Source organism: Rhizobium sp. PEPV16, assembly GCF_008919455.1.
Taxonomy (GTDB): domain Bacteria; phylum Pseudomonadota; class Alphaproteobacteria; order Rhizobiales; family Rhizobiaceae; genus Rhizobium; species Rhizobium leguminosarum_Q.
This window is the reverse complement of the sequence record NZ_VSZV01000348.1, coordinates 1-56140: the sequence shown is the minus strand read 5'-3', so window position 1 is coordinate 56140 and position 56140 is coordinate 1. Positions and strand designations below refer to the sequence as shown.

Annotated in this window: 54 protein-coding genes and 4 pseudogenes (1 of these 58 cut by a window edge); 19 read left to right on the top strand and 39 right to left on the bottom strand. The window is 59.8% G+C overall.

Going from position 1 to position 56140, the window contains the following annotated elements; genetic code table 11:
* Window positions 1-1572, bottom strand: the 5' portion of a protein-coding gene (gene virD4 / locus FY112_RS29520) for a type IV secretion system ATPase VirD4 (RefSeq protein WP_151519916.1). The gene continues 123 nt to the left of window position 1, outside the view; the window shows 1572 of its 1695 coding nt (coding positions 1-1572); the start codon lies at window positions 1570-1572; its stop codon lies off the left edge, out of view.
* A 581-nt stretch (window positions 1573-2153) separates the two neighbouring features.
* Window positions 2154-3050 (bottom strand): hypothetical protein, encoded by an 897-nt coding sequence (locus FY112_RS29515; protein WP_151519915.1) that lies wholly within the window; start codon window positions 3048-3050, stop codon window positions 2154-2156.
* Window positions 3051-3366: 316 nt separating this feature from the next.
* Here FY112_RS29515 and FY112_RS38520 point away from each other — a divergent pair, with 316 nt between their 5' ends.
* The 6 genes and pseudogenes from FY112_RS38520 to FY112_RS29490 all read left to right on the top strand — a co-directional run.
* Window positions 3367-3660 (top strand): NAD(P)H-binding protein, encoded by a 294-nt coding sequence (locus tag FY112_RS38520; RefSeq protein WP_051077362.1) that lies wholly within the window; start codon window positions 3367-3369, stop codon window positions 3658-3660.
* Window positions 3661-3755: 95 nt separating this feature from the next.
* Window positions 3756-4004 carry an NAD(P)H-binding protein gene (locus FY112_RS38515; protein ID WP_017958567.1) on the top strand — a complete coding sequence of 83 codons (249 nt, stop codon included), beginning with the start codon at window positions 3756-3758 and terminating at the stop codon, window positions 4002-4004.
* A 77-nt stretch (window positions 4005-4081) separates the two neighbouring features.
* Window positions 4082-5230: an IS5 family transposase gene (locus FY112_RS29505; protein ID WP_026158456.1), complete on the top strand. Its 1149-nt coding sequence runs from the start codon at window positions 4082-4084 to the stop codon at window positions 5228-5230.
* A 43-nt stretch (window positions 5231-5273) separates the two neighbouring features.
* The gene (locus FY112_RS29500) at window positions 5274-5684 is read left to right on the top strand and encodes a transposase (protein WP_017958565.1); all 411 of its coding nucleotides are present in this window, start codon (window positions 5274-5276) and stop codon (window positions 5682-5684) included.
* Window positions 5681-6028, top strand: a complete 348-nt coding sequence (gene tnpB, locus FY112_RS29495) for an IS66 family insertion sequence element accessory protein TnpB (protein WP_003551791.1) — start codon at window positions 5681-5683, stop codon at window positions 6026-6028. Before FY112_RS29500 ends, tnpB begins: the two co-directional genes overlap by 4 nt.
* 45 nt (window positions 6029-6073) lie before the next feature.
* Window positions 6074-7555, top strand: a pseudogene (locus FY112_RS29490) (IS66 family transposase); the annotation flags it as partial.
* A 688-nt stretch (window positions 7556-8243) separates the two neighbouring features.
* Here the strand turns inward: FY112_RS29490 and FY112_RS29485 are convergent.
* Both FY112_RS29485 and FY112_RS29480 read right to left on the bottom strand, forming a co-directional pair.
* Entirely contained in the window at window positions 8244-9248 is a 1005-nt protein-coding gene (locus FY112_RS29485; protein ID WP_151519914.1) for a dienelactone hydrolase-related enzyme, read from the bottom strand.
* Complete coding sequence (locus tag FY112_RS29480) at window positions 9238-10848, bottom strand: hypothetical protein (protein ID WP_151519913.1); 1611 nt, start codon at window positions 10846-10848, stop codon at window positions 9238-9240. The genes FY112_RS29485 and FY112_RS29480 overlap by 11 nt, the downstream gene beginning before the upstream one ends.
* 346 nt (window positions 10849-11194) lie before the next feature.
* On the opposite strand from FY112_RS29480, the gene FY112_RS29475 reads away from it, so the two are divergent.
* Complete coding sequence (locus tag FY112_RS29475) at window positions 11195-11872, top strand: hypothetical protein (protein ID WP_138386315.1); 678 nt, start codon at window positions 11195-11197, stop codon at window positions 11870-11872.
* Here the strand turns inward: FY112_RS29475 and FY112_RS29470 are convergent.
* The 5 genes from FY112_RS29470 to FY112_RS29450 form a co-directional block, all read right to left on the bottom strand.
* Complete coding sequence (locus FY112_RS29470) at window positions 11869-13890, bottom strand: hypothetical protein (RefSeq protein WP_181018296.1); 2022 nt, start codon at window positions 13888-13890, stop codon at window positions 11869-11871. The genes FY112_RS29475 and FY112_RS29470 overlap by 4 nt on opposite strands.
* On the bottom strand, window positions 13856-14248 hold the full coding sequence (locus FY112_RS29465; RefSeq protein WP_017958558.1) for a hypothetical protein: 393 nt from the start codon (window positions 14246-14248) through the stop codon (window positions 13856-13858). The genes FY112_RS29470 and FY112_RS29465 overlap by 35 nt, the downstream gene beginning before the upstream one ends.
* Before the next feature lie 3 nt (window positions 14249-14251).
* Window positions 14252-14653 (bottom strand): hypothetical protein, encoded by a 402-nt coding sequence (locus FY112_RS29460; RefSeq protein ID WP_017958557.1) that lies wholly within the window; start codon window positions 14651-14653, stop codon window positions 14252-14254.
* A 4-nt stretch (window positions 14654-14657) separates the two neighbouring features.
* Window positions 14658-15407 carry a ParA family protein gene (locus FY112_RS29455; protein WP_017958556.1) on the bottom strand — a complete coding sequence of 250 codons (750 nt, stop codon included), beginning with the start codon at window positions 15405-15407 and terminating at the stop codon, window positions 14658-14660.
* Window positions 15408-15528: 121 nt separating this feature from the next.
* The gene (locus FY112_RS29450) at window positions 15529-15927 is read right to left on the bottom strand and encodes a hypothetical protein (RefSeq protein ID WP_151519912.1); all 399 of its coding nucleotides are present in this window, start codon (window positions 15925-15927) and stop codon (window positions 15529-15531) included.
* Between the two features lie 128 nt (window positions 15928-16055).
* On the opposite strand from FY112_RS29450, the gene FY112_RS29445 reads away from it, so the two are divergent.
* Genes FY112_RS29445 through FY112_RS29420 form a run of 6 tightly spaced genes read left to right on the top strand, consistent with a single transcriptional unit; the run spans window position 16056 to window position 19255 of the window.
* Window positions 16056-16736, top strand: a complete 681-nt coding sequence (locus FY112_RS29445) for a thermonuclease family protein (protein ID WP_017958554.1) — start codon at window positions 16056-16058, stop codon at window positions 16734-16736.
* A 17-nt stretch (window positions 16737-16753) separates the two neighbouring features.
* Entirely contained in the window at window positions 16754-17386 is a 633-nt protein-coding gene (locus FY112_RS29440; protein ID WP_151519911.1) for a thermonuclease family protein, read from the top strand.
* Window positions 17383-17979 carry a thermonuclease family protein gene (locus tag FY112_RS29435; protein WP_181018295.1) on the top strand — a complete coding sequence of 199 codons (597 nt, stop codon included), beginning with the start codon at window positions 17383-17385 and terminating at the stop codon, window positions 17977-17979. Before FY112_RS29440 ends, FY112_RS29435 begins: the two co-directional genes overlap by 4 nt.
* 25 nt (window positions 17980-18004) lie before the next feature.
* A complete protein-coding gene (locus FY112_RS29430; protein ID WP_029875128.1) occupies window positions 18005-18319 on the top strand; it encodes a hypothetical protein in 315 nt (104 codons plus the stop codon).
* 8 nt (window positions 18320-18327) lie between these two features.
* Window positions 18328-18699, top strand: coding sequence for a hypothetical protein (locus FY112_RS29425; RefSeq protein ID WP_094231202.1), 372 nt, complete (start codon window positions 18328-18330; stop codon window positions 18697-18699).
* Between the two features lie 19 nt (window positions 18700-18718).
* Complete coding sequence (locus FY112_RS29420) at window positions 18719-19255, top strand: hypothetical protein (RefSeq protein WP_151519910.1); 537 nt, start codon at window positions 18719-18721, stop codon at window positions 19253-19255.
* A gap of 32 nt (window positions 19256-19287) precedes the next feature.
* Here the strand turns inward: FY112_RS29420 and FY112_RS29415 are convergent, their stop codons facing one another.
* Window positions 19288-19629 carry a helix-turn-helix transcriptional regulator gene (locus FY112_RS29415; protein ID WP_017969115.1) on the bottom strand — a complete coding sequence of 114 codons (342 nt, stop codon included), beginning with the start codon at window positions 19627-19629 and terminating at the stop codon, window positions 19288-19290.
* A gap of 414 nt (window positions 19630-20043) precedes the next feature.
* Between FY112_RS29415 and FY112_RS29410 the strand changes: the two genes are divergently transcribed.
* The gene (locus FY112_RS29410; protein WP_151519909.1) at window positions 20044-20337 is read left to right on the top strand and encodes a hypothetical protein; all 294 of its coding nucleotides are present in this window, start codon (window positions 20044-20046) and stop codon (window positions 20335-20337) included.
* A gap of 9 nt (window positions 20338-20346) precedes the next feature.
* The gene (locus tag FY112_RS29405) at window positions 20347-21735 is read left to right on the top strand and encodes a hypothetical protein (RefSeq protein WP_151519908.1); all 1389 of its coding nucleotides are present in this window, start codon (window positions 20347-20349) and stop codon (window positions 21733-21735) included.
* A 44-nt stretch (window positions 21736-21779) separates the two neighbouring features.
* Here the strand turns inward: FY112_RS29405 and FY112_RS29400 are convergent, their stop codons facing one another.
* From FY112_RS29400 to FY112_RS38165, 15 genes are all read right to left on the bottom strand, one after another.
* Window positions 21780-22112 (bottom strand): hypothetical protein, encoded by a 333-nt coding sequence (locus tag FY112_RS29400; RefSeq protein ID WP_151519907.1) that lies wholly within the window; start codon window positions 22110-22112, stop codon window positions 21780-21782.
* 59 nt (window positions 22113-22171) lie between these two features.
* On the bottom strand, window positions 22172-24895 hold the full coding sequence (locus FY112_RS29395; RefSeq protein ID WP_151519906.1) for a type IV secretory system conjugative DNA transfer family protein: 2724 nt from the start codon (window positions 24893-24895) through the stop codon (window positions 22172-22174).
* The gene (gene virB11, locus FY112_RS29390) at window positions 24864-25913 is read right to left on the bottom strand and encodes a P-type DNA transfer ATPase VirB11 (RefSeq protein WP_029875121.1); all 1050 of its coding nucleotides are present in this window, start codon (window positions 25911-25913) and stop codon (window positions 24864-24866) included. The genes FY112_RS29395 and virB11 overlap by 32 nt, the downstream gene beginning before the upstream one ends.
* The gene (gene virB10, locus FY112_RS29385) at window positions 25910-27247 is read right to left on the bottom strand and encodes a type IV secretion system protein VirB10 (protein WP_151519905.1); all 1338 of its coding nucleotides are present in this window, start codon (window positions 27245-27247) and stop codon (window positions 25910-25912) included. Before virB10 ends, virB11 begins: the two co-directional genes overlap by 4 nt.
* Before the next feature lie 11 nt (window positions 27248-27258).
* On the bottom strand, window positions 27259-28077 hold the full coding sequence (locus FY112_RS29380; RefSeq protein WP_225525179.1) for a TrbG/VirB9 family P-type conjugative transfer protein: 819 nt from the start codon (window positions 28075-28077) through the stop codon (window positions 27259-27261).
* 8 nt (window positions 28078-28085) lie between these two features.
* Window positions 28086-28742, bottom strand: a complete 657-nt coding sequence (locus FY112_RS29375) for a VirB8/TrbF family protein (protein ID WP_246700770.1) — start codon at window positions 28740-28742, stop codon at window positions 28086-28088.
* A gap of 106 nt (window positions 28743-28848) precedes the next feature.
* Entirely contained in the window at window positions 28849-29922 is a 1074-nt protein-coding gene (locus FY112_RS29370; RefSeq protein ID WP_029875117.1) for a type IV secretion system protein, read from the bottom strand.
* Between the two features lie 8 nt (window positions 29923-29930).
* Window positions 29931-30134: a hypothetical protein gene (locus tag FY112_RS29365; protein ID WP_029875116.1), complete on the bottom strand. Its 204-nt coding sequence runs from the start codon at window positions 30132-30134 to the stop codon at window positions 29931-29933.
* A complete protein-coding gene (locus FY112_RS29360; RefSeq protein ID WP_151519903.1) occupies window positions 30131-30922 on the bottom strand; it encodes a conjugal transfer protein in 792 nt (263 codons plus the stop codon). The genes FY112_RS29365 and FY112_RS29360 overlap by 4 nt, the downstream gene beginning before the upstream one ends.
* A gap of 22 nt (window positions 30923-30944) precedes the next feature.
* Window positions 30945-32120 carry a transglycosylase SLT domain-containing protein gene (locus tag FY112_RS29355; protein ID WP_151519902.1) on the bottom strand — a complete coding sequence of 392 codons (1176 nt, stop codon included), beginning with the start codon at window positions 32118-32120 and terminating at the stop codon, window positions 30945-30947.
* A complete protein-coding gene (locus FY112_RS29350; protein WP_151519901.1) occupies window positions 32098-34617 on the bottom strand; it encodes a VirB4 family type IV secretion/conjugal transfer ATPase in 2520 nt (839 codons plus the stop codon). The genes FY112_RS29355 and FY112_RS29350 overlap by 23 nt, the downstream gene beginning before the upstream one ends.
* A 3-nt stretch (window positions 34618-34620) precedes the next feature.
* On the bottom strand, window positions 34621-34947 hold the full coding sequence (locus FY112_RS29345) for a VirB3 family type IV secretion system protein (protein ID WP_026154667.1): 327 nt from the start codon (window positions 34945-34947) through the stop codon (window positions 34621-34623).
* Between the two features lie 2 nt (window positions 34948-34949).
* A complete protein-coding gene (locus tag FY112_RS29340) occupies window positions 34950-35309 on the bottom strand; it encodes a TrbC/VirB2 family protein (protein ID WP_064682858.1) in 360 nt (119 codons plus the stop codon).
* Entirely contained in the window at window positions 35309-36385 is a 1077-nt protein-coding gene (locus tag FY112_RS29335; protein WP_151519900.1) for a transglycosylase SLT domain-containing protein, read from the bottom strand. The genes FY112_RS29340 and FY112_RS29335 overlap by 1 nt, the downstream gene beginning before the upstream one ends.
* Window positions 36386-37064: 679 nt before the next feature.
* A complete protein-coding gene (locus tag FY112_RS38165) occupies window positions 37065-37559 on the bottom strand; it encodes a hypothetical protein (RefSeq protein WP_246700769.1) in 495 nt (164 codons plus the stop codon).
* Between the two features lie 668 nt (window positions 37560-38227).
* On the opposite strand from FY112_RS38165, the gene FY112_RS38160 reads away from it, so the two are divergent.
* Both FY112_RS38160 and FY112_RS38155 read left to right on the top strand, forming a co-directional pair.
* Complete coding sequence (locus FY112_RS38160; protein WP_029875109.1) at window positions 38228-38410, top strand: hypothetical protein; 183 nt, start codon at window positions 38228-38230, stop codon at window positions 38408-38410.
* 83 nt (window positions 38411-38493) lie between these two features.
* A pseudogene (locus FY112_RS38155) lies at window positions 38494-38622 on the top strand (LysR family transcriptional regulator); the annotation flags it as partial.
* Between the two features lie 1069 nt (window positions 38623-39691).
* On the opposite strand, the gene FY112_RS29310 reads toward FY112_RS38155, so the two are convergent.
* Window positions 39692-40177, bottom strand: a complete 486-nt coding sequence (locus FY112_RS29310) for a hypothetical protein (RefSeq protein WP_064682855.1) — start codon at window positions 40175-40177, stop codon at window positions 39692-39694.
* A gap of 506 nt (window positions 40178-40683) precedes the next feature.
* On the opposite strand from FY112_RS29310, the gene FY112_RS29305 reads away from it, so the two are divergent.
* Window positions 40684-40959, top strand: a complete 276-nt coding sequence (locus FY112_RS29305; RefSeq protein ID WP_033182415.1) for a WGR domain-containing protein — start codon at window positions 40684-40686, stop codon at window positions 40957-40959.
* 197 nt (window positions 40960-41156) lie between these two features.
* Here the strand turns inward: FY112_RS29305 and FY112_RS36985 are convergent, their stop codons facing one another.
* Complete coding sequence (locus FY112_RS36985) at window positions 41157-41321, bottom strand: hypothetical protein (protein ID WP_165419125.1); 165 nt, start codon at window positions 41319-41321, stop codon at window positions 41157-41159.
* A gap of 414 nt (window positions 41322-41735) precedes the next feature.
* On the opposite strand from FY112_RS36985, the gene FY112_RS29295 reads away from it, so the two are divergent.
* Window positions 41736-42014 (top strand): HU family DNA-binding protein, encoded by a 279-nt coding sequence (locus tag FY112_RS29295; RefSeq protein WP_028743952.1) that lies wholly within the window; start codon window positions 41736-41738, stop codon window positions 42012-42014.
* Window positions 42015-42077: 63 nt separating this feature from the next.
* Here FY112_RS29295 and FY112_RS29290 read toward each other — a convergent pair whose 3' ends face one another.
* The 12 genes and pseudogenes from FY112_RS29290 to FY112_RS29235 all read right to left on the bottom strand — a co-directional run bounded on the left by FY112_RS29290 (window position 42078) and on the right by FY112_RS29235 (window position 56091).
* Window positions 42078-42410 carry a hypothetical protein gene (locus tag FY112_RS29290; RefSeq protein ID WP_151519898.1) on the bottom strand — a complete coding sequence of 111 codons (333 nt, stop codon included), beginning with the start codon at window positions 42408-42410 and terminating at the stop codon, window positions 42078-42080.
* Between the two features lie 57 nt (window positions 42411-42467).
* Complete coding sequence (locus FY112_RS29285; RefSeq protein WP_064245277.1) at window positions 42468-42791, bottom strand: DUF736 family protein; 324 nt, start codon at window positions 42789-42791, stop codon at window positions 42468-42470.
* A 465-nt stretch (window positions 42792-43256) separates the two neighbouring features.
* Window positions 43257-43675 (bottom strand): annotated as a pseudogene (locus FY112_RS29280) (hypothetical protein).
* Window positions 43665-43924 (bottom strand): annotated as a pseudogene (locus FY112_RS29275) (type II toxin-antitoxin system prevent-host-death family antitoxin). The pseudogenes FY112_RS29280 and FY112_RS29275 overlap by 11 nt, the downstream one beginning before the upstream one ends.
* A gap of 73 nt (window positions 43925-43997) precedes the next feature.
* Window positions 43998-44939 (bottom strand): DUF2493 domain-containing protein, encoded by a 942-nt coding sequence (locus FY112_RS29270; protein WP_151519897.1) that lies wholly within the window; start codon window positions 44937-44939, stop codon window positions 43998-44000.
* A gap of 325 nt (window positions 44940-45264) precedes the next feature.
* Window positions 45265-46302 carry a toprim domain-containing protein gene (locus tag FY112_RS29265; protein ID WP_151519896.1) on the bottom strand — a complete coding sequence of 346 codons (1038 nt, stop codon included), beginning with the start codon at window positions 46300-46302 and terminating at the stop codon, window positions 45265-45267.
* A gap of 12 nt (window positions 46303-46314) precedes the next feature.
* Window positions 46315-50703, bottom strand: coding sequence for a bifunctional class I SAM-dependent methyltransferase/DEAD/DEAH box helicase (locus FY112_RS29260; protein WP_151519895.1), 4389 nt, complete (start codon window positions 50701-50703; stop codon window positions 46315-46317).
* A gap of 127 nt (window positions 50704-50830) precedes the next feature.
* Window positions 50831-51085 (bottom strand): DUF6117 family protein, encoded by a 255-nt coding sequence (locus FY112_RS29255; protein WP_151519894.1) that lies wholly within the window; start codon window positions 51083-51085, stop codon window positions 50831-50833.
* Window positions 51086-51190: 105 nt separating this feature from the next.
* Window positions 51191-52381 (bottom strand): DUF932 domain-containing protein, encoded by a 1191-nt coding sequence (locus tag FY112_RS29250; protein ID WP_151519893.1) that lies wholly within the window; start codon window positions 52379-52381, stop codon window positions 51191-51193.
* Between the two features lie 71 nt (window positions 52382-52452).
* Complete coding sequence (locus FY112_RS29245; protein WP_017958516.1) at window positions 52453-53109, bottom strand: hypothetical protein; 657 nt, start codon at window positions 53107-53109, stop codon at window positions 52453-52455.
* Between the two features lie 104 nt (window positions 53110-53213).
* The gene (locus tag FY112_RS29240) at window positions 53214-55343 is read right to left on the bottom strand and encodes a ParB/RepB/Spo0J family partition protein (RefSeq protein ID WP_017958515.1); all 2130 of its coding nucleotides are present in this window, start codon (window positions 55341-55343) and stop codon (window positions 53214-53216) included.
* A 286-nt stretch (window positions 55344-55629) separates the two neighbouring features.
* Window positions 55630-56091, bottom strand: coding sequence for a hypothetical protein (locus FY112_RS29235; protein ID WP_017958514.1), 462 nt, complete (start codon window positions 56089-56091; stop codon window positions 55630-55632).
* Window positions 56092-56140: the final 49 nt, after the last annotated feature.

Below are 56140 nucleotides of genomic sequence, written 5' to 3'. Positions count from 1 at the left end.
CCTCAATGGCGGGTGACCCTTTATGAGAACGATCTGGTCGTCGTCATCTAGCAGCCGCACCTGCTCAGGCCGTAATAGAGGAGCACCTTGGCTCGAATTTTGAATATTACGATCGAACATCCTCCCTTGGCTATAGGAGGTGGAGCGCGCTACAAACGTATATTCACCAATCGCTTTCGAAATATAAACAGGTGTCTCGTCATCAGCAGTTGCCATGAAGACTTGCACGCCCGTATTGCTAAGGAAGTTTTGCTTGCCGGCCTCGTCGTACGTTCCCGACAATGCTGAGAGGCTTTGGATTATGAACATAAAATGGCCCTTGTAGCCAGCGATTGTCGTGATCGCTGTCTCAATTGTGTCGAGTTTTCCGAGGTGCTTGAATTCATCGAGAAGGAATAGCACCTCATGCTTCTCGTCCTTGTCTGGCAATGATCGTTGCAAAACAGAAACGATCTGCTGGAAGAGGAGGCGCATAAGTGGTGCGACAACCTCTAGATCGTTCGGGCTAACACAAAGATAAAGACAAGTCCTCCGACGGCGGAGATCATAAATTGAGAAGTCAGAACGGCTCGTCGCCGCTTTAACCAAGGGGTCCGCCCACAAGTTGAGGCCGCCGTCACCCATAACAGAGGTGTAGGAGGTGAGGATTTTTGTATCGTTGCCTGCCATATCATTGAAAATCCGCTGAGCTTCTTTGTTCCTAGTCTCCTCCGCGAGGCGCCCGAGGAGCTGATATTTCTCCCCCGGTTGAGCAAAGAGATCGTACACAGCGCCAATGGTTGGCGTACCACGCTCGATACAAGCAAGAATGCCAGCGACAAATAGATCCCGTGCGCCGTTGATAAATCCTTCCGCGCCCTCTCCTTTGGCTGTGATAAGATTTGCGGCCAAGCGACGCGCTTCGGTGAACTGCCGCTCTGAAGGTAACGCCGTGATATCTAATAAAGGATTGTAACAGCTCGTCCGCCGTTCTGGGTCTAGCGGGGCAAATTTGAACACATCGTCCCCACAAGTTTTGCGCGCCCTGGACGTGAGCTCAAACAATTCGCCCTTGACATCTAGGGCTATAATTGAGCCTTTGAACGTTAGCAGTGTTGGAATGACAACGCCCACGCCTTTTCCCGCTCGGGTAGGGGCAACAATAAGGCTGTGAGGCTGCGCGCCGTTGGTCAGATAATAGTCAGACCAGAATGGGCCGCCAGTCTTTCCGAACACTGGGCCACTGAGGCAGTTGTACCGCTGGAAATAACCGGCCCGTCGCATCTCACCCACCTGAGCCCAACGCGCCGTCCCGTGATGGTCGTGCTTGCGTTGGCACAAGACCTGCTGCGCTAGCAAAACGATTCCCGACGTTGAAATGATGACGGCCAAACCCTGATAAAACAATAGGGTTGTGTATCCAAGAAAGAACGGCGACTTGTACCAAAAAGCGAACACATCGAAAGTCATCAAAGCATGACCGCTAAACCCGTAACCAAATGTTGAGTACACACTTGCAGCACAAAAACCTACGGCCAGTGAACACCCCGTACTCAATGCTATATTCAAGAGCTTTGTTTTGTTTGGTATCATCGGTCCACCATAGATTTCTTCGATGCTAAAATGGCACGCAACAAGATGAATCGAACGCACATCAGGCGATTTGCCAGCGGATCGCGGCGGCACCTAAAAAGAAGGAAATCGTCGGGTGCGCCGCTTCATCGAGGACGGATTAGAGGTCCGGCCATTGAAGGACGGACTGACAAAAAATGAACTGAAGCCTTCAAACTGGACCAGTTGGTTAGAGTTTTCCGGTGGATTTTCCTGGCTGGAAAGGAACGGAAGACGATGAAGGCATTGCAGTTTCGCACGCGCAGTGGCGTTCAGTTTGAGGCAGGGCGATGAAGGCGTTCGATCACACATCATTCGAAGTGAAACAAGATTCTATCGAAACGAATGACTCTTCCAAACGACGAACCAATAGCGGAATTCCACTACAAAATCACAAGTTTCAAGCCGCTATCTGCACGCTTTTCGCTGTTTATTCCTTAGCGTTATCAAGCATACTTCCGACGTGATGCCCTCCGCTACATGCTGCGACCTATGTCGCTGCATTGTATCATCGAGCACGACGGTCCGGCGGTAGAAAGCGTCAATATTCCATTTTCAGGACCTCAACGGCCCGTGCGATCTCTGCTTCCCGCTGCATCTCGACTTCTGGAGGAAGGCCTCAGGTCGTCTCGGGCGTGATTGTAAGCGTGGCTTATGGACTGCGCGATTTTACCAGCTCGCTGCAGCTGTTCAGTTGACGTTTGCGGGCCCACCGTATCACGGACTGACTTCTCAATACTTCTTATGTGCTCATCCAAATTCGCACTCCGTTCCTCTGCTACATGCCTCGGCGGTTGAATATGCTGCAGTGAGGCACTGATGGCGGGAAGCGAGTGGGCCTGGGCCCTTTGATTTGCGTCTAAGTCGTGATAAGCGACAAAAATAGCATTGTGTGCATTCGCTTTGCTCTCGTGATGCACATGAGGATCAGCAGCCAATTCGCGGGCCAGCTCAAAGATACGAGATTTATTGTTGTCATCAAACTTACTGAAGTTATGCGATACCAACAAAACTCCAGTAGCTTGATCCGTTGGCTCCATGTTGCTAATGCGATTAACAAGAGCAGTTTGCTTGGCTGGGTCTATATAATGGGCTACATTGCCGGCCGCTTGGACTTTTAACAAAGCTACAGCATCCGAGTCGAACCCCAGTCCGTCCGTCAATTTGTCGGCCAGCTCGATGGCGGATTGTCCGAGCTGTTTGTTCCGCCTTTCAAATGTCGTGAGGGCAGTTTCTTTCCCCTGTTCGGCTTCCCGAACAGCACTTAGCGTTTCCTTCGCGAGCGATTTGAAGTTTCGAAGATTGAGTGCTGTATCGCGCGGATTCGAGGTTACTAACTGTTCTGCAACATTGGATATTGGTCCCTGTGGAAGATCAAGGAGGTCGCGGCGTTCCTCGGCCCCCCCTAGGCGGCCGGGTGAACTTGCATTTGCGCGTGTCCGTTTGTTATCGCGATCCATTGCTCGGCTCCTAAGTCGTTTCTCTAGCCTATGAGTTAGCAGGAATGCGTGATCGGCCAAACCGATATGGTGTTACGGTTGTAGTATCGCAGAGGCTTCTCCCAGCCCTGCGGGCCGTGGAAAGACCCCATCCAAGCCAAAGAATGAGATGAAGTTGGCCTCAAAGACGATGAATGGTAAGCGCTGTTTTTAGGCCACGGCTTTGACTTCATGCTTTGCAGCGTAGACCCAAGGCAGCAGGTCGTCGATCTGGCTATTTGGATGTCGGAGTCGAGGCCGCGACGTCGGTGGCATTGCGGGCTTCTGGCTTCGGCCAGTGAATGCACGACCCGGCGCGCGCACCATATATCTTCAAGGTCAGTATGCCACTCAGCCTAAGGCATCACCGCTTTACGCCCAACTCGATGGACTGCCGCCGATCCGGGGAAAAGGCGTTGACCTTGCCGGCGCCGAGCTCGTTGAAGGCGACGCTCGCGATCCCGCCGCGCTGACCCGCGCCATCGCCGGCTATGATGCTGTCGTCAGTTCGCTGGGCACGGCCATGAGCCCGTTCCGGGAGGTGACCCTGCTCTCCACGGCGACGCGCGCACTGTTCGGCGTTATGGATTAGCAGAATACCCGCCGGCTGGTGTGCATTACCGAGTTGGGTGCCGGCGACAGCGGCGGCCATGGCGGCTTCTACTTCGACCGGCTGTTCCTGCCCTGATGCTGCGCAAGGTCTATGAAGACAAGGACCGCCAGGAAGATGCGATCCGGGTGATCACACTCGACTGGACCATCGTACGCCCAACGGTGCTCAACGACAAGCCGGCGCGCAGTCACATCAAGGCAGTGCCTGACCTGTCGGGCGTCCATGGCGGAACCATCGCCCGACCCTATGTCGCAGAGTTCGTCGTGCACCAGCTCACCGCAGATACGTGGCTGCGCAAAGCACCGGTGATTACATCCCTCTAGCAGGCTGCTGCAAAACCCTCTGGCTTTTGGGTTGAACTGATGATTCCCTCGGGCTGCAACAGCGGGGATTGATTTGCATGCGTGGCGGGGATGAGCGGACGGGATCGCTGTTTTCGTATGTTGACCTTGAGGCACGGGTTCCGGCAGGGCATCCGCTTCGTGCGATGCTCCGGTTGGTGAACGCATCGCTTGCGGCGCTGGATGGGTCGTTCGATGGGCTCTATGCCAAGACGGGTCGGCCGTCGATCGCGCCGGAACGGCTGTTGCGGGCGGTGCTGCTGCAGATGCTGTATTCGATCCGTTCCGAGCGGCAATTGATGGAACGGCTTGAGTTCGACCTGTTGTTCCGCTGGTTCGTGGGTCTTGGGATCGATGATGCGGTGTGGCATCCGACGGTGTTCACGCATAATCGCGACCGAGTTCTGACGACGGAAGTGGCGCAAGGCTTCCTGTCGGCGCTGCTTGCGCAGCCGGCAGTGAAGAAGCTTTTGAGCGCGGAGCACTTCTCGGTCGACGGGACGATGCTGAAGGCATTCGCCTCGATGAAGAGCTTTCGCGTCAAGGGGGCCCCGGGTGGCGACGATGGCGAGCCACCGGAGGGCGCGCGCAATGGCGAGCGTGACTTCCGCAAGGAGAAGCGCTCGAACGAGACGCACGCCTCGACGACCGACCCGGATGCCCGGCTCTATCGCAAGAGCAAGGGCCAGGAGAGCCGGCTGGCCGATCTGGGGCATGCGCTGATGGAGAACTGCAATGGACTTGTGGTCGACGGCGCAGTGACGCATGCCACCGGCACCGGCGAGCGGGAGGCGGCCACCAAACTGAGCGAGGGTCTCGGCGAAGGGGTGACGTTGGGTGCCGATAAGGCCTACGACGTGGAAGCCTTTGTCGAGGGATTGAAGGCGCGCAAGATCGAGCCGCATGTGGCGATCAACGGGACGGTGAGCAAGACGGGCAAAGTACGCAAGACGGCGGTGCCGCCAGACGTCGTCCAAAGCCCCGGCTATGCGATCAGCCTGCGCTGCCGCAAGCGGATCGAGGAAATCTTCGGCTGGGTCAAGACGACGGCCGGCTTGGCGCAGATCAAGGTGCGCGGACTGGACAAGGTGGAGGCAGCCTTCACCTTCGCCCTTGCCGCCTACAACATCATTCGCCTTCCGAAATTGATCGGATCGACGGGCCAAGTGTGTCGTAAGCGTCCGGTGAGGGCCGTCTTGCGAGGTTGAGACGAACATCGGAAGTCCTAGTGCAAACACTAGGAGTAGTCCTATGACGAAGCATCAGATTGAAGTGATCACGTCTGTCGAGCGCCGACGGCGCTGGTCTCAGGAAGATAAAGAGCGGCTCGTTGCAGCCTGTCTCGAGCCAGGTGCGGTGCTTTCCGAGATTGCGCGATCGGCCGGTATCCATGTCAGCCAGCTCTTCCGTTGGCGCAGGGAGCTTTGCCAAATCGAGGAGCCGAGGACGGAAACAGCGAGCACGTTGGTGCCGGTGGTCGTGTCCGAGGCCGCGCTTCCAGCCTCGCCTATTCCCTCGGGGCCACCCGCCCCATCGCAGTCCCGCCGGAAGCGCAGCGATGTGACGATTGAACTCGGTCGGGACCGTCGTATCCGCGTAGACAGCGACATCGACACGGACGCGCTGGGCCGCATTCTCGATGTCGTGCTGGGGCGGAGATGATCCCGGTTCCGAGTGGTGTGAAGGTCTGGCTGGCGACCGGTCACACGGACATGCGCAAAGGCTTCCCCGGTCTGTCGCTGATGGTGCAGGAGACGCTGAAGCGCGATCCGATGTGCGGACATTTGTTCGTGTTCCGGGGGCGCGGTGGAGGTCTGATCAAGGTGATCTGGCATGACGGACAAGGAGCCTGTCTATTCACGAAGAAGCTGGAGCGCGGCCGCTTCATCTGGCCGTCAGCCGCTGACGGCACGGTGGTGATCACACCGGCCCAGCTCGGTTATCTGCTCGAAGGCATAGACTGGCGGATGCCGCAAAAGACCTGGCGGCCAACATCGGCAGGATGAGCAAAAGCACTGGAATGGCGGACTCGAATATGATTCCATCCTGCCATGAGCGACGCGACTGATGAGCTTCCGGACGACCTTGCCAGTGCGCTTGCACTGCTGGCCGAGGAGCGTGCCCGGCGTATCACTGCCGAGGCAGAAGCTGCGACCGCCAAGGCGCAAGCCGCCAGCGCAAAGGCGCTCGTGTCGCATTCCGAAGCGCTGATCGCGCGGTTGAAGCTGGAGATCGAGAAGGTTCGCCGCGAGCTTTACGGCAGCCGGTCAGAACGCAAGGCGCGACTCCTCGAACAGATGGAACTGCAGCTCGAGGAGCTGGAGGCTGACGCTGGCGAAGACGAACTGGCGGCAGAGGTTGCGGCCAAAGCCTCGACGGTCAGGGCTTTCGAGCGCAAGCGTCCATCACGGAAACCATTCCCTGAACATCTGCCGCGCGAGCGTGTCGTTATCGCGGCCCCGGCGAGCTGCCCTTGTTGCGGTTCGGGCAAGCTGTCGAAGCTGGGCGAAGACATCACCGAGACCCTGGAGGTCATCCCGCGTCAGTGGAAGGTGATCCAAACGGTGCGGGAGAAGTTCACCTGCCGCGAATGCGAGAAGATCACCCAGCCACCAGCTCCTTTCCATGTGACGCCGCGGGGCTTTGCCGGGCCCAGCCTTCTGGCGATGATCCTGTTTGAGAAGTTCGCGCAGCATCAACCGCTGAACCGCCAGAGCGAGCGCTATGCCCGAGAGGGTATCGACCTCAGCCTGTCGACGCTGGCAGATCAGGTCGGCGCTTGCGCCGCGGCGCTGAAGCCACTCCATTCGTTGATGGAAGCGCATGTCCTGGCTGCCGAGCGGCTGCATGGCGACGACACCACAGTGCCGATCCTGGCGAAGGGAAAGACCGATACGGGTCGCATCTGGACCTATGTCCGAGATGACCGGCCGTTTGGCGGGCAATCGCCGCCGGCGGCTCTCTACTATGCTTCGCGAGATCGACGACAAGAGCATCCCGAGCGCCACTTGAAGACCTTCACCGGCATTCTGCAGGCTGATGCCTATGGCGGCTACAATCCGCTGTTCAAGGTAGACCGCGATCCGGGGCCGCTGACGCAGGCGCTCTGCTGGTCGCACGCGAGGCGCAAGTTCTTCGTGCTGGCCGACATCGCCACGAATGCCAAACGCGGCAGCCGCGCCGCGCCGATCTCGCCTATGGCGCTGGAAGCCGTCAAACGGATCGATGCGCTGTTCGACATCGAGCGTGAGATCAACGGACTTGCCGCCGGCCAACGCCTGGAGCACCGTCGCAAGGGCAGCCTGCCGCTTGTCGGCGAACTGCACCGCTGGCTTCAAACCGAGCGGGCAAAACTGTCGCGCAGTTCTCCCGTCGCCGGAAGGAAGTCATGGCTCTTCGCCGGATCGGATCGCGGTGCCGATCGTGCCGCCTTCATGGCCACGCTGATCATGAGTGCCAAGCTCAACGACATCGATCCGCAGACCTGGCTTGCTGACGTCCTGGCCCGCATCGCCGACACGCCAATCAGTAAGCTGGCACCGGATGCTTACAGTGTGTCTTGTGGGAGGCAAATAAGCCAATATGACCAGGATATTGCCTGCGGCCAGCTCAAATCTGACCGCAATCCGTCAAAAAACCGCACCCCAAGCTCTCGATTGCGGCAACGCAGCGCCAATTTCAGCAGCCTGCTAGACGTTAATTTTCGGATCCGTTTGACCGATTTTTCCATTCGCCGTGATCCACTCAGGGTGAATAAAGGTATTTGCGGACAATTCACTACATCAGAATTGGTGGGCTAACGTTAGATGAAAAAATGGGGCAAAATCCTGCTGAAACTCAACACCAGCTTTTCACACGCCCTTATCGAACGCCGGCCGAGGTCTTCCTCACACATTTGCAAGACGGGGCATGATCCCCTACCCTCAAAACGGCATGATGCGCTTGGGATAGATTCTCCAAACCATGTGTAGTCATGCCTCTCCCGCGATCCGACTGTCGGGAGGACACTTCAGCGCCCTCCACCATCATCCCTTATTAATCGGCAGGAGCGCCGAACCTGCATCGTTGATGCCCTACGGAACTGAGCCCGGTCCGTCCCGTAGGGAAATCAACATGGCAACGCATCGCCACCCGTCACCCGCTACGACCCTTGCGCGCACATCTCTCCTCGGCCATCTGTATCGCAGCAACCGTCATCTTGTGAGATCAAGAGCCCTCAGTCTAGCGGAACGACAGAAACCGTTTCAGGCTCAAACCGGCCAGCAAAATGTAAGGCGGCATGCCGAGCGAATAGTGACCACAGTTTAATTCCAAAATGTTTGGCCTAGCGCCGGCGGCCTTCAGCCTCTGCATGAACCCTTGTGATATCTCTGGCAGAACAACCTTGTCCCTCTTAGCCAACACGACGTGAAGTTCGAGATCGGTCCGTGCCAAATTGTGCGCGTAATTCTCTAGGTTAAGCGGACCCCACGCCCTTCTGAGCTCGGTCAGCTCAATAATGGGTTCAAGGCTTTCACGTATCGATCGTGTCGCGCGCCCTGTCCAAACCATATCCGCGAGACTTCCTGCCGTAAGAAACAACGAGGCTTTTGACACAGCCGAGTCGTGCGCAGCGATTAAGCCTGCGACCCAGGAACCTAAGCTCATACCGAGAACGGAAATCTCTCGATAGCCTTCGCTTTTCACCCAACGAATGAGTTTTCGCCCGTCCCATACCGCCTGCCGTACAGACTGGATGGTTCGACCGAGATTAGGGCTAAGCATAAAATCGGCGTGCACGGACCCGGAACGGCTGCGCTCGAAATGATAAGGCATAGCGATCTCGACAACCGTGATTCCACGCTGTGAGAAAAAGTTGGCGATCTGACGATTGCGTGCACTCGCATTCCAGTGATGAAAAATCACCAACGCCTGATCGAAGGATCCGCTTTCTGTGATTTTTGCCCAGACTACATTGTTCTCTTCGACGCCAGTGGACATGTCCGACGGAAATTTGATCCACCCGTCTTGCCGTTGAAAATGCTGATCGTCCCCGCTCGGTTCATCGAAAAAGGCTGGATCAGCCGCTGCCTGGTCCGCAAGGGCACAAAACTCGCCGATACCTACTATGTTCTTGGCGCGTGGGAAGGCGAGGTTGGCATCAAGGACGAAATCGCTTATTTCCTTGGATTCCTCACCGCGCCTTGCCCGCCGCTCATCCCAACGATCAAGCCAACTATGATACATTCTGATTGCTTCCCCAGTCGCTCGCTCTCCATCGCCCAAGCTCTGGATCAATGAGGCCGTACATCGCGAGCAGCACTGCAAGGCACAGAAGGATCGAAAAGCCTGTAAATGCGTCGATCAGCAGGTAGCTGGTAAAAAGTAACCCTACTGCCGCTGACATCTTCCACATGGGAAAATGAAATCGGCTTCCGGCACCTAGACGGATAGAACCGTAAAGAAAAACGATAATCGTCGAAATAGCGATAAGAAGGCTGCTGTAGTGGGTCGGCATCCTGTAGCTGAATCCTTTGCCCATGTCTTTGCCCTCATACAAAGCTGACGACATATCGGCAAGCAGCCAAGCCACGATGTTCTTTCCATTCGACGCCAAGTAGGAGCTTTGGGCCTTCATGCATACGGCGATCAGAAGACCTAAAACAGTGCACCGAAATATTCCGCGCATCACCCGTAAGCCGATTTCATGGACATGGTATTGATAATCAATTCGCGGCCGGTTCCTCGATGCTCCTCCGATTTTCCAAAGGTCATTAATCATCGTATGAAGCAAAATGAGACCTACGAAGAAGAGATAGAAGCACAAGCACATGTAGAGATAAGCGAACGCCGTGAATACAATCTCCATCGGCACTGATATGACTTCGGGCCGCACGAGCGCTAACTTGCCCCAATCTATCGCATAGTTGCCACCGCCTTTTACCAACGGGATCAAGCACACACCGATCCATTGAAACACACCGGCGAACAACACGCAGACGATAAAGATCGCCCAATATGTATACGAAGAAGCATCTACGTTTCGGGCCCAGGCGGCGTCGCTTTCCACACGATTGCCCGCCGCTACAATCCGTAAGCGTCCTTCATTTTTCCAAAACAACAGCAACTCTATGACGAGCGCAAAAAACAGTGGCAAGAACACCATAAAGAGGAACGTCCAATTGGGCGCCCAGAGGAAACCTACCTGTTTGACGAGACCATCCGCCCGATTGTAAGTCGCGTTGTGGATCCCCACAATATACGAGAGAAACCCCAGGGCGGTGGCACCCGCAAACACCGACGCAGGTAGATCTAAGGTAGATCCGCGGCTAAATAGCGCCTCCGACCTCCTCGCCAAATTAAAACGTCGGCGCGGCTGATTAGCCTCAGTATCCCTTTCCAGCTTTGCCGGCGACTCCATCTCCTCATCGACGACATTCCGTGCCAGATTTGGAACCTCTGCCGCGGGGCTGCTTCCCGCTTTCTTCAAACCTCGCCTCTTCGCCGTTAAGCGAGATTGCGCCGCACTTAGCTCCATCTGCCATTCGCTTGTTGCTACCGGATCATCACACCCGAAGACCCTTGCCAGCCAACGAATATTGGTGGTGCTGATACCCTTCTCATTTTCTTGAAACCAAAGCTGGACCGTTCGTAGATCGACCCCGGTCCGGTTGGAATCGATGTGTGAAATCGCCTCAGCGAGAAGTTCCGGCGTCCACGGGCCTGCGGGAAAGCCATCACTTCCCAACGGCCGGCCCGCTCCTGCCGCGGCCAATTGTTTGAAGAGTTCTTTGAAATCACTTCCGTCTTTCGGCGGAGGGAGAAATAACTTTCCATTCTTTGGCAATGGCTTACCGGCTCTGGTTTCGTTTCGTTTCGGTAGATTTCGTGCGTTTGTGCCCGATCAACGGGTATCGCAACTACACGCAACTGCATAGCGATTCTACTATCAGGAGCAAAATTTTGAAGTTTGGGATGTTGATTTCAGAACAAATGAGCAGCGAGTGAGAGGAGGAAGCCATTTTGCCGCTCGCTTGTAGGAACGCCGGAGATTCCTCACCGAAACGCGCTGATTTCCCATCCGATAACCGGGTAACGACGACAATCGCCACCGACTGGCCCCAAGAGGAAGCTGCGCGTCATTTCGAAGTCGTGTGATGGCGAAGCTGGCTTCAAGGTTTGGAATTTAGCCAATGAACAATCATGCAAAATATGCAGACAGGATCTTTAGGAGGATCGGTTCAACCGGCCTCGTCATTTTTGAGAGAGATGGCACCCTCCTGAGAAAGACTAGTCCCTCCGGGGATTACATGCTCGGAGATATCAACGAAGAATTCGTTGAAATGTTAAGGCATCTGCGACACCTCAATGCTCGTTTCGGCTTTATTTCGGACGAGCGTGGGATGGACGCGGGTGCCTATGGAAGATCAGAATTCGCAACCCTGACCGAATTGCTTGACGCATTACTGAGCATCAGATGTGCCATACCGGATTTCTGGGTGACATGGAGTGACGTCCCACATGCAAGCGGAACCGGCCTTCAGCGCCAAGCGGATCGGCAACAGGAGGCTGGCGCCGGAGCGATCTTCCAAGTTATGGAGCGGTATGGGATCGGCAGGAAGGAAACCGTTTTCATCGGCAGCTCGACCGCTGGTAGCCTCGCTGCCGACGATGCGGGTGTCTCGGTAATCGACTACTTCAACAACCGAAGCGAGGGAACCGCTCAGGGTGCGGCCCGAAAGCATGTCCCCAATTTGTCTCCGCCTGAAGCCACGGAGGTCCAGCGACTCCGCGCCAAGATCCAGGCGACGTTGGGCTGGTCCATCGCTGGAGAGCTTAACTGTGGCCAACAGTGCGGTTCGCAGGGTTAGCGGGTGCGGTCCCTGTCCTTCTCCTGAGGCGGGCGAAGCTTGATCGATTTTGGTATGTCGCGATCCCGCTGCTGGGGTTTCGGGCGCTCCCGATTCGAACGATCTGTTTCCGGCGCGTCATGCTCCGCATTAGACCGGGCGATGCGCGATGCGTCGAGAGAACGGTTGTTCGAACTCCTATTAACCACGCCCTGCTCCGCAATATGATCGCGACCGGCAGCCGACTTGGTGTCGAGGCTGTCCGAACTCCGCTTATCCCTGCCAGACTCCGTTCGGTCTCGATTCTTGTCAACGCGTGAGTCGAGCTGCAGCCCGACGACTTTGCCGATGATCTTCGTCGCCTGCTCGAAGATCAGCCGATCAGATGGATTGGCAATCTTCACGGCAACCGTGAGCGCGGTGTTCGCCAGCGTTTCCTTCGCCGCCTTTGCTTGCGCGGCACTAATGGGTGTGGATCGCAGCATGTGGTCCTCGCCTTTCTCTCGTGTGGGATCACGGCCTTCGCGGACCGCTGTTTTAAGCCGCCCATATTCGCGCCGAAGCCCGATGGACAGATCCTGGCTGATTTCTCGTGCGGTGCTCGGTGCACCGCGGTCCTTGGCAATACCATCCAGCATGCGAATGACGTGCCCGACCGAACGCCGGCTCTGGTCGAACCGCGTCCTGGCCTCCTCACGCTTCGGCGCCGTCGGCGTGTCGCGGAGCTTGGACATTACCTTTTCGACGACGTTCGACGGCGCCGTTGCTCCCATCCGGCGAAACATTTCCCACTCCCATCGTTTGACGGGCGGCGGGCCAGCACGTTCGAGGCGCTTCTGCCGATCGATCGGGATGCCGCGCTCCCGCGCCTTATCAGCAAAACGGACCCGCCATTCGGTGAAGTCGCGGATATTGGGGTTGAGCATCTTTCCGCTCGCGTTGCGCAGCGCAACGATGACATGCAGGTGCGGATGCTTTTCAAGATCATTGCGATTATGGACGGCATAGGCGTAGCGGTGGTCCTCAAACTGCTCCCTCAGGAAATCTCGGCCCGCCAGGATGAAGCGGTCGCGATCAACGTTGGCCGGCCCCGAGAGCAACAGGTGCATGAAGTCCCGCGGCTGGCGGGTCTGCATGAGAGCACCGACGACCTTGCCCTCGGCCGTCAATTCCTTGTGGTCTTTGGTCGTGACTTCGCGCCGTTCTCCGCCGCGCTCGTAACGGCCGCTCTTGCCAGGGCGGTCTCTAAGGTGTGTTTTCGTCGACAGCGTTACCTCCGCCCCTGCCCGTTGCATCGCATGTAGGGTGGCGGTCAGGCCTTTGGGCCCAGAGGAGAATTCAGCGGGATAGCGCGAAACCGGAGTAATACCGGCGCCGCGCAATACCTTGTCGAGTCGCTCATCGATCGCGCGGACATCATCGATTTCTGCAGGAATACGATTGGCGCTGCTTCGATCCGACCTGTCCTTCTTCTCGTGGGCAATTACCAGAGCAAATTGCAGACGGGTCTGCCCCTTCACACCCTCGCTGACGCTGAAGGCATAGGTTCGATCGCCGTCGCCCGGCTGACGGAACCCATCCTCCGCCAGCGAAGCGAGAGCGCGCCCTAAGTGCTCGCGGTTGGCTTTTTCAAGCTCGTAGGTCAGACGGAGAATATCCTGGCTGCCTTTTCGGTTGCCAAACTCCCGCTCCCAGGATCGGACGGCGGCATTGAGATCGGTGACCTCCCGGCCATCCTGGTCAAGGGCCTTCTCCTCCTTGCTTTGATAGGAGAGAACGTTGCGGGCCGAACTCGCGCCGGCACCATAAGACAAGACCTTGACGACCACCGCATTGTTGCCGGCCGCACGGCTAAACGCCGAGGCAGCGCCCGGATGCTTGGCGGAGGGTGAGGCAGATTTCGTAAAGGTCGGCCGCTTCGCTGATCGACCGCCGCCGCCCCCGCGCCGCCGCAACTCGTCTTCAATGATATCGAAATAATTCGGCAGCCGATGACCTTGCGATCTAGATGCGAAGCGACTTCTGGACAGGTCGTTCATCGTGGCTCCTAATTAGATCGGCGATAGTGGTGGAGGGCCGAATAAAGGCGGCATCGCGGATGGCATCGAGAGCGGTCATTACCTCGTTGAGCTTTTCCGTGATCGCCTCTGCTGCTGCGCCTCTCCGTCCCTGTTCGACAAGAAATTCCTCGTTGCGAAAGGCGAGCTCGCGCAGAAACTGGTGCATGTTTGCCAGTTGCCGGTCATGTTCTTCGAGCATCGCCGGAATGTGCATGATCTCTCTGGTGACGATGAGCTTCGCGATGATGTTGACGGAAACCCCAAGTCTCTGCGCGAGGGCTTCGACGTTGCTCAGGACGTGAGCGGGCAGGCGGAACATGATAGCCGGTTCACGCATCGGCTAAAGCCCCCTCGCCTTCAGAGCCTCGACAATCAGCCGATGCGTCGCGGAGGATAGCTGCTCGTGGCGCTCCAGTGAAACTCGGAAGATCTTTGTCAGCACGTCGTCATCGAGATACAGCGAGATCCGCTTCCGTTTCGTGGTGTCCCCTGCCGCTGAGGTTCCCTCGGCGGCCAATCGCTCACGTCGTCGATTTTTGTCCGGAGTGCGGACGTCCGGTGACCTGACGCCGGGCGCGACGTTCTCTCCCGACTCTTCGAGAGCCTCATCGGGCATGAGCGTTTCAAGGTCGATATTGGTCGGCATATAGGAGGTGGCGGTGTCCTCCACCTCCTTCGCCTGCTCCTCTCTCGACCGGGTAAGGGCTAGAATGTTGCCGGCCGGTGTTCTTTCCCCCGCCATCTCTCTAAGCCGCCTCCGCCTGCAGGAGGCAGATGAATTCGTTGTTGATCTTCTTCACGAGATCGATCGCATCGAGCACGCTCTCTGAGGCCCGGCGCTTGGCCGATGGCGTCAGCGACGAGTTGTTCTCAATGCTGGCGAGCTTGGAATAGAGCGAACCGAAGCCGGCTCCGACGTCGCTGAAATGATTGCTCTTGCGGATGACCGTCTCCACCATGGGAATCTTACCGCTGGTCAGGATTGCGTGAACTTCCGGAAGCGACCGATTGTGCTTGAGAGCGATCATGTCGACGTAGTTCCAGATCGCCGCATAAGGGATCGGTCCTTGGGGCCGTTTTTTGGATATCTCCTTCAAAATGGTCGCGACCTTGATCGCTGATGTCGCGGCGGTCGGTTCCGGGATAATCGGAATGAGGACTGCGTCGCACTCGTGATAGACCTCGATTGCGCGTTGGTGGACGTAGCCGCCAACGTCGTAGATGCGAATATCCGCCTCGGGCGCTTCAGCCAACCGGTCCCGAAACCGATCGACGGGAGCTACTCGCAGATGCAGCAACGTGCCATCGCTCGGAAGTAAGCCGCGCTTCATCGAGACATTGTACCAGCGTGTCGATGACTCCTGCTCATCGCAATCAATGAGCAGCGTTCTGTGTCCCTGTTGGGCGAACTCCGCTGCAAGGTTGACATTCAAGGTCGATTTTCCTGCACCACCTTTGAACGTTGAGATAGCAAGCGAAAGTGGTTTGACTGCCATGAAATTCCTCACCCTTTGCATCAAAAATCGCCGGCGCTGCGGACTGTGTTCAATCGCAGTGGCGGCCGACAAGGACGTTGTGGGATCCAGCGCGCTGCAACCGTGCCAGGAGCCTCCCCTTTCAGGCCCGAAGTCTGGCTCGTCGCTGTTCCTGCTGCCGCGCTGCGATCAAATCGTCATTCAGCTGTGTGATCTCACGCTCGCGCGCCGCATCCGCCACCGAATCCCTCGCCGGCCAAAATCGGAGGATGGGCAAGAAAAGTAGCGTGAAGAAAACGAGTGCGGCAGCTCTGAACCAGGAAGACTGGGCATACAGATCCGCTGCCCATCGCCATAGTGCCTGCGTCCATTCTGCGGGCAGAAAGGCATACGAAAACGCCAGGGCGATGCCATATGCAACGAAGGCCGCGACGAGAAGGCAGACGCCCGAGATGGCCAGAAAGTTCGCGATCAACATCAGAAACCATGCCGCCCGGAATGGAAAAACAACGACCCTAAGCGCCTTTCTTGCCGCCGACATCACTTTTCTCCATCTGTTCGTTTCCAGTGTCCGACAACACATACTGCAATCCTCGGACATTTTCCAGACTTGCACTGCAGTATAATTTCGTGCATTCTCAAAACAGTCAACAGGTGACGGATGCGAGCATGAACAATGGCGCATGGCGGTTCGACCGCCTCCTCTTTTGCACCCTTCTAGGCGCCCTGATTGCCCTGCCCTTTGCCGCGCGGGCCGACACGGCCTTTGAGTTTGTCAGCTACTATCAGAATGCCTATGCACAGGGCCGGGATCTGATCCCCGGACCACAAATGCCGCTCGACACCTCATCGATCGCGTCCCGACTTGATCTCCAAACCGTTAGTCCAAAAGCCGCGCTGAGCGGCAGTGCCTTTCTCGGCGCCGATGGTGCCGTCATCAAACTGGCTGGCGCCCAGGGCTGCCTCTCGACCGAACCAATGGAATTTGCCGGAATGCCGACGACCTGTGCCATGATCTCGCTTGCCGGCATGACTGCGACCCTCGATGAGGCAAAGGCAGGTGCCGGCGATGCATTCCCTTGCCACGTTTTCGCGCAAAATCCCGGCAGACCAGCCGTGCGTTTTGCTGAGTGTTTTTTCGTCGAGAATGGCGTGGTGCGATCGCTCTCCGAGGCGCTCATCCGCAAAGGCTTGGCATTCGCTGCCCGTGACCGCGCCGGTCGGCCTGTCTTTCCGGAATATCTGCAAGCCGAGGACGCCGCACGCGGTGAACAAGCCGGCATCTGGGGCAACGGCCAACTCACGCATCCCTATGGGGAACGCTACCCGGTCAATTCGTCAACCAATTGATGCGGATCGGGTTTCTCATGTTCATTTCCGCGATCACAGCTTCCGGCCTCTATGCTGCCACGACGATCATGCCGATGCTCCCCCACGGCAACGTCGCCCGCGAGCCGCATGTCTCGCCCCCGGTCATTCCTGTTCAGGCCTCGCAAGCCGACCTTCCCGCGGCCGTTGACGTCGGTGGCGATCAGCCTAAATTCGCTCCGTTCCCTACGGAGGCGCAATTCGAGACCGGCGACACCTGGATCTCCGGCGGGCGACGTTATCGCCTCTATGGTCTGCAGGCCTGTCTCCGGGGAACCAACGTCACCGTCTCTGCCGGCGTTGTCCGGGATTGCGGAGAGCTCGATCTGGTCATGGCGCAGGCGTTGATCCGAGACACGAGGCCCGTCTGCGCGACCATCAAAAATCTCGACCAGAACAACGCGGTCGTCGCATGCCAAACGACGACAGGCCGGCATCGGTACGACCTGGCAACCTATATGATTGCCCAAGGTTGGGGATTTGCCGCCGTCGACAGCGCGGGGCGACTGATTGTTCCAGGTTACCGGGTTGCGGAGGAATCTGCACGTTCGGCGCGCGCCGGACTCTGGGCCTATTCGGACCTACCGCATCCGGTTTCCGTTCTCCAACAACAGGCGGGGGCACAACAATGAGAGTTGCCGCTGCCTCGATCCTATGGCTCGTAATGGTCCCGACGGCGTTGCTTGCGCAAAGCCGCCCGTCCGATGTGCCGCGTCAGATCTACGGCAAGGTTCAGGTCGTTGATGCGACCACGTTCGAATTCGTCAAGAGCCGACAGATCGTCCGCCTGGCTGGGTATGAAGCCCCTCGCCTTGAGCAGACCGCAACGAGCGATGGCGTGGAGTGGCCCGCCGGTCAGGTTTCGCGTGCCTGGATGATCCTCCGGACACTTGGGCAGAACGTCAACTGCGCGCCAATTGGCCGCGACACCAACAAGATCCTGATCGCTCATTGCTTTGTCGGCGAAACAAATCTGGCAGCAACGGCAATTGCGGAGGGTATCGGTTACGCATTCAACTACCGCAACGAGCCACAAGTCCCTGCATATTTCGATATTGATCGGAAAGCCAGGGGGCTGGGCTTTGGAGTCTGGTCGTCACCGGACCTGCTTCCCCCTTGGCTTTACACCGCATCGACTGTGGCCGCAGAGAAGTCGGACGGCCAATCACCAGAAGCCGAGACGGGCCTGCCCCTGCCTTTGCCTGTTACCCAAGCGGCTCGGTAAACTCAAAAACGTGTAAGGAGATTGAATGAACCGCATCTATTGCTCCGTCGTTGCCGCGGCAATCCTGCTCGTCCTCGCTCCGGTCGCGAGCGGCGCGCAAGATAGCGCCACTCCTAATCTGACCGATCAGCGTGATCCGGACTTTTGCGGCGCGGGCGGCGCCGGCTGCGATCCGACGGACGTGCAGCAATGGAAAGCAATTGGCAACAGGCTTGCCGACCTGTCATCGGCAGACCTTAGCCAATACGCTTACGCCTGCGCCAAGCATGCGGACTGGAAGAAGGTCTGCGAGACCGATCCGGTTGCTGTCCTCAAGCGACTGGGCATCGAGGGGTATTGAGGTTCCCGATGGCCAAGCGTCCCGATACCAGGGTGATTGCTGCCGCCATCGCCCTCCTTGCTGGAACAGCGGGAGGATATGCGATCGGTGAGCTGGCGCGAACCGGTCATATCGCAGACCTGGAAAAAGAGATCGTCCGACTGAAGGAGTCGGCCCAGCAACCGTTGCCCGTGGACGCTCCGAGTGACGAAGAGGCAAGTGCTGCAATCGCGAAGTCAGGCCGTTCAATCAGGATCTCGGAGTGCAAGCCGCGCGAGGCAATACCTGGCGTCACCTGTACCGGCATCATCACAACAACGTCAGGCACCTTTGCCGGCTCGGCGCAACCGGGCGTGCTTTCCTTTGCGAGGATCGACGGTGCCTGGGCGCAAATCCAGTAGTCGATAACGGAGGCGAATTATGAGACCGTTGGTGATTCTCGTCGCAACATTGATAGGTACAGCCCTTGGAACCCCGCTCGGCGGCGCAAAAGCCGAGGACGCCTCGTGGGGATGCCAGGTTCTGTTGTGTGCGGCATCAAAAAATCCGTCATGGCACGGCGTTGCCTATTGCGTTCCACCTATGACAAGGCTCATTGCCGCGATGAAGGACCCGGGATTTTCCTGGCCGATTTGCCATGAGGCTAAGGCCGGCAAGCCGGGGCGGGAAAACTACGAGGATTGCCCGGCCGGAACGACGGTCGGCTATAGCTCGCAAGGCGACGGTGGCTGGCGCGGCGAGCCCGACCAGTGCATCAAAACAGTCGATGTCTGCCGATCACCGATGGAGCGCAATGCCCACACGAGACAGTCAGGTATGACGAGTTTCGGCAACGGCCATGATGGCTGCATCCAGCAAGTTGCCACCCCGCGACCGCGGCGCGCTGATCCCTATTTCTTTGATATCCCGAATGACCAAGGCATGAAGGAAAGGTTCTGGTTTAACCTCGATCACTAGTCCGGGCCGATCCCACGCTATGAAGGAGAAAATCAGGTCGCGGTCTCGGGAGCTTTTTTCTTCCCACGGCGGGCTTTCAACGCTTCTATCAGAGAGAGATCGTCTTCGGTGACTCTGAGCAAATCCTCGATAATGACATTCCACTCCCGCTGCATCTTGTCGAGCGTCGACAGCTTGACGTCACGCATGCAGCGGGTCACTTGCGACATATAGGCCTCTGATACGCCGAGTTGTTCGGCCAGATCCTTGTTCGTTAGGCCGCGCTCGGCCTTCAATCGGCGCAGGCCGATTGCCAGCCTTTCTTGAAACGATAGTGCCTTCAACATCGAGACGCCCACTGCGTTGCCGGACTGATCGTCTTTCACACGCGACATGAAACGCCTTCCCTGGCGGAAGATGTGCTCGATACGGGACCAGCAAACGTATTATCCCGCCGACAGAGGGTACTGCCACAGCTGCTGGCCGGGGATTTGTTCGGGATTCTACTGCTCATCCAATGCCTGACGCCGGCTAGAGACCATGATGACCAAGCGTAAACCCTTTGTTGCCTATCTCTTGCATCCAAGCATTCACAACTTTGTTACACGTCTTACACCGCGACGATCACGCCCTGCAAGAGGATGGCAGAGCCTCCTCGGGTCACTGAGCCCCGTAGTTGGGGCACCGTCTTCAATTGGCATGAATCCTCATGGATAGGTCCCTCCATAGATCCGAACCCCTTGCCGTAGCTTGCCCGCCACTTATACTGCAGTTATATTTTTCGAGACTGAGTTCGAAGGAGGCACTCGATGACGTCGCTTAAAAAGCGTGGCTACCGATTTGACTTGCAGCGGCTATGTTTGGCGACCCTGGTTTTCGGATTTGTTTTCCTCCTCGCCCGCATCGTAATCCGAGACAGTCTCACGGTGGGCTACGCGATGATGATCCCGATCTATGCCTTCCTTTCGGCTGTGCTCGAAGGTTCGCGCATCGACAAAGGCAGGGCTTGGAACATCCGAGCTTGGGGAGAGACGATCATCGCCGCAAGCGCCGCCGCCGGTGTGGGATACCTCGGCTATCGGCTCTGGCTCCTCGGCTATTGAAGGTCTGGCATGCGGATCGTCGTTCGCAACAGTCCAGCGCATCCACTTGCCGACCTGTCCGACCGAGAGGCAACCGCGTTGCGTGCCTGGTATGGCAACGCTGCATCCAAGGAAGATGAGGCTATTGCGCTTTCGGTCATCAAACGCGCCAAAGTGATGGACGGCTGGATTGAATGCGATTGCCTCGCCGCTGGCTTGCAGCCATTGCTCGCACCGATCCAACAGGAGCGTACATTTACGCTGCGACGACTGACCTCGAAGGAGGCGGACCCCCAACAAAATGAAGAGCGTCCAAACCATGCGCAGACATGCCCGTTCCATGTGGACAAGGACGCTGCTCCGCCTCTGTTCGACCGTCGCTATCAGATTCGCCCGCTGCCAAAATCCGAGCGCAGCTATATCGACGCCCTTCCGGCCATTCCCAACCGTCTTGCTGATATCTCGGAGGATGATCCCACCCGATCGAGGGAACGAAACGACCGTCCTTCCAGACTTGCGAGCATCCTGTGGCGGATGCTGGACAAGGCAGGCACGAATGTTATCCCTGCGCTGCAGGACAATCCCGAACTTGCACTAGGAGGTCAGCTCTCAGGGATACGTTCCGCCGCGCGGGAGCTCAGGGTGCTGCGGACCTGGACGCTCAACGCGCTGATGTCGACATGGGCCGCGGATTACTGGGATCCAGATAGTCGTTGGCAGCGATTGCTCTGGACCTCTCGTCCCGACTGGCCGGAGAGCCTTCGGCGAACCGGCTTTATGTTGCTGTTTGTCAAAACCGTGTCGGCCCAGGCGATCATGCCGGCATCGTCCTTGAGAAAGATCGATGTGCTCGGTAAAGTCCGCCAGCCATTGCGTGGCGATCCCACACTTAGAGGTCCGTTCCTGACCTTGCTGAACGTCGATTTTCAGGACGATGACGAGGGACCCGTGCGGGCGATCCAGGCCTATGCGCAGCCGGTTTATAACGGCGACACGCTCTTTCCGGTGGAATCGGGATTCGAAAGAGATGTTTCGCATCTGTTGTTCTGGCTGCAGCAAGGTCTTTTCGACGCGGTACCGGACCTTCGCATCAAGATCACCAAGCCGCTGTTCGCATCAGAGACTCCCGCCGGTCTGTGCAGGCCGGACTTCATGTTAGAGGCAACATATGGAGGATCCATCTCGGTGACCCTCATTATCGAAGCCTTTGGGATGGAGACCGACGAATATCGAGAGGCGAAGGAAAGGACTTTGCCGCGCATGAAGCATCTCGGGCCGATCTTTGGGATTTCTCCCAAGGATCTCACTGAGGCGAAGGCCGCAGACACCGCCAGGCGGCTACAAGACTGGGTGATCGATCAGGTTCGTCGGCCTGGATACGACACTTCCCCGACATCCGATGACGACATCCTGACCTGAAGATCAATTTATGATCGCCGTTTTCCTCAGCGTTTGATTGGCCTTCACCGGACAGCGCTCAGCTCGACTCTCGCGGCATCGAGGAGCGCCTGTTGGATGATCACCAGTACCTCGGGTGGGCAAGTTCCGAATATGCGCGAGACGAGGTCGTCAGCCAGCTCTGTGATCGTGGGCGTCAGCCTCGCCGGCGCCGACTTGTCGATCGCATCCTCACCATCGCCCTCCAGGTCAACTTCGGCTCCGATCGTTTGCCTTTCCATCTCGCGCTCCTTCACCATCAGCCAAAAGCCGGCGTCAGCCTTGGCGGCAGCGACAATTCGTTCGAGATGACCATTATTTGAAATATCGCCGTGTAAGAAATGTCGGATCTCACCCATGTATCGTTTTCCCTGGCGGATGGGGACGCAGTGTTGCGTCGTTGCGGGCGACGTCGCATCTACTCAGCATGCGCCTCGGTCTCAGATTGCTCCCGATCCTCGCCCAGCGGATCCCGCACCAAGCTAGCGAACTGGCGCAGGTAGGCTCTCGAGCTGTCCTCCGTGAGCCGATCCGACAGGCTCTCTATCAAGAGCTCGACATCCGCGTTCAGCTCGACCGGCTCAAGCGCGTTCTCTTCGGCCTGCTGGAAGATCACCTCGTTCAATGCGGTAAGATCTGCCCCGAATACGTCTCTGACCTCCTGCCGCCGAAGAACAGTTGCAGCAGGCCGAGGGCCGCTTTGATCCGACGGACCATTGGCCTGTTTGGCTCGAACGCTCCGATGTGCCGGTGAGCCCGAATAGACATTGCGGCTGAGCTTCTCCTCGTCGATATCGAGACCGATGTCACTCTCGCGAGCGGCTCCAGGCGTTTTGGGTATGCCGCGCTTTCGTTGCCCGCTCGCCGAATCCCCCTTTTGCTTGTCTCCCGACTGCTTCTTCTTTTCCGCCTGTACCTCCTCCTCCGCCACACCGGCCTCGCGCGTCTCGTCGAGATCCAGGCGATGACGCAGCTCGTCGAGCGAGGAAATGTAGACGTGGCGGACACCATCCTTGACGACGAAGCGCACGGCGTCGTTGTCAGTGCCTGTCGAGGCCGGGGCCGCCGCAGCGGACTTGCTGTCGTCGATCGTCCATTCAACCGGCTCAATGCAAGGCCTTTTCGCCGGCTTGAACTTCCGCACTTTCGAAAACATCCGCTCGCCGCCGGAATCGAGCTTCATGATGCGCATCAGCGGCATACCGGTGACCTGCAGGATCGCCTCTTCCGGCTTCATCATCATCAGCGTGTTGACGGGAAGAAGATCGACCGAGACCGGCACCTTCGAGATCGATCGCTGTCTTCGGCCGTGGCGATGCGAATAAGACGATTGTTCGACCCACTCCGTCGTTTTGCCAGCAGCCATCGAGACAGCGGTCGCATCTTCCTGGTTCTGGAAATTCATGAACAGCTTGATCGTCGAAGCGCCCATCAGGATCTTTTGGCCGGAGCGCTGGTACAGCCGCTCCAATTGGGCGCCGTCCTGGAGGATGAAGACGAACCGCACGCCATTCTTGCGGATCAGCGGGGCGAGCGTCAGCACCGTATCGATCCGGCCGCCATTGCCGAATTCGTCGAGCATCATCAGCACTTCATGCTCACGGTTGCGCAACGGTCCCATCTGCACGAGCTTGTCGGCCATCTGCTGGATGAACATCGAGATCAGCCGCTCATAGATCTGCATGGCGTTCCAGTCGGCCTGGATGTAGATCACCATCTTCCGCTTTCTGATGGTGCCGATCGGGATCGTGGTGATCGAGGTCAGCGCTTCCACCAGCGGGTTCTGCAGGAAATTGAGCTTGGCGACGATCTCCGCGGCGATCCCCTCCCCGAGCTTTTCATGGCGCCCGGCGAATTTGGTGAGCTGCATCCGGGTCTGGTCGGAGAGAACCGGCTCATAGTTTTCCAATAGCTGGATGATCGCCTTGCGCTCGTCCGACATCGAATTGAGAATGCGATAGAGCTCGCTGAGCGACTTGCGGGTGTCGGGGCATTCGAGCACGAAGCCGAGCATGGCCGTCAACAGGATCCTGGCGCTTTCCTCCCAGAAGTCGGAGGAATCCGATCGCAGACGTTCCGGCAGAAGCATTTGCGTAAGCTTCTGCAGGTCGGTGATCCGCTGGGTCGGCTCGTCACTGATCAGGTCGAGGGGATTGTAGCCGTCGGTGAACTTCGAGCCCGGAGCGAGCAGGAAGACCTCGTACCCCTTGTCCTTGAGATAACCGGAGGTCTCCTCGAAGAGCTCGCCGCTCATGTCGAGGACGACCTGCGATCCCTGAAAACTCATCATCGTCGGGATGACGAAGCCGCGCGATTTGCCCTGTCCCGGCGAACCGATGACCATGACGTGCTGATCGCCGTCGTTGCGCAGCAGCAATCCCTGCTTCAGTCCGAGAACGATGCCGTGCTTGTCGCGCAGCCGAAAATCGGCTGCGTCCTTCAAGGTGGCGAGGCGTGCCTTTCCCATGATCATCCGCTGGCGTTTCTGAATTGCCGCGCCGATCGGAAATCCGACGATGGCACCGGCGGCAGCGAGACCGGCGAGCGCGGCGAGCACCGTGTGCCGGGAGGGTTTTTGATAGGCGCCGGCTGCATCGATTGCGCCGAAAGGAGCCTGATACATCGCGGCCAGATGATTGCCGTAGTAGCTGGCAATCTCGGCATGCTCACCGGCCTTTGTGGCAACGAGATAAAAGGCCACGCCGTAGACGATGACGCCGGCATAGGCGGCGGCGAAGATGAGAGCCGTATGGGCGATCAGACTGAACATCGACCGGACATGCAGCAGGTAGAGGATCTTGCGCGACAACGCCCTGCCGCCTTTCAGCATCCAGAGGCAAGCCAAGAAAAACAGGAACGGCAAGGCAACCACGAAGGCCAGCAGCGAAAGTCCGACCGTGTTGCGGACATGGATGATAGACCAGGTATAGCGCACGGCGTCGATCCAGCGCGCTTGTGCGACATAGTCGAAGTAGGACGAAGATCCGAACGAGGTGATGTAGGCGTCGTAGATCAGCGTGAAGAAGGCGAGCCACAGGAGAACGATTCCGAGCAGTGCGATCGGCAAGGTGAACAACGATGCCCGCTGCAGGCCCGTCCATTTCGGGCGGTCAGTCTCGGTGTGCGTGGATACGCTTGCCATTTTCGTCCACCTCGTCGGCAAAGTAGATCTCGCTGACGCCGCGGCCGCCGGCGGCATCACTCTTCTTCAACTGGACCACGATCGGGATGATCGAGCGGATGTATCGAATGATGTCGTCGCGCTCCATGCGCACATTGCTGTTGAGTACCAGCGTCGACAGCCGGTTGAAGGCGTGGTGCGGCGAGTTTGCATGGATCGTCGACATTGAACCGGGATGCCCGGTATTGATCGCATTCAGGAAGTCGAAGGCCTCGTCGCCGCGCAGCTCGCCCATGAAGATCCGATCCGGTCTGAGACGGAGCGCCGTGGCCAGCAGATCGCCCATCGTCACCCTTGCCTCGCCCTGGCCACCCTTCGAGACCAGCAGCGAGACGACGTTTTCCTGTAGCGGCTCCAGCTCAGCCGTGTCCTGCATGAGGATGAACCGCTCATGGTTCGGAATGGCGGTGAGCATCGTATTCAGAAACGTCGTCTTGCCGGTGGAGGTGCCGCCCGAAATCAGCATGCTGCGGTGATTGATTGCCGCGAGCTCCAGGAAGGCGCGAACCTTGCCGGCCCGCAGCAGCCGCGACAGCTCGATATCGACGTCGTCGATATAGTCGTCTCCCGTCACCTTGGTGAAGCGGAACGCGCCAGCCTTCTCATAGTCGTTCAAATCGAACCGGCGGATGAATTGCTTGCGGATGGAGAAGGCGTGGCCCGTCGCGGAAGTCGGGTTCAGCACGAACTGCACGCGCTCGCCATTGACGAGCGTCGCCGATAGGAGCGGATGTTCAGCGTTGACCGTCTGCTTGGTGAACGAGGCGGCGCGCGATGCCATATGGCGGATTGATTCCTGGTCGAGGCCGTCGACTTGCTGCCTCATCATGCTGAGCTGGCCGATACGCTCGAGCCAGATCTCATTGCTGCGCTGGCAGGAAATCTCAACCACGCCGGGATCGTCGAGAAACGGTCGGATCGGCTCGATGGCCTCAGACAGAAAATGCTGCTCAGCAGAAATCGACGGGCGCGCGTTCATTTGCCAAGCTTCCTTCTGCGCAGTCTCTCAAACTCTTCGCGGACCGGATCCGGATAAAGCCCGGCGAAGTCGAGGTCGCGTGTGACGAAGACATTGATGTCGGATCCCTGAGGAATGTGGATCGTCGGCCGGATGTTGCGGCTGTCCTGGAAAGCTTCTGACGCCAGCTGCTGGATGCCGGACGCAATCGTCTCGGCAGCAATTTCGCGGGCACGATCCTGTGACGTGCTTCCATTATCCTGAGGAATGCTGGTCACCGTTCCATCCGTGTTGACGATCGTGATATTGCGGTCCTGCTTCTGGCCGAGCTGGGCGATGTACTGAGTGGCGCCACCAATCAACGTCATCATCGCCGGCGGCCCGAACCGTTCCCAATACTTGCGGTCGACGACACCCGTCATGCCCGAGCGCCCAAGCCGATCGGTGCCATAGGAGCCGAGCTGCACCGAAACGCCGTCTCCGCGGATCATCCGTGTCCAGACAATCAGGATCCGCTCCTGCCCCCGCTCGACCCCGGATTTATAATCGCCGATTAGGGACGAGCCTGCCGGTATGAGGATGCGCCGGCCGTCGAACGAATAGACGTCTTCCCGTACAATCCCCTTCACCATGCCGGCGAGGTCTGAATTGATCGCCGTCTCCAGCGTGCCGCGGATCATCGTGCCCTGCGGGATCCAGGCGTCCGTGCGGCGGTTCTCGGTTGCGACTGAAACGTCCACACCCTGCCCGCCCATCGCCTTCAGGAAAGCACGATCATTGTCGACCGCGCCGCCGCCGTTTGACGCTGCTGCCGTTTGCGCCCCGGACGAATCACTGGCGCCGAACAGTCCCGCACCCGTGACGTCGGTCGAGGCCCGTGCCGCGCCGTTCCTCTGATCCGATTGATCGAAGACCATGGAGGAAGAGCGAACACGCTCCAGCAGCTTGGCTTGCCGTGCGAGCTCGATGCAGCGGGGATTGTCCGGGTTCTTGCCTCTGGTGCAGTCGACCTCGGCCGGTGGCAAAACGGGAGCAGCCGCCGGAACGACGGGCGCTGGCGGCGGCGGAGGGGGTGGCGGCGGCGCTTCCGGAACGACGACCGTCGGCAAAGGAGGCGGGGCCGGCGTTCTGAACCCTTCGTTCCTGGGTGTCTGGACCGGACGGAACTCCTCGCGCGGCGTCGTGTCGATCGCCGGCTGCTGCTCGCCGCCGGCAAGCAGAAAATAAAGGACGACGCCGACGCCGGCGATGGCCGCGATAACCGCGATCGGCCGCATGAGACCAACGCTGCTCCTCCGGACCGGACCGCCAATGGCGCTGTCGGTGTCGAGCGAATGATAATTTGGATCCGACATGGCGCGCTTTCCTAGTGTTGAGCTTGTTGCGGGGGACCGCCGGCACCGATCCGCTTCGGCGCAACCGCACCTTCGATCGGCGCCGGAATATCGGCGGGAACAGTTCGCAGATTGAACAGGCAGGTCTCGTCCTCGGTGCCATAGCGCAGCGACCACTGCCGCGAGACGGTATCGATGACGATGTAATCGGCCTCGCGGCGGTAGTTCACGAGGCTCTCGCGGCGTTTCCGGTCGACGATGAAGATCGCCGGAATGTCGCCGGTGAATTTCATGAAGGTCTTCAATCCGTCGTCAAACACCCAGAGCGGCTTTGCCGCATCGCTTCCCTTGAAGCCATAGTCGTAGTTGACCTTGTCGCGACGGATGTTCTTGAGGTTCGGATTGCGCGCAGCATCCTGCGCCTGTTTCCAAAGCTCGGCAGTCCCCTTCAGCCCGGCATCTTCGGGATAGGTGAACTGCAGCTTGAAGGTCTGGTTCTGGATCGCCTTGCTGTCGTTGACCCGCAGATCAAAGGAGTAGGTCCGCCTGGTGGTCACAACGGAGAGATTGGTCGAAGCGTCCTTTTCCATTGGCTTCAAGGTCAGGGAACGCCGGTCGGCCGAGGTGAGGATCTGCCAGGAGACAGTGTCGCCGGCAACGACCTGGGTGATCTCTTCGTCCGTGCCGAAGAGGATCGTCGTCACCATCCCGTAGGTGCCGGTCACCAGGAAAACCTGTTCAGCCGAATAGGGTAGCGAGCGCACCCGAGGATCGAGCCTTCCCGGACGTGCAACCAGTTCGGCATGACCGACCGTGGTTCCCAGCAGCAGTAAGAATGAGAGCGCCGCCATCCATTTCATCATTGGGCGGGCCCCGACGGCATGGTTTCCGGAACCCTCGCGTATTCGGTGATGACAAAGCCCAGCGGATTGTACAGACGAACCCGGTTGCTGGCGGGAAGATTGATCTGCCGGTAGCGCACCGTGGCAGACCAACGATTGACGACGTCGCCACCGCGCTGGCGCTCCCGCGTCTCAAATCGGACCGCCATGGTCGAGGCATTGAGAGGATTGACCGAGAGGATTTCCGGCTGGATGTCGCCGGTGGCACCAAGCGTCTTCACGGGCCCTCGTGGATTGCTTGGGTTCATCCACGCCTCATACTCCTTGAAGGCGTCCGAGTTCGGTTCCGACCAGAGCGCGATCATGTCGAAGTTATCCGAGAGATAGCGGGGGTCGTAGGTCTCGCGGCGGATGACGTAGTTGCCGACGAAGGAGGCGCGAACGGCCTGGATTTCCGAGACGCTCGACCGATCCTTGTCGAGCGTCGTCACCGTCTCCATGTAGCCGGTGTTCTTGTCCACGATCAGGGGTACGACCTCGGTGCGGACAAGCGGGAAGAGTTGTGCCACCGAAAATGAGAGTATCCCGGCGATAGCCCAGCCGGCCACCGCGAACACAAGCAGGATCAGACCGATCAAGGTCCGAAGCGAGCGGTTCTTTTCGCCCCAGGACAAGTGCCGGTCATAGATTTCCTGCGGCCCGGGGACATGATCGGTCGGCGCAGGTGTTGTCTGTCTTCTGAACAATGCCAAGTGTTGCCCTCGAATAACGGTGTCTCGTTCACTCGCTGTTGCGGCGGCGATTGGTCAGCATCCGGCCAAGCGCGCCGACACCTGCCACACTACCGCGGCCGGCAAGTGCTGCCGCCGTCACGGCGCCTCTCGGTCCAGCCAGCATGCCAAGCGCGACGGCTCCCGCCTGCCCGGCCCTCGAATTGCTGGATGCGAGTGTTCTGCGCGCGGCGCTGTAACCGGTATCGACACCGCCTCCACCCGGCACGCCCGAAATTGCCGTCCCGTAGGAGAAGGTTCTGGCGAAATCCGGCACCTGAAAAATGAAATAGGAGATCAGCGCCAGGTAAAGCACCATGGCGAGCACGATCGCCAGCGCATTTTCCTTGGTCGCCATGTCACCGTTGATGGTGTCCATCATGCCGATTAGAAAACCGAAGGACAGGCCGGCCATGATGTAGGTGAAGAGCAGCATGAACATGCCGTAGGCGACGCCCCTCACCCACGCGTCGAAGACAAATCGCGTGGTGCCGAAGAAGTAGCAGAGGATCGCGATCGGCCCGATCGCCAGCATGACGGCGGTGATCATCTTGGCAAACAGCGTGACGCCGGTGAGGATGAGCAGCATCGGCAGCAGACCGAACACCAGCACAATGAACACGACCACGGCGCCAGTAACATTCGGCAGCCATCCCGACTCGTAAGAATTGAAAAGCTGCATGGCGAAGTCGTAGACCTTGCGTGCCATGCTGGCGACCTGCTGGGCCAGATCGGAACCGGCCGACTGGCCGCCCATTGCCGAGGAAATAGCCGAACCGAGATCCTGTGGCGTCGACAGCACGAACTGGCCGATATTGTCGTAGAAGGTAGCCCAGGACATGACCAAGGCGTAAGCCAGCGCGATCTTGAAACCTGTCACCGCCATATCCTGGAGGGAGACAGCAGACAGTCCGAGTGCGCCCCAGAGGAAGTAGAGGATCAGGAAGATCGCCAGGATGGCTGAGACAAGATTGCTGTGTTGAGCAAACAGGCCCCAGGCCCGTTCAAGGGAGGCTTCGTTGATCTTGTCGAAATATCTGAGCGCATCGCCATAGAAATTGATCGCGTAGCTGACTGGATCCATGTCGCATCCTAATTGACAGGCCGCATCGGGCCGCAATCATCCGTGACGGCTCTCGCCAGCGCCTGTTCCGGCCGCGCTGGTTGCGGCGCTCTATCGTAGCCGAGCGCCGGCACCGGGTTTTCGTCGGCCGAGCATTTCGCCAGTTGTTCGTATTTGCCGCCGCAGCCAGTGAGGGCCGCGCAACAAAATGCCAGGATGAGGGTCAGCCTCACTGCTCCTGCTCCTGGAACGCCTTCAACTGATCTCGAACCGAGGCCCCCTGCTGCTCCCCGCCCCCATCACGCATCACGCTGTCGGGAAGGGGTGCGAAGGTCTTGAGGTTCTGCGACGAGGTGGCGAGCGCCGCCTTGTACTGCTGGTTTAAAAGCATGACCTGGTTGTTGAGGGAACCAACGGCCTCATTGGCGGTCTGATTGCCCTGCAGCACCATCTGGGTGTTTTGTTCGAGCGCACCCTTCAGATCCTGAGCCGTGCCGATCTTCTCGGTTGCCTGCATGAACGAGTTCTGCCGATCCTTGGTGGCGCTGTTCATCGCATCCGTCAGCGCCGTCATCGTCGTCAAGGCATTGACCCCTTGCGAATAGGCCTGGTTGGCGCCGGAGAGCTCTCCACCCTTGACGGTATCGACCACCATCTTCACCAGGTTGAGGCCGTTGATAAGTTTGGCGGCCGTATTCTGAAACTCACCGCTGATGCCGCCGAACACGGCTTGGTTTCCCGACAGGATCCTCCCGAAATCCGGCGCTTGCCCCATGCTGAAGCCATTGCCGGTCGCAAGCTTGGCAAACTGGCTGGCATCTTGACTGCGATCGCCGGTGATCGCCTGCAAGGTCTTCGTCGTGTTGTCCTTGACGACCGAGGTGTCCTGCTGGATCTCAGACGACAGTTTCTTGATGTCCTCACTAAGCGAGATGTTTTCCGAATCCTTGACCGGGACCTGCGCGTAAGCATGCGAGACGGCAACGATGCCAAGGGCTGCCGAGATGACAAATGTCTTCATGTGCCTAACCTCTCTTGTCCATTCAGTTTGCTGTCGGTCTGGCATCGACGACCGTCACCAGGCCCAATACGGGATCCTGCATCGCCGAAAAGGTCGCGATGGTGCCATTGGCGCGTGCCTGTTCCTGCAGGTCATCGAGCCAGCGCTGGATCTGCTCGGTCGTGGCACTCGACGGCACGGCAAAGCAGCGGGTGCTGCCGGTGTCGACGATCGTCGAAGGGCATTGGATTTGCGCCATGACGAGCGAGCCCTCGAAATCTTTGGAATTGCCGCCACCGGAGCCGCGCAAGTTCGCCGATGACGATTGCAGCCCGGCCTGCAGGCGCTGCAGATATTGCTGGTTCGCTTCAATCGATTTCCCAAGCAGATCATTCCAGACCGATCCGCGCTCGACCTGCGCCTGCGTGTTGCGATCGACAGCCTTTTTCAGCTGCTCACCGCAACCGTTCCCGTAGCTCGCGCTTTCGGGCTCGGTGTTGTCGCCAGCTGGTGGGGTTCGGTCGCCATTCTGCGCCTTGTTGCGGCCGTAGTAGGCGGAGACCTTTTTGACATAATCCTGGGTTTCAGGAATGTTCGGGATCTGACCATTCTGCAGCGACTGGCGATATGGCCCGGCATTGTAGCCGGCGGAGATCAGGTCGTAGCGACTGCCGAACATTCCCTGGAGTTGCTTGATGTATTTGACGCCCCCGCGGATATTATCGCGCGTATCGTAGGGATTGACGCCCAGCTGAGCTGCGGTTCCTGGCATCAGCTGCATGACACCGGTGGCGCCGACCGCCGAGCGCGCGGACTGTCGGAAACGCGATTCCTGTTCGGCGATGGCGAGCGCGAAATTCGGATCGACGCCCTGGCGGATCGCCTCGTCCTCGACCATGCGGGCGACTTCCTGCTGACTCGGCGTCCGCTGCGATGATGCCGCCGGTGCGGTATCGCCACTCATGCCATCTGCCGAGCAATCGGCGGGTGCGCCTGAGCCTTGGCCGGGCGCCACGCTGTCCGTCGTTCCGCCCGAGGCGCCTTTCAGTTTCCGGGTATCTGCCTGATAGCCCTGGTACCAGTTCAAGGTCGCCTGCTGGATCTTCTGGCGGGCATTGTCGATGACCGGAACCTGGGCGCGGGTGGCGGCGGGGGCTACCACTGTCGCCAGCGCCAGCACGGCGGCCGTCGCCAGCTCAGGAAGTCTTGCGTTGGTCATCGGACGCTTCTCCCTCCCAGTCGCAAAATCTCGACAGCCAGTTCTTCGGATCGTCTCCGTATTCGTCGAGCAGCATCTCGACCTCGCGAACGGTCTCCTCCCGGCCGGACAAGACCTTGATGAATTCCGGCATGTGGGACATGTCGACACGCGCGATCACGCTGCTCTTCGCCTGCTTGATCAGCATGAAACGCGAGCTCGGGTCGCCGTTCTTGACCCATTCGAATTCGGCCCTCGAGAGTCCGAAATTATCCATGTAGGAGTGCTCGTCGGCCTTCGGATTGGCAAAGAAGATATTGGTCGACGTTTGCTCGATGATCGTGCGGCTGACGCTGGACTGCACGACGTCGTCGGCCGACTGCGTGCCAAATATCACCAGACCGTTCCGTTTCCGGATGGTCTTGAAGTAGTCCTTCATGGTGCGCTTGAACTCGTCGTCGTCGAGCAGCTTCCAGGCTTCGTCCATCAGGTTGATGATCGGCGCCTTCCCGTCATAAACCTCGTCCAACCGATGGAACATGTAGAGGAGGGCCGCGGTACGCACCGTCGGATCGTCGAGGATCGATGTCATGTCGAAGCCGATCATCGGCCTCGAAATATCCAAATTGTCATCGGCATTGTCGAAGAGCCAGGCATAGGGGCCGCGATCGATCCATTTGTCGAGTCGTGCGATCAGACTGCCTTCGGTCCTCTCGCTTCCAGCGAGCAGCGCCCGCAGCGAGGATAGACGACGATACGACTTGTCCTTCGTCTTAAGGACGGATTTGATCGCGCTACGGATGATCGCTTCTTCCTGTGGCGTCAGGCTCTCGCCTTCCTTCGATGGCTTCAGCATGAAGCTCAAAAGCCGGTACAGGAAAACGCGGTTCTCCTCGGTGTCGTCGAGAAGCAAGGGATTCCAGCCCGCCGGTTCGCCGGGTTCGAGTGTCATGTATCGCCCGCCTGCCGCACGAACCATGATGTCGAGACCACGATCCTTGTCGAAGACGATCGTCTTCAGTCGCGGGCTGACGCGGTAGGCCTGCAGAATCAAGAAAGCCATGATAACGGTCTTGCCTGAACCCGTCGGTCCGAACACCGTCGTGTGCCCGACGTCTCCCTGGTGGAAGTTGAAAAAGAACGGCGTGCCGGAGGTCGTCTCAAAAATGGTGATCGCCGGTCCCCAGTGGTTTCCGTCCGGCTTGCCATAGGGATAGGCGTGAAAACTACTCAAGCCCGCGCAATTGAGCGTCGAGATGAGCGCGCGCCGCGCAATATAGGCCTGGTTGCCAGGCAGTTGCGCCCAGTAAGCCGGCTCGGCGTTCAGATCTTCGCGAACATAGGAGGCGCCAAGCGCCCCAAGCTCGTTTCCGATCAGCGCCACCGCATCGTCGAGTTGAGCCGTCGTCCTTGCGACCGGCATGATGGTGAGGTGATGCTCGGTGAAGGCAACGCGTTTGCGCGCAAGCTCGTCGCGGGCGATGTCGAGATTGGCCTGCACGCTGGAGCCGCCCTCGTCGGCCTTCGACATCTGCCGATCGAGCCTTTCGATGCGGCTGCGCGCAGCCATGTCGTCGATGAACGACATCGACTGGGTCAGCACCATCTCGAAGGGCAGCTTGAGGATGTAGTCGAGCATGCCGGCGCCGGTCTCGGGCGGATATTCCTTCAGCGATACCATCGCGGCATAGCGATCATCGCCTGATGTTTCGCCTTGGAGATGGATGATCCGATTGCCGATCGACGTGCGCCGCGCCGGCAGCATCTCGTCGATCGGTATGTTGCCGAGACGGATCGGCCGGACACGGCCGCCGTTCAGCAGCGTGTAGAAGAACTCGCATTGCTCCGAGAACCAGATTGTTCGCGTGCCTTCCTCAAGCATCGTGTCGTCGGAGATGGTCCGGTAGATCGTCTTTCCGTCGCCAAGATCGACCTCGGCGCGCCGCACGTCTCGCAAGACTTTCGGACCGTAGGCGGCAAGCGATTTTTCCAGTGCCCTTGTTGCTTCGACAAGCTTGTCGCGCATCGCACGAAACTGCTCCCTGCGCACGACATCGCCGCCGATGCCCATGACACGGGAGAGCGCCGAACCCTTCTTGAACAAGGGCCGTACAACAAGGGACACATAGGTGTCGTTGACGAACATCTCGTTCCTGGAGATGCTCGACTGATAGACGTCATCGAGACGCCGCATGAAGGGATCGGCGAACGCCGATGGCAGCGACGGCGCTACCTTGCGCCTGATGACATGGGTGTAGAGAGCAAAATTGCCGATCGACGAAATCGCGCGGAAAGCGGCGTTCCGCTGCCGCTGCAGCATGTTGATCGTCTCGATATCGGCGGTCTCGAAGGAAAAGCCGGTCAATTGCACTGTGGAGACCAGGCAGTCGTTCTTCAGTCGGATAATGCCGTTTTCGATCGGCACATAGAACGGGACGTGTGTCGATATGCTGCGGTCGGCGAATATCTCCCAACCTTTCGACAAGCTCCCTTTCAACGATCTCGCCATGGTGCCCATCGATCACGCCCCATAGGTCCTGATGCCACCGCCGAGCCTTCGACCCAGAGGATTGACGCCGCACATGCTGAGGCGTCCGACGATCTCGAAAAACCACAGGTCGAGCTTCACCGTCAGCACATAGAGAATGCTGTGAAGGATCACGAAGGAGACCGGGAACCAAAGGATCGAGCCTAAGATCATGAACACCATCAGCGAGATGAAGCATTCCGCCAGAAAGTATGTGTAAGGGATCCCCATGACCGTCGGCGGCCGTGTCAGAGCGAGGATGACCGGATGGCATTCGATGTAGTCGTCCCCGCCGTCGGTGTTGCCGCTGAATGCCGCCATGATTACGACCCACTGCCAGCGAGGAAGTCGACCAGTTCGGCGGCAGCAAACATGCCGGCAAGGCTTCCCCCGACCCGAAGCAGGGCGCCCCAGGACCAGTATCCGAAGGCTGCGGCCAGAAACATGCCGATGAAGGCGATCGCTCCGACCGAGCGGCCGAAGGGGCCGGTAAAGAACTGCACCAGCCGGTCAGCGGCATTTTGCAGCGCATCAAGGTTCTGCGCCGCCGCTGGTTCGAACTGGCTGACAAGCAGGATCAGGCTGGTCGCCAACACCATCGCGGCATTGCCGACCCACTTGCGCTTTGCCCTCGAACGCCAGGCGACGCCGGCATAAAGGACTGCCATTGCGATTACATTCATCAATGCACCTCTTCCTTGACGATTTTAACCGGACCGCCAACGTGGGTCGGTCCGTCTTCCTGGGGGGAGCGGTTCGCCGCTGTGAGCGGATCTGCAACAGAAAAAACAAGCATCGGCGACTTCGCGCGGTCGGCAGTTCCTGCCCGGCGCTTCGAGCCGGACTCCGACGGAACTAACAGGCCGCCATGCATGCCCGTAGCGGTCGCCACCGCGCCAACGTAGAACCCGACGACACGCGTGACATAGTCCGCGGTTTCCCGGATCAGCGGCAAGGAGTGGCGAAGATCGACACGAGGCTCACCGGCATTATAAGCAGAGGCGACAAGCACAGGATTGCGATACTTGTCGATGAGAACACGGAGGAATCGAGTGCCGGCGCGGATATTCTGTTCGGGATCGGTGAGATCATTCGCACCAAAGGCTGCGCCGATCCGCGGCATCACCTGCATCAAACCGACGGCACCGGCAGGACTGACGAGGCGTGGATCGTAGCTCGCATTTTCGGCCCGCATGATCGAGAGCACCCAGTTCGGGTCAACCTCTTCCGCAGCGGCGATCGTCACTGCCAGTTTTGCATATTCTTCGGGAATGCCGGAAAGCAGATCAGCTCGAGGCGGCGCCAACGACTGTTTGGCATCCAAGTTTGGTTCGGCCGCCGGATCAATGACCGGTGTGGCTGGCCTCTGGTCGAAAGAGAAGACGCCGATTGGCGAATGCACGGTGCGATCGCGCCGTGCATTCGCAGTATCAGCCGCTTCTCCTGGTAAACCCGCACGCCGGTTATCAAACTCTTCAACCTTTTCCAATGGGAGAGCACTGGCACCAATCGGACGTTCATCGTTCGGCGCGTCAAAGCGCTGGCTGAAGCTGACCCAATCGATTGTCGGCTGTGGCGGCTGCTTGGCTGCAGCGGCCAGACTTGACCCGGCGATTGGGTTCAACCGGGCTGCCACTCTCCCCACCTTCTCAGTCGTGATACCGCCAGGCCCACCAGCGTGAGCAGGCGTTCCTGAATAGAAGGGCAGATCGCTGTCGCCGGAGTTGGAAGCGAAACCGGTGAGCAGAATTGTCGACATTCCAGCAACCCACAGCGTGCTTCGCGACCATGCCTTTTGCGGTGTTTTCACAGGCGGAAGTGGGATTCGTTCCATGGCCGAACCAGTTCATAATTATACTGCGGTATAAGATTTTGAACTGCATTCCGTTACGGAAATCAACCTTAAAATTTCACTCCGGTATAATTATTGGCAGCGATAGCGATGGCGGGGCGCTCTTTTCCTGAGCAAATTCAGTCGTCTAGCCGCGACCATTTATCTGGCATCCAGCGATATTGGATCTGTTCGCGATCGCCCAGAACACGCGCTAAGCGCACCGCAGTGCCTCCTTTGATCAACACCGGACTGACATCCGTTCCTGATCGAGGCTCATAGATTCGGCAGACGAAATTGGGCAATTCCCTCTGGATCCTCGAGACCGGATAGCAGGACGCGACCTGATAGCGGCTGTCACCGCCACTGATATTAAGACCCGTCTGCTGGACAGGACCGAGGCGTTGGCGTCCAAACCGTGTACCATACTCAAGCTGGCACTCGACGATATTGCTGGCATAGGCTCTGCAAGCGGTGAGGCTGAGGTAAGCAAATGGGACTGGGGGCAGCGGTCGCGTTGGGTGTGTCAGGTCGCCACATCCGGACAACAGGATCAATATAGCCAAAGATCCCGATCGCGTTTTGGAAATCCGCATCGTGTTGCTTTCTAATTTTCCTGCCGATATCCGGCATGGGCAAGGGTTTCGAGGAAGAGATCACGGGCAAGCCGGCAGTAGGGTGATGATGGCTGTGCCAGGTGGAGCTGCGTCAGGACCAGTCCGAGATTGGAAACAGTGGCTACTACGACGGCGAGGTCATCATGGAGGGTGTCACGGCAAATCTCCCGACCTTCGTGACCTTGCACAGTGATGGCGTAGTCATTACGCGCGATGCTGTGCCACAGTTCGACGGTACCGGTTTCGCCGCCTGTGCTTTCCGCATCGCAGATCAGCATGAGCGCGTAATCTGGATGCGGCAGGCCGCTTTCCTCGATTGACGTGCCGCCATGGAATTCCGTCAACACAACGTGCGATGCGAAGAGCAGCATCCGTTCGTTGACCAGCAGACGTCTCTGCCCAAGGCGGACAAAGCCGTTCATGGCGACAGAGCGGGTAGCGGCAGGTGAAAGACTCTCCCCGCAGTGCTGGCAGATCGCCAGCAAGTGATCGTTCCTGAATTCGAACGCGTTGTGAAAGCGGTTGACAATGAACTGCTCGACATTCTTCGTTCGACCACCGAGCGACTCGACGAATGCGAAGGCATCGAGCGGTGTCCATGGCCGCTTCAGAACATCGTTCTCAGAGCTGTCGGCAGCGTTGACGAGGCTCGATGGTCCGACGACAATGCCGGCGGACCGGGTCTGTGCGCCGCAGCCCGGGCAATCGATGGATATCGCAACTTTGTACCATTCCTTCGTCAGTAGGGATCGATTGTGTGTCAGATGCAGACCCGGTTGTTAACAGCGTAGAGGGCGCGCAGGTGGTGTTCTGATCTCCGACCTTACCCCTCGCGCAGCGAGCTATACTTATACTCCAGTATAATATTTTATCAACCAGATGAGGCCGCCTGAGGGCTTCAAATGCTGCGGAGACGACCTGCCGCAACAGCCGACGCATGAGGGTTATTTTGAGCAAGGGGCGCCGCCCACATCAATGGAAGCACCAAAACCCGATGAAGCGGTCCCTCCCGCTGACGCGGCAGAGTCTTCGCTGCCACAGCCAGCCAGGAACTGCCTCCAAGATGATTGCTGAATAGCATTCACTATCGTCAAACAACGACGAAGCAGCCATCGTTGCATGAACCCTTCCCTCAATCAGTTCAGGAGATTCTATGCAGCGACGTCAACAAATCGAGCAGGAGACACGCAAGAAGATTTCCGATCCGTATGACGTCGACTACTTCGCCAAGAAGCACGGGATAAGCCTCAAAGATGCCGCTCGGATCATCAACCTCCATCGCTCGGACAGGGACTCCTCTGATCGGGCGGCATACCATCTGAAAGACTCGTGTTGAAGACCGAGGCTCGCCGTAAGGTCGTTTGCCTCACCCGCAGCCACGCACAAACGACGTCTTGAACCCGCACCTGCTGATGATCTGAGTTCGCACTGTCGGCGATCTATCCGTCGCGACGTCTGCTCAGCGCACGCCTGGCAGCTTTCCTGCAATTTCTCAAGCAGACGGTTCCCAACGAAATGCCCGATGAACTGGCGGCTTACGTTGGCAAATGGCAGGTAAGAGCCTCCCCGCTAAAAGTAGCCGAGACATCACTCGCAAGATCGCTCATCAGCGCAATCGCCGAACCGCGGATTCGCGAAATCACCTACCGGCTCATACGCGCAATCCGCAAAACGCCGCTTTGCTCAACCACCTATTCGCCGAAATCGTCGATGAGTAATAAACGCGATCGCCGGTTCGCCGATGCGCGGAGTTGGCGAAGCACCCCATCGCCCATTATCCCAGCCGCACAATCGCGGGCGAACCTATTCGCTGCTCCACCGACCAGCCCAACCGCCGAAACGCGAGAACGCCGGATCTCTCTTCTACCGATTGGCGAAACGGGGGAATTGCCCGCCCGCCGATTCACCGACTAACGATTCAAGGTTGCGCCGTGAGGAGGTGCCTCTTTCTGCCGCCGAACGAACTCTACCAGGACCAAGTCCATGTCCGGGCAGACCCTACGCCTGCGAATAAGCGGTGACAGATTCCGGCACTGATCACGCCTCTCGGCAATCGCCCCTCGGGCGAAAACGGCTAATGGTATACCGTTAGCCTATCCTGCCATCTCTCAAGAAATCTGTCTGGCCCACCGTGCCCGAGGCGCCGATGCTGTTGCGAGTCGCCAGACAAAGCAACAGCGATCACGGGCTCATTGCCTGTGATCCGCGCCGGAGGAACAGCACAGTGGGCCGGACAGATTTCTTGAGAGATGCTGAAGCAAGCCGTCGTCGTGAGCAGTCGAGAGGACCGTGACCGGAGGGAACGGCCTCGACGACATGCGAACGATGAGACGGCGAGCGCACCGCAGGAGTGGACGCGCACCTGGAGCGGATGCCCGAAGCAGGAGGGCGCAGCGCAAGGTACTCGTCCTCTCCGTCTTGTTTGGGGAAGTCGCGGCAGCGTCCGCCTACCGGCCCGACAGGCCGGGCGGGTCTCAACCCGCACCACAGGGAGAGAGGAGTTGAGGGGAGAGGCGGCAAGTCTCTCCCCTCAAGACCGCGCGCAGGCTCGACGCCCGCGAGCGGTCAAGCCAGCAGAAAAGGCGAGAGACGGCCGTAGCCGCCCCTCGCCGGCGCATCAACCGTAGATGACACGGGCGATGCTGATACCAATGCCCGCCTCGCTGCGGATGGCGCGCATGATCGGGGCGAGCGTGCCCAACTCGGCGTCGGTGAGGGCGACAAGGCTCGGATAACTGATCTCGATGCCGTCGCAATCGGCCGCGAGCGCATAGTGCCAGTCGCCGCCGTTCACACGGTACTCGTGAGTGTCGACGTCGATTTCGAGATGATCAAGCAGCGTGATCCGGAAACGGGCAAGCCATTCCTCTTCGCCGTGAAGCTGGAAAGCGGCGAGGCCTCCCTCGTCCGGCTCGTTGGCAAGCTGGCGCTCCAGTGCCGTGATGGATTGCACCCGCGCAATTGCACATGCCAGTCCCTCGCTGAGCTTGTCATGCAGTTCCAATAGGAATTCATCTTCGCAACCCAAGCGATTTGCGAGGACGGTGAGCCTGAAGCCCGCAAGCACTGCGAGCTGATGGACGTAGTACCAGTCATTGGACATTGTAGTGTCTCCTTTCCGTCTCTGACGAAAGGAGGCCGCACCGTAGCCGCGAGGGGTCAGGGATCGCGGACGCGACCGCCAGCGGCGGCAAGCGGAGGAACCGATTTTCTGGTGATGGCCCGAAGGGACGGCGACTGAAAATTGGAGGGGCCGCGCAGTCCTTGACGCCGGAGCGGCGGGTGCACAATGGGACGTCAGAGAGAGATAGACCACGGCGCCGCCAGGCGCCGTGTCCGTATCCGGCGTCCAGCCGGCCATGCAGCCTTATCATCGGCCGTAGTCGTGAAACATTCCCGCCGCCGATGCGACAACCGCGAGAGGGGCGTGACCCGAATGGGCGGAGACCGTTTTGCGGGCTCCGTGAGCGACGGCGAATAGCACCGTCCGCCGCAGGCGGCTCGCCCGGATCATCCGCCGACAAGCCATCATCAGCATGAATCAATTGATACCGACCGATTCAAATATGTCGTTGGACGCCGAGACCGCCTTGCTCGATTCTCCGTGCCATGATTGCGCAACGCTACCAACTCTATGTCGAACGCACCGACGCTTCGAAAAACATGGCCCGCTACTATGCCATGTCGATCGAGCCCAACCTGTTCGGCGAGGCCTGTCTCATCCGTCGATGGGGTCGTATCGGCGCAAGAGGTCAAAGGCGGGAGCATCATTTCGCGCGGGAGGAAGAGGCGGTCAGGCTGTTCCTTCAGCTTTTGCGAAAGAGGCGGTCGCGCGGATACAGGCCGAAACCGCATATCCGGGAAGATGCATCGGGTGATCGATAGCGAAGGGAGTGCCGCGGAGGCAGATGCCATCCTGATGTCGATGGCATGGGAGCGAAACAGGAGTGGGGGTATCCACCGCTTCCGCCCTTCCCACAAGAACCTCCGCAGGTTCTGACACCTGCCAGTGGCGAGCGAAGCTGGCCTGAAGCGCCGGTCGATCCGGCGCCTCAGGCCAGGCGACATGGCGAAAGCCACCCTCAGAAGGGTGGCTCGGTGTCGATTGCGCCTTCCTGCTCTGCGGTGATCACCGCCAGTTCGGCGCGCGCCAGCTCCAGTTCGTTTTCAATCTCGCGGCGCTCCACCGGGTCGATTGCTTCGCGCAGTTCGAGTCGAAGCTCTTCAATGTGTTGTTCCAGAAGCATCGTCGTCTCCTTGACGTTTGTGAAAGACGACGCGCACGGTCATGGGTGCGTGGCGGGGTCAGGGATCGCGGAACGCGACCGCCAGCGGCGGCGAGTGGGGGTTCCGATTTTGTCGGAGTGCAGGGAACCGGAGCGGAGGCAAAATTGGGGGCACCGCTCGTCCTTGAGGCCGTCATGCACCCATGACACCCTCGGACGGACTGAGCAGACATTTCCTCAGGTATGGCACCAGAGATCCGCAAGCGGGCTCGATGCCCGCTTGCGGATCCACCATGCAGACCCACGGAGATGCCTCAAAGTCCTTGGTAGTTGTGGAAAAATGGGCAAATCGGTGATCTTGACGCGGTGCGTCGATGACAGCGCTTTGATCCCCTGTCAGGGATTCTCGCATTAACGTTGATGCGGAGAATTGACATGACCACCACGAATGAAATCGCCGACAAGATCGCCGGCGAACACAGCCTCACCAAGGCCCAAGGAAAGGCGATCGTCGAAGCGGTGATCGCGTCCATCACCGAAGCCGCGGTGGCTGGCAACGAGACCTCCCTCCCCGGCTTCGGCAAGTTCAAGGTGAAGGAAACGCCGGAGCGCGAGGCTCGCAACCCATCGACTGGCGCGACGATCAAGGTTGCCGCGGCCAAGAAGCTAGCCTTTACCCCGGCCAAGGCATTGAAGGATGCGCTGAACAAGTAATGTTGTTGGCCAAGCAAAAAATAGCCCGGCGCCGTGCCGGGCTATTTTCGTTTTGGGTTTGCGTCAGCGAGCGGATGTCCCGTTGAGAATATCCTGGATGATCGTGTCGCTGACCGCGTCATGCGCTTCACAGGCATGGTCGTCCAGTAGCTTGTGAAGAATGCCGGATGCCAAGGGTATGGAGTCGAAACCGCGTGCGATTGTCGCGGACCGCAGTTGTGACAGTGTTTCGAACTCCCGGAAGTCAGTGCCAAGCCAGAGTTCGAGATCCTCACTACCTGCGTCCGGAAATGCCTGGAGGAAGAACGTCTGAAGCGGGCGGTCGTAGCCGATAATGGCATCCGGGGCGGAGTGGTCGGATGCGGTCCTGGTGACGGTAATTGTGTAGCGGCTCATGGCGGCCTCCTTTTGGAATGGGGAGGCCGGCCCCGGTTTCGGGGCCGGCGGTCCGGTTCAGGCCGGGCTGTTCCAGAGGATGACCTTCTTCCCGGGCTCGCCGCCGGGCGCCGGGGCGACGTTGCCGAAGATCACGCCGATCTCGGGCGCCTCCAGCTTCGTGGAGATGTATTCCTCGCCAGTCTGGCGAGAGACGCGGTTCCAGCCTGCGCCGATCTCAAAGCCGGTCTTGCGGTGGATGATGCGGTAGTCCGGGGCTTCTTCGCTCGCCTTGTTGGCGTTCGGGACGAGGGCGATCGGTGCGTTGACCCGGATGGTGGCGAAGACGCCTTCGAGGGTGCCGTCGGTCTTTTCGGTGAGGGTTGCGATCGTGGTAGCCATGGGATTGTCTCCTTCGTTGCATCGGGACCATTCCCGATGGCGCCCGAAGAAGGGGCTGCGCCGCAGGCGTCACCGCAGCGTAGCGAAGGGAAACCCCCTTGCGGGGTTGACGCTGATCGCGGCCGGTCCCTTAGAAAGGCGACATAAAGAACGGGAATGGTCTTTGATTGCGGCGTCGTCAGGAGACCTCGCCGTGGCGGCCGTTTGCTGCCGCGCGGAGTGCCGCGCTCTTGACAGGCGTCGTGGTGTTCGGATCAACGGACCCTGGCCGTCAAGCAGTCGGGCACATCGCGAGAGATCGGCACAGTCCCGATCCCATCCTCATCGTCAAAGATGGCCTTCGGTGGCGTGAGGCCCGAATCCTCGGTCTTCCGTGACGCGACTGCAGTTCTGCAGAGCGCAATCGAGTGACAGACGTGATTTCAAGGGATGTCGCCCCACCGCCCGGCGGGGATGCGGCAAGTCTCAGTCGAGGCGGTTGACCCGGCCGGTTCGGCCGCGCGCCTCGGCAAACAGTCTGGCGATCTTCACCATGAAGGGTTTGCTGAAGCGGCCGAGGATGTCCTGATCGGGCTCAATGTACCAGGAGCGCTCGATGATATCGTAGTTGTATTCGTCGACCATGATCCAGCACTGCTTCAGATTGCTTAAGCACGCGCGCTTGCGCTCGATGTCCGGGATCTCCAATGAGGCGCGGCCCGTCTGCGGCGGTTGGGTGGTGATGGCGAGAAGGCAAGGTGCGTGTTTCCGTCGGCGGCATTGCGGATGGCGATCACGACGCAGACGGGGCGCTGCTTACGGCCCTCGGTTTCCCCGCGCTGCTGCTGCCAGGCCCATAGGTACGGATAGGAGATGACCTCGCCGGGGCGGAATTCACGGCTCATCGTCGTAGCCTTCGCCGCGCGCCAGCCGATCGAGCGCCTCGTCGAACAGTTCTGCATGCTCGGCGGGCATTTCCGATACAGTATACGCCCGGCGCCGATCGCCGCCGGTGCGCATGCGCTCATAGTGCTCGTAGCTCATCAGCACGAAACGCGGCTTCTTGTGCCGGGTGAGCATCACCGGTCGCGGCTCGCGGCGTCGGTGATATCGCCGATTTGTTTATTCAAGTCACCTGTCGTGAATTGCTTCATCGCTATCGTCTCCACTTCATTTTCCATATAATCCATCTTCTCCATGTTTTCCATATATTCAGGAAAGCGGCGCTCACGCGCCGTCTCCTGAAGCCTGCCAAACAGGAATGCCGAGCCGGCGTGCCTTGTCGGAGAGATTGCCGGTGATGCCGTTTCCAGGAAAGACAATCAATCCGGCGGGCATGACCGACAGCATATCGTCATTGCGGCGGAAGGGTGCTGCCTTGGCATGCTTCGTCCAGTTGGGCTTGAAGGTGATCTGCGTCACCCGGCGGGCTTCAGCCCAGCAGGCGGCGATACGTTCTGCACCCTTCGGCGCGCCACCGTGCAGCAATACCATGTCAGGATACTTCGCATGCGCCTGATCGAGCTTGGCCCAGATCCGCTCATGATCGTTATAGTCCATGCCACCGGCGAAAGCGATCTTGGTGCCGGCCGGGATTAGCACCTCGGTCTCGGCGCGGCGTCTGGCCGAGAGGAAGTCACGGCTGTCGATCATCGCCGCCGTCATGTTCGCATGATTTACCTTGGATCCGGTGCGCGGTCGCCAGGAGGATCCGGTCTGCGCCTCGAACAGGTCGGCGGCATAGTCGCGCATGAACTCGAAGCTATTCCTGCGTTCCAAGAGCGTGATGCCCTCGGCAATGAGGCGTTCGAGCTCGACACTCTTCACCTCCGAGCCGTCCTGCTCACGCTGGCCGGTGCGCTGCGCTTCCTCGTTGCGGTCGAGTTCGCGCTGGATGCGCTCGCCGGCGCGATGGAAGAGATTGGGAATCGACCAGAACAGGTCTTCGAGATCGGGCTCCAGGCGGGTGTTGCCGAGCATTTCGGCGAGGGCGTCGAAGATCGTGGTGATCGATGACTGGACCTGCGGTTCCTCCGGCAATGGCCGCGGGTCGGGCTCGTCCTGGAAGCGGCGATAGCCGAAGACCTGCATCTCGTAGATGAAGCGGTCGGTCGGGGAGGAAGCGTGGTTGGGCTCGAAGCCGTCGTCGGGGTGGAGGATCAGGTCCATGGTGGTCTCCGTTTCGTGGGCCGCGCCTCTCGCGGCCTGACAGCGAACCCGGTCACGCGGGCCGAGGCCGGAACCGCAAGCGAAGCGCAGCGGCCCAGCGAAGCGCCGGGCGGCGGAGGGAGGGTTTCTTGATCCGCGAGGAATGACGGGCCGCGCCTGCGGCCCGGCAGGGGAAGAAACCCGACTGACCCGCTGAAGGCCGGAGCCCCGCGTGGTAAGGGTCGCCTCTCGGCAGGCCCGCGGGCGCGCCCATTCGGAATGAGACGAATGGACCGCCCTTCGCCAGTGCTGCCGCTAGCCCCTCCCCCACCCTTTGCGCCCGGCTTCAGGCGGGCAGGAAGGCCATCGTGTCTTCGGGAATGAGTTGAGCTCTGAGGCTTGCCGTCAGCCGGTCGGGACCCAGCCAGCGAAGATCCTCGTTGAAGTCGCCGAGCTCCGGCGACAGCACCAGCGGCAGGATCCCGCGTTCCTGTGCCCTGCGGCTAAGTCCCTCGATCCCATGACGGCCGGCCGCATCCGCGTCGGCGGCGATGTAGAGGCGCCGGCATCCGGGCGGGAAGTTGAAGGCCGCGAGGTGATTGGCCGTCAGGGCCGCGACCATCGGCATGCCGGGCATCACGTGCGAGAGCGAGAGCATGGTTTCGAGGCCCTCGCCCGCCGCCAGGACTGGTACAGGATCGGTGACGGGAAAGCGGAAACGTACGCCATTACCGAGCAGCCTGCCGAGTCCGCGGCGGGGATTGTCCACCTTGGCCTTGCCGACGCCATCGGGATCGAGCCAGCTGCGATGCACTCCGGTAATCGCGCCGGCAGCGTCGGTCACGGCGGCAATCAGAGCCGGATAGCTGCTCGCCCGGCCGGTGACGAGATCGCGATGGTAGCAGGACGGATGGAAACGGAGCGGCGCATGGGTCGATGCCCGCAAAATGCCGCGCTCACGCAGATAGGCGTCGGCAGGCGTGCCTGTAAGCGGCAGGGTCATCCGAAACAGACGCCGGGCCCGCTCAGACGTGGGCCGCTCGACTGCCGCAGAATTATGGGCGTCCGTGCTGCGCGACGACCCCGGCTCAGGCCGAGGCAGGCTGAGGAACTGGCGCGCCTCCTCGGCAACGTCCCGGAAATCGACGAGGCCACAGGTCTCGCGGACGAGCTCGAGCAGGTCACCAAACTGACCGGTCGCCGCATCCGTCCACCGGCCAGCACGCGGGCCGATCAGATGCACATAGAGCGACCGGCCCTTGTTGTTGGCGACGTCGCCGACGAGCCAGTAGTTGCCGGCGCGGCGGCCGGCGGAGAGGTAATGACGGCAGACCGCCTCGGCGTCTTGCGCGAGACGGCCCGCCAGATCCGACGCGGAAAGCATGGCAGACCTCCCTCACGACCGGCGCGCGACATCGACGAGGCGATGACGCTGCATCAGCTTCGACAGGATCTCCGCGCCCTCATCGGTCACCGGCACGAAGAAGCGCAGCTTCCAATTGATCATCTCGGAGAAGAGGCCGATCGACCGCAGCCAGTCGCGCATACCGTCGGTAAAGCCCGTCAATTCGACGCGGTACTCGTTCATCACCCGCACGCGGCGGAGCGTCATGTCACCGGCAAGGCCGACGATCGAGGATCCGTCGACCAGCGCCGTCCAGGCTTGGTCGCCGGCCAGCACTTGCGTCTGATCGATCCCGAAGTTGCGGCAAAGGCCGGCGAGACGATCCGGCGCTATGACGCGGCCGACGATCCGCTCGCCGTCATCGGTCTGCAGACGCCGTACGCGGCAAAAGTCCTGCGGCAGCAGTTTCCAGATCGGCAGCAACAACCCGCTGACGATATGCACTACCGATGTCGAGAATTTCGGCACGGCGGCGACATCGGTATTCCAGGCGAGGACGAAAGCCTGTTCGTCAGCCTCCTCCCAACTCGTCTCTTCAAGCTGCCGGGTTTCGAATCGGAGCTCGTCCATCGGCCGGATCAGCGACACGCGCGGCTGGACCGAACCGTCGTCCAGCATGATGGAGCGGGTCGGCACCATCACCGCCGGCCGGCCCGACTTGCCGTTGATCATCAGCTTCGCGCGCGGATCTTGGCTCACAAGGCTCTGAACATCCCTGAGCTGCATCGGTGCGTTGCGATCCCTGCGCTCGATGGTCAGGAGATGCGACTGCGCGCCGGTGACCGGATGCGTATAAATCAGCCGCCGGTCGGTGACCGTCATGCTGTCGGCGGTGATCGTCTCCAGCCCCTTGTCATAGATGCCGGCGGCGATCGCGCCCTCGACGCGGGCGGCCAGCAGCTGCTCGAAGGCCTCGAACAGCAGGTTCTGCATAGCGATGGTCAGCGCCAGCATGCGATTGAGGAAGGTCTGGATGGGTGGCAGCTCATCCTTCAATCCGCCCTCCTCCGAGGTGAGCGACAGGCCGGTGATGCTTTCGAACGTTTCCAGCGAGCAGCCTTCGATCCTGCCGGCATGCAGCAGTCCGTAGAATTGCCGCAGCGCGTCGCGGGCATATTGGGATTCGAGATTGTCTTCGCTGCGGAACATCCCCTGTCCGCCGGTCTGGCGCTGGCCGCGGGTGATGGCGCCGAGCGTGTCGAGACGCCGGGCGATGGTCGAGAGGAAGCGCCGTTCGGCCTTGACGTTGGTGGCGATCATCCGGAACCGGGGCGGCTGCTTCTGATTGGTGCGATGACTGCGCCCGAGGCCCTGGATCGCCACGTCGGCGCGCCAGCCTGCTTCCAGAAGGTTGTGAAGACGCAGGCGCTGATTTTTGGCGGCGAGATCCGTGTGATAGGATCTGCCGGTCCCGCCGGCGTCGCTGAAGACGAGAATGCCTTTCTCGTCATCCATGAAGGCGCGGGCCTCATCTAGGTTGGCGCTGCCCGGCCGGTTCTGCACGGCATAGCGGGCGATGGAGCCGCTATCCTCACGGCGGACGATGCGGCGGGAGCGGCCGGTGATCTCGGCCACCTGGCTCGTTCCGAAGTGCTGGACGATCTGGTCGAGAGCGGTCGGGATCGCCGGCAGGCTGCCCAAGGTTTCGACCAGTTCGTCGCGGCGGCGTTCGGCCTCCCGGCAGATGACAGGGTTGCCGTCCGCATCGTGAACCGGCCGCGAGCTGAGATTGCCCTCGGCGTCGGAGAATTCCTCGAAGAGCTGCACCGGGAAGGAGTGCATCAGGTAGTCGATGACATATTCCCGCGGCGTCACGTCCACCTGCAGATCGCCCCATTCCTCGGTCGGGATCTGTGCCAGCCGGCGCTCGGTCAGCGCTGCTCCCGTCGAAACCAGCTGGACGATGGCAGCGTGACCCTCTTTCAGATCTGCAGCGGTCGCTTTGAGAAGCGCCGGCGTCTTCATCGAGGTCAGGAGGTGGTTGAAGAAACGCTGCTTCGAGCTTTCGAAAGCCGAACGTGCGGCCGCCTTGGCTTGTCTGTTCAACGTCCCGGATTTTCCGGTTATGCCGGAGGCTTCCATGGCTGCGTCGAGATGATTGTGGATGACCTGGAACGCTTCGGCGTAGGAATCGTAGATCCTGATCTGTTCGTCGGTCAGCGCATGTTCGAGGATCTCGTATTCGACGCCCTCAAAGGAGAGAGAACGAGAGGCGTAGAGGCCCATGGCCTTCAGGTCTCTTGCGAGAACCTCCATGGCAGCGACACCGCCATCTTCGATAGCAGCGATGAACTCGGAACGGGTCGGGAAAGGAAAGTCGCTGCTACCCCAGAGACCGAGCCGTTCGGCATAGGCAAGGGATTCGACGTCTGTTGCGCCGGTCGCCGAGACGTAGACGATACGGGCATCCGGAAGCGCGCGCTGCAGGCGAAGTCCCGCCCTGCCCTGCTGCGATGCCGCTTTATCGCCGCGCTCGGTTTTGCCGCCGGCGGCATTGGCCAGAGCGTGGCCTTCATCGAAGACGATAACACCTTCGAAGTCGGCGCCGAGCCAGTCGACGATCTGCTGAACCCGTGATCGCTTGCCCTCGCGCTCATCGCTGCGCAGCGTCGCAAAAGTGGTGAAGAGGATGCCCTCTTTCAGGTTGATGGGTTTGCCCTGCCGGAAGCGAGACAGAGGTGTGACCAGCAGCTTTTCTTGACCCAACGCGCCCCAGTCACGCTGCGCGTCCTCGATCAGCTTGTCGGACTTCGAAATCCAGACATGGCGACGGCGGCCTTTGAGCCAATTGTCGAGGATGATGCCGGCGGCCTGGCGGCCCTTGCCCGCGCCCGTGCCATCACCGAGGAACCAGCCGCGGCGAAAACGAACGGCATCCTCCGTGTCGGGTGCGACGGCCTTGAGATTGTCGAAGGAGGCATCGACGCTCCAGTGGCCAGCGAGGTAACCGGAATGGGCTTCGCCGGCATAGACGACGCTTTCGAGCTGGGCGTCGGAAAGATCGCCGCTGGTGACGATGCGCTTCGGCAGGTGCGGGCGATAGCTCGGCTTCGGCGGTGCGACCGAGGCCATCGCAAACGATTCGACCAGCGTGTCAGGATGAGGTTTTGCGTCGGGAATGTGGATCGATTGCAGCCGGTAGGTCTCGTAGATACCGTCAGCAGCGTTTGCCTCATCCTTCGGCTGAGCGTCCCGCAGCTCGTACGAGAGTTCGATGATCTCTTGATCGACGGGTGCAGGTCGGGCCATTGGTGAAGGCTTCGCCTGCCCGCCGACGACGGGGCGATGCAACGGTGCGGCAACCGCTGCTGGACGCATCGTGTCCACGCGGAGGCTACCGATGGAGAGCGCACCGATGGAGTTCGACGCCGCGGGCGCGCGGGGCGGAAGGCCGGTGATCCAGTTGAGCAGTGTTTCTAAATCTCGCGCTGTACCCTTCGACGTCACAAGCTTCGACGGATCGTCGGCCGGGATCTTGTCGATCACGATCAGGCGGGTTTCCATCGTCGTTCCATGACGGGCATAGATGCCGCCATCGACCCCTGCGGTGAACAGCACCGTGCCCTGCCCCTGCAGCCGTACGAAAGCGTCGCCCCATGCGGGATTGTCGGGAGAAAGGCTCGCGCCGGTGATCGCGACCAACCGCCCACCGGGAGCAAGCCGCGCGAATGCGGAGGCCAGATGCCGCCAGGCGGCATCTGCCACGCGACCTTTGACGTGAACGCCCGCTGAGAAAGGCGGGTTCATCAACACCACGGTTGGGCGAATGGAACGATCGAGGTAATCGTCGATATGCGCGGCATCGTGCTGCGATACCGGAACGCCGGGGAAAAGCCGCTGCAGCAGCGAGCAGCGGACCACCGCGTATTCGTTGAGCGCCAGACAAGCATGTGCGAGCTCGGCGAAGACTGCCAGCAGGCCGGTTCCAGCCGACGGTTCAAGAACCACGTCGCCGGCTCTGATGCCGGCAGCACGAGATGCGACGTAGGCAAGCGGGATCGGAGTCGAGAACTGCTGCAGCGCCTGGCCCTCCTCGGATCGGCGTGTATGGGTCGGTAAAAACCGGGCCACCTTCGTCAGCATCGCAAGCGTCGATTGGGGCGATTGGATTCCGGATACGATCGCGCGGAATTTGCGGAGGAACAGCACTTGGGCGATCTCGGTCGCCTCGTAGGCCTCCTTCCACAGCCAGACGCCCTCGGCGTCGCTGCCGCCAAAAATCTCGTTCATGATTTGCCGCAAGTCTGTGGTGGCGACAGTTTTGCCCAGTTCCAAAAGAAACATGACTTGGGCAGCAGCGTCCATGAGGCCTTCAGCGCTGCCTCCGACGTGAGATCGTGGAGTGGTGGAAATGTTCTGAGGATGCGAGATGATATTCATCGAAGGATACTCCAAGAGTGAGGAAAGAACAGCGGAGCCCAACGTCGTGCCGAAGGTCGGAGGAACGAAATCGGGCATCCAGGGAGGGATTGGGATCGCCAGCTTGAACTGTTGGCGATCGTCAGGATTAGGTCGTCGCGCTTACGATGAAGCTCGTCGAATCGTCAGGACTAGGTGGCAGATAGGCGTCGTAAGGATTGCCGTCGGCGAGATGGCCGAATGGCGTAAAGACGTATTCGCCATTGGTGCGCCCGACGGCGCAGAGCACGTAACGCGGCTCGCATGTAGCGGCATCGACGCATTCCATGAGAGCAAGATTGCCATCGGACGCGGCGCGCAGCAGCGTGTCGAAGTTTGTGCGGGCATGATCGGGGATAGCCATTGGGTGCTCCAGACAAAATGAGGCCCGGCGCTTGACCGGGCTCTGGGATGACGACGATGGGGTTTGCAGACGCGGCCGGGTGTGAGCCAGGCGCGCATGAACATGTCAGGCAGCACTCTCCAGCAGCTTTTTCGCTTTGCCTTCGAGTTCCAGACGCGTGTCCTGATTGGTCTTGGTGCGCGCCAGCGCGGTGATGCCCTGCACGAAATCGAAGACTGACTCCGGTGGCCGTCCCTCCTCCGACAGCACCATCTCGATCACCTTGCCGGTCTCACCTTTTGAGAATCCGCGTCGGCGCAGGAAGGTTTCGCGGTCGTCGTCCTTGCGGGCGACGACCCGCTCGCGTGCCGCCTTGATGCCGGCGATGAATGGTGCCGGTGAGGAATTGGCGAAACTCGTCAGCGCGGGCGCCGCCTCGTGCGCGAAGCGCTGCGCGGCGAACTTCGAGTGGCGGATGGTGATTTCCTCAAAATTCTCCGTGCCCCAGAGATTGCGGTTGGCGCAGACCGCCCGCAGATAGAAGGAGGCGATGCCGAGCGTCTTCGATCCAACCTCAGAGTTCCAGGCGTAGAAGCCGCGGAAATAGAGGTCGGGCTCACCGCTCGGCAGGCGTCCGGCTTCGATCGGATGGGTGTCGTCGACCAGGAACAGGAAGACGTCGCGATCACTGGCATAAAGGGTGGTCGTGTCGTTGGTGATGTCGACGAAGGGATTGTGGGTCATCGTCGCCCAGTCGAGAACACCTGGGACTTTCCACATCGTGTCGCCGGTCCCGTTGCCGGCGATCTTCATGACCGACGAGACCAGTTCATGATCCCAGATCCGACCGTATTCCGGTCCGGTCACCGCCCGCAGTTCCAGCCGGCCGTCATCCATCTCAAGCGTCTTGACGAGCTCGGCACGATGGTTGAGCAGGCCATGCTGCAGGTTGATCGCCGCAAGCGGCGCCGGCAGTTGCCGCATATAGGTGGCGGGAGCGCCAACGAGGCTGCAAAGCTGGCCGTAGCTCCAGTGGGTCGGTGCGATCGCTTGGCACTGACCTGGAACGAGAAGCTCAAGCCGCCCGGCATTGTCGCGCGTTGCTTCGACACGGATCGCAGCGCTCTCGATCGTTCGGGCATGGGCGCGCTCGGCTCGGGATCGAACGGTATCGTAGAGTTTGGTCAGCGACAGGAACCGTTCATCGTCGGGACGTGAGAACCATTCGGACGAGACGCGGCCGATGCGTTCGCCGCGGGAAATATCGACCTTGAAGCCGGAACGGTCGGACGGGTTGTTGGAGGTGAGAGTGGTCATAAGCTGTCTCCTTAAAAGCGGAAATCCGGCGCGATAGCCGGGCGAGGTTGGGAAGGATGTTGGGAAGAGGGTCAATCGGAAGCCAGCCGGCGGTGCGCCGACCGGATTGCCAAGAGCGCCGCCTGGAATTCGGCGTTTCCGACCACGTCGGAAAAGTCCATCGTGGTGGCAATAGACAGGCACGCGACGTGGACCTCGTCGTCGGTCACGGCCTCGGGTGTTAAACCCTTAAAGTTCGGGTCTATGTCGAGCACCGCGGTGATTGCGGCGCGCACACGATCCTCCTGAAGTCTGACCAGGACGTGGGAAGGCTTTGGTGGGCCGACCGGCCCTTCAGGATCCGGGTCTCCGGCGAGAATGGCTTCTCCTCGGGCAATCGCCCAGACAGATCGGTCGAGCCAATCGAGCGACGGTGGCCGGGCAGCACTGATGTCATCGAACAGGATCTTCAGCAGTCCGAGCAGGATCTCGAAATGACGCGCCCGGCGCTGGACAGGTTCATCGAATTGCTGGGGGATCTGGATCGGCGGACCCGCATAGGCCGCATGTGCACCGTCCCAGATGCCGGTGATATGAATTGCGCCCGAGGAATCGAAGTCCTTCTCGGCGATATCCCAACTGTCATCTTCGATGGCAGCACGGCACGCCTCGTCCAGCGTGCCAGCTTCATAGGTGCGACGCCGGAAGACCGGCAGGTGATAGGTGGTTTCGATGGTGAAGTCAGGCATAGGTGCCTCCTGAAACGGAAAAGCCCGGCGCGATGGCCGGGCTGTTGGGAAAGAAGACCCGACCGCAAATGCGAACGGGTCAGGCTGATGTGACGCTCGTGAACCTATTCGGCGGCAGCGAGATGCTCGCCATCGATCCCACTTTCCATATCGCCGTCGCCATCGCTCGACGTTTCCGGCTCGTCGAGCAGGAAGGCCGGCAGGTCTGAAGCTTCGAATACAGGCTCAACCTCATCGGGCTGGACGGCACTATCTGCGACAGCGTCGCTTTCGATCGTGCCTTCCCCGATCGTCATGCGAAGGGGTTCAGGCAACCAGCCGCAGCCTGTGATCAGCCGCTCGGCCTCGCGGCCCATGTCGGTTTTCTTGAGATGGCCGATCAGCTCCGCTGCTTGGTCCCCCTTTGCCTCACGAACCGCCTGCAGGATGTGCGCTTTTGTGACACGGCCGAGATAGTTGTCGGCAGTCGACGTCCAACCGGCTTCCACCATGTCGAAACCGATGGAGCGGGCCAATTGCTCGGCGTGGGCGATCGCCCGAGTCCGCTTGTTCCAGGGTTCGATCACCGCGTTGACCGAAAGCGAGGCGCAATGTGCAAACAGGGCCTGCCGGCTGACCTCATCGAGCTTGATCAGGAAATCCCAGAGATCGTTTGGATCTTTGGGAAGATCCTGGCCCCAGCCATCGTGCCGCTGATCGATCTCCTTCGCCCAGACCGTATCGCCGAGGCCGGGCGTCTGGCTGAAGCGAGCGCTTTGCAGCGTCACCTCCAGGCACGAATCCGAACCGTAGACGTAGAAGGTCTTCAGGACGAAGGCATGCAGCACGCCTATAAAGGCGATGACAGGATTGTTTGCCAACGCATTGCGCAGCGCGACGGTGCGCGCCGCCGTCAGATCGAGAACCAGGCGGTCGGGAAGCGGCTTGATCGTTTCGTCCTCGTCGTCCGGTTGGGTGTCCTCGCCGCCCGCCGCGCCGGTTACCGCAAGAGCACTGCCATGATCGGCACGACCGTCGCCGCCATCAGTCGACGGATCGGCCTCAGCCTGCTGCTCGTCCTCGGGACGCACGAAGCCTCGTTCGATCTTGATCTCGCCACTGGCGCCCAGCGACACGAAGACACCGCCGCGGGCAATATCCTGAGGATCGAAGACGAATGGCCGGTCGTTGAGCCGGTCGAGCTCGCTGCCGAGTTCCTCGAGCTTCTGTTCGGTCGCTTCCGAGTACTCGTTTGCCTCCGCATACTCTGCATCGAGCTTGTCGTATTCGGCGCGGGTGGCGTCATAGCGGGCCAGTTCATCTTCAGTCATTTCGGCCTGCTCGCCGTAGAAGCGGCGCAGGCCGGATGTGTGGCCGTAAGGGAAATCGAACGCGGCTTCGACCCATTTCCAGCCTTCGCTCACCTGGATCGCCTCGGCGTCGGCCTTGAGCTTTTCCATCACGAGCTGCTCAAGCAGCGCCGGATCCTGCAGCCAGCCGCCCTGATCCTGGTCGAAGAGATCGCGCATCGTCAGACCGCCTGCGGCCTCGTAGGCTTCGATGCCGACATAGACGGCGCGGCGGTCGCTGGCGCGGATTGCGGTTTCGGTCAGCAGCCGGCGGATGTAATAGGGCTCCCGACTATGCGAACGGGAGACCGTATCCCAGACCTGCTCCTGGCGAACGTGGTCGTTGGTGATCGAGAAGGCCATGATCTGCTCCAGCGTCATCTCGTCCTCGGCATAGAGGTCGAGAAGCCGCGGCGTCACGGACGCCATACGAAGCCGCTGCCTGACGGTCGCGACCGAAACGAAGAAGCGCGCGGCGATCTCCTCTTCGCCAAGCCCCTGCTCCCGCAAGGTCTGGAAAGCACGGAACTGATCGAGCGGGTGCAAGGATACGCGCTGGACGTTTTCGGCGAGCGAGTCCTCGACCTCGAGGGTTTCGCCTTTGCTGACGATGCAGGGAACGCCGGCGGTTTTGGCAAGCCGCTTCTGCGCGACCAGGCGCTCAAGGGCGCGATACCGGCGCCCGCCGGCCGGAATGCGGTAGACGCCGGTCTCGTTGCCATCGCCATCGAGCTCGGGGCGGACATTGAGGCTGGTCAGCAGACCGCGATGCGCGATGTCTTCCGCCAGGTCTTCGATCGAGACGCCTGCCTTGATCTTGCGGACGTTCTGCTGGCTGAGCATCAGCTTGTTGAAGGGAATATCCCGGGCTGAACTGAGGGTGATTTTCTGGATGGCCTGGGCCATGTCGGTTTCTCCATGACGGACCGGGCGGAGCCTCTCTCCAACCCTCTCAATCCGTCATAGCTTTCCCGTCCCTCCTCTTCCTCTATCGCCTCCCCACCACGTCTCACCGTCTCGTCGGCAGGCGAAGCTTCCCTTGCGGCCAGGAGCCAGCAATACCGGGCCAGGGATTAAACCCTTCGGGTACGACTGGCGCGGCCAGGCTTGAGCGTTGCACACAGGACCTCATGTCCGAAAACTATTCGTGTTCCTGTTTTGTTCTATTTGCGATCAGCTCTAGGAGAAGGCCTTATCTTTTTTTCTGGAGCAGAACCCATACTGCGAATGCCTTGCGATCCGATCGCGGCGCCGATGCAAGATCTCTGATTGCCTGCTCACAGTTGTCGATTAGAACGAGGACTTCTGCCCGCACATAACGCGCAAGCGGGTCGTAATCGGCGCGATGACGTTCTTCCTGCAGGATGACAAACGTATCGGCGAATGAGACGATATTGCCCGGAAAGCCGCGGCTTGCCGCCGCTTTGCAGGAATTTTTCGCGACACCGTGCTCGAGAGTCCGATAGACTTGCGCCCATGCCGGCTCACTGCGCGCATCGCCTGTCCCCACCAGTAGATCGGCACAATCGCGAGCCAGCGCATGAAACAGCGCATAGTAAGCTGTACTGACACCACGTTTGAGGTCGGACTGGCGTGGACGCTTGGGGCTGGCCTTGGCAAGCCGCCGAGCGGTGGCGATTAAATCATTCGACACTTAGCTTGCGATCTTCTGCTGTTCGTCGAAATGATGCCGAATATGCGGA

What these genes read in the sequence shown, in the direction of transcription:
- FY112_RS29270 (WP_151519897.1), bottom strand. Translation starts at nt 44,939, where the DNA reads ATGGACCTGATCCTCCACCCCGACGACGGCTTCGAGCCCAACCACGCT.
- virB11 (WP_029875121.1), bottom strand. Translation starts at nt 25,913, where the DNA reads ATGAACGCGCGCCCGTCGATTTCTGCTGAGCAGCATTTTCTGTCTGAG.
- tnpB (WP_003551791.1), top strand. Translation starts at nt 5,681, where the DNA reads ATGATCCCGGTTCCGAGTGGTGTGAAGGTCTGGCTGGCGACCGGTCAC.
- FY112_RS38160 (WP_029875109.1), top strand. Translation starts at nt 38,228, where the DNA reads ATGCAGCGACGTCAACAAATCGAGCAGGAGACACGCAAGAAGATTTCC.
- FY112_RS29500 (WP_017958565.1), top strand. Translation starts at nt 5,274, where the DNA reads ATGACGAAGCATCAGATTGAAGTGATCACGTCTGTCGAGCGCCGACGG.
- FY112_RS29420 (WP_151519910.1), top strand. Translation starts at nt 18,719, where the DNA reads ATGAGACCGTTGGTGATTCTCGTCGCAACATTGATAGGTACAGCCCTT.
- FY112_RS29470 (WP_181018296.1), bottom strand. Translation starts at nt 13,890, where the DNA reads ATGAACGACCTGTCCAGAAGTCGCTTCGCATCTAGATCGCAAGGTCAT.
- FY112_RS38515 (WP_017958567.1), top strand. Translation starts at nt 3,756, where the DNA reads ATGCTGCGCAAGGTCTATGAAGACAAGGACCGCCAGGAAGATGCGATC.
- FY112_RS29345 (WP_026154667.1), bottom strand. Translation starts at nt 34,947, where the DNA reads ATGGCGGCATTCAGCGGCAACACCGACGGCGGGGACGACTACATCGAA.
- FY112_RS29400 (WP_151519907.1), bottom strand. Translation starts at nt 22,112, where the DNA reads ATGGGTGAGATCCGACATTTCTTACACGGCGATATTTCAAATAATGGT.
- FY112_RS29250 (WP_151519893.1), bottom strand. Translation starts at nt 52,381, where the DNA reads ATGACCACTCTCACCTCCAACAACCCGTCCGACCGTTCCGGCTTCAAG.
- FY112_RS29310 (WP_064682855.1), bottom strand. Translation starts at nt 40,177, where the DNA reads ATGTCCAATGACTGGTACTACGTCCATCAGCTCGCAGTGCTTGCGGGC.
- FY112_RS29485 (WP_151519914.1), bottom strand. Translation starts at nt 9,248, where the DNA reads ATGTATCATAGTTGGCTTGATCGTTGGGATGAGCGGCGGGCAAGGCGC.
- FY112_RS29435 (WP_181018295.1), top strand. Translation starts at nt 17,383, where the DNA reads ATGAGAGTTGCCGCTGCCTCGATCCTATGGCTCGTAATGGTCCCGACG.
- FY112_RS29405 (WP_151519908.1), top strand. Translation starts at nt 20,347, where the DNA reads ATGCGGATCGTCGTTCGCAACAGTCCAGCGCATCCACTTGCCGACCTG.
- virB10 (WP_151519905.1), bottom strand. Translation starts at nt 27,247, where the DNA reads ATGTCGGATCCAAATTATCATTCGCTCGACACCGACAGCGCCATTGGC.
- FY112_RS29410 (WP_151519909.1), top strand. Translation starts at nt 20,044, where the DNA reads ATGACGTCGCTTAAAAAGCGTGGCTACCGATTTGACTTGCAGCGGCTA.
- FY112_RS29380 (WP_225525179.1), bottom strand. Translation starts at nt 28,077, where the DNA reads ATGGCGGCGCTCTCATTCTTACTGCTGCTGGGAACCACGGTCGGTCAT.
- FY112_RS29445 (WP_017958554.1), top strand. Translation starts at nt 16,056, where the DNA reads ATGAACAATGGCGCATGGCGGTTCGACCGCCTCCTCTTTTGCACCCTT.
- FY112_RS29430 (WP_029875128.1), top strand. Translation starts at nt 18,005, where the DNA reads ATGAACCGCATCTATTGCTCCGTCGTTGCCGCGGCAATCCTGCTCGTC.
- FY112_RS29240 (WP_017958515.1), bottom strand. Translation starts at nt 55,343, where the DNA reads ATGGCCCAGGCCATCCAGAAAATCACCCTCAGTTCAGCCCGGGATATT.
- FY112_RS29440 (WP_151519911.1), top strand. Translation starts at nt 16,754, where the DNA reads ATGTTCATTTCCGCGATCACAGCTTCCGGCCTCTATGCTGCCACGACG.
- FY112_RS29290 (WP_151519898.1), bottom strand. Translation starts at nt 42,410, where the DNA reads ATGAGCCGCTACACAATTACCGTCACCAGGACCGCATCCGACCACTCC.
- FY112_RS29415 (WP_017969115.1), bottom strand. Translation starts at nt 19,629, where the DNA reads ATGTCGCGTGTGAAAGACGATCAGTCCGGCAACGCAGTGGGCGTCTCG.
- FY112_RS29475 (WP_138386315.1), top strand. Translation starts at nt 11,195, where the DNA reads ATGAACAATCATGCAAAATATGCAGACAGGATCTTTAGGAGGATCGGT.
- FY112_RS29350 (WP_151519901.1), bottom strand. Translation starts at nt 34,617, where the DNA reads ATGGGCACCATGGCGAGATCGTTGAAAGGGAGCTTGTCGAAAGGTTGG.
- FY112_RS29295 (WP_028743952.1), top strand. Translation starts at nt 41,736, where the DNA reads ATGACCACCACGAATGAAATCGCCGACAAGATCGCCGGCGAACACAGC.
- FY112_RS29460 (WP_017958557.1), bottom strand. Translation starts at nt 14,653, where the DNA reads ATGGCGGGGGAAAGAACACCGGCCGGCAACATTCTAGCCCTTACCCGG.
- FY112_RS29455 (WP_017958556.1), bottom strand. Translation starts at nt 15,407, where the DNA reads ATGGCAGTCAAACCACTTTCGCTTGCTATCTCAACGTTCAAAGGTGGT.
- FY112_RS29360 (WP_151519903.1), bottom strand. Translation starts at nt 30,922, where the DNA reads ATGAAGACATTTGTCATCTCGGCAGCCCTTGGCATCGTTGCCGTCTCG.
- FY112_RS36985 (WP_165419125.1), bottom strand. Translation starts at nt 41,321, where the DNA reads ATGCTTCTGGAACAACACATTGAAGAGCTTCGACTCGAACTGCGCGAA.
- FY112_RS29305 (WP_033182415.1), top strand. Translation starts at nt 40,684, where the DNA reads ATGATTGCGCAACGCTACCAACTCTATGTCGAACGCACCGACGCTTCG.
- FY112_RS29285 (WP_064245277.1), bottom strand. Translation starts at nt 42,791, where the DNA reads ATGGCTACCACGATCGCAACCCTCACCGAAAAGACCGACGGCACCCTC.
- FY112_RS29335 (WP_151519900.1), bottom strand. Translation starts at nt 36,385, where the DNA reads ATGTCGACAATTCTGCTCACCGGTTTCGCTTCCAACTCCGGCGACAGC.
- FY112_RS29245 (WP_017958516.1), bottom strand. Translation starts at nt 53,109, where the DNA reads ATGCCTGACTTCACCATCGAAACCACCTATCACCTGCCGGTCTTCCGG.
- FY112_RS29515 (WP_151519915.1), bottom strand. Translation starts at nt 3,050, where the DNA reads ATGGATCGCGATAACAAACGGACACGCGCAAATGCAAGTTCACCCGGC.
- FY112_RS29395 (WP_151519906.1), bottom strand. Translation starts at nt 24,895, where the DNA reads ATGGCAAGCGTATCCACGCACACCGAGACTGACCGCCCGAAATGGACG.
- FY112_RS29265 (WP_151519896.1), bottom strand. Translation starts at nt 46,302, where the DNA reads ATGCTTTCCGCGTCGGATCTGGCGGGCCGTCTCGCGCAAGACGCCGAG.
- FY112_RS29450 (WP_151519912.1), bottom strand. Translation starts at nt 15,927, where the DNA reads ATGTCGGCGGCAAGAAAGGCGCTTAGGGTCGTTGTTTTTCCATTCCGG.
- FY112_RS29255 (WP_151519894.1), bottom strand. Translation starts at nt 51,085, where the DNA reads ATGGCTATCCCCGATCATGCCCGCACAAACTTCGACACGCTGCTGCGC.
- FY112_RS29260 (WP_151519895.1), bottom strand. Translation starts at nt 50,703, where the DNA reads ATGAATATCATCTCGCATCCTCAGAACATTTCCACCACTCCACGATCT.
- FY112_RS29340 (WP_064682858.1), bottom strand. Translation starts at nt 35,309, where the DNA reads ATGAATGTAATCGCAATGGCAGTCCTTTATGCCGGCGTCGCCTGGCGT.
- FY112_RS29370 (WP_029875117.1), bottom strand. Translation starts at nt 29,922, where the DNA reads ATGGATCCAGTCAGCTACGCGATCAATTTCTATGGCGATGCGCTCAGA.
- FY112_RS29465 (WP_017958558.1), bottom strand. Translation starts at nt 14,248, where the DNA reads ATGCGTGAACCGGCTATCATGTTCCGCCTGCCCGCTCACGTCCTGAGC.
- FY112_RS29355 (WP_151519902.1), bottom strand. Translation starts at nt 32,120, where the DNA reads ATGACCAACGCAAGACTTCCTGAGCTGGCGACGGCCGCCGTGCTGGCG.
- FY112_RS29425 (WP_094231202.1), top strand. Translation starts at nt 18,328, where the DNA reads ATGGCCAAGCGTCCCGATACCAGGGTGATTGCTGCCGCCATCGCCCTC.
- FY112_RS29505 (WP_026158456.1), top strand. Translation starts at nt 4,082, where the DNA reads ATGCGTGGCGGGGATGAGCGGACGGGATCGCTGTTTTCGTATGTTGAC.